42 protein-coding genes (1 of these 42 running past the window's edge) are annotated in these 57,671 nt (G+C 71.9%); 21 read left to right on the forward strand and 21 right to left on the reverse strand.

The window, feature by feature from the left end:
* Positions 1 to 137 precede the first annotated feature (137 nt).
* Positions 138 to 1,250: a thiolase C-terminal domain-containing protein gene (locus AC0680_RS32180; protein ID WP_478635831.1), complete on the reverse strand. Its 1,113-nt coding sequence runs from the start codon at positions 1,248 to 1,250 to the stop codon at positions 138 to 140.
* 339 nt (positions 1,251 to 1,589) lie between these two features.
* On the opposite strand from AC0680_RS32180, the gene AC0680_RS32185 reads away from it, so the two are divergent.
* Together AC0680_RS32185 and AC0680_RS32190 are read left to right on the forward strand one after the other, a co-directional pair.
* Positions 1,590 to 3,017, forward strand: a complete 1,428-nt coding sequence (locus AC0680_RS32185) for an acyl-CoA dehydrogenase family protein (RefSeq protein WP_478635834.1) — start codon at positions 1,590 to 1,592, stop codon at positions 3,015 to 3,017.
* Positions 3,017 to 3,487, forward strand: a complete 471-nt coding sequence (locus AC0680_RS32190; RefSeq protein WP_478635836.1) for a nitroreductase family deazaflavin-dependent oxidoreductase — start codon at positions 3,017 to 3,019, stop codon at positions 3,485 to 3,487. Before AC0680_RS32185 ends, AC0680_RS32190 begins: the two co-directional genes overlap by 1 nt.
* 253 nt (positions 3,488 to 3,740) lie before the next feature.
* On the opposite strand, the gene AC0680_RS32195 is transcribed toward AC0680_RS32190, so the two are convergent.
* Positions 3,741 to 4,388 carry a TetR family transcriptional regulator gene (locus tag AC0680_RS32195; RefSeq protein ID WP_384430115.1) on the reverse strand — a complete coding sequence of 216 codons (648 nt, stop codon included), beginning with the start codon at positions 4,386 to 4,388 and terminating at the stop codon, positions 3,741 to 3,743.
* 892 nt (positions 4,389 to 5,280) lie between these two features.
* On the opposite strand from AC0680_RS32195, the gene afsK reads away from it, so the two are divergent.
* A complete protein-coding gene (gene afsK / locus AC0680_RS32200; protein ID WP_478635841.1) occupies positions 5,281 to 7,869 on the forward strand; it encodes a protein serine/threonine kinase AfsK in 2,589 nt (862 codons plus the stop codon).
* A 201-nt stretch (positions 7,870 to 8,070) separates the two neighbouring features.
* Here the strand turns inward: afsK and AC0680_RS32205 are convergent, their stop codons facing one another.
* Entirely contained in the window at positions 8,071 to 9,072 is a 1,002-nt protein-coding gene (locus AC0680_RS32205; RefSeq protein WP_478635844.1) for a hypothetical protein, read from the reverse strand.
* A gap of 199 nt (positions 9,073 to 9,271) precedes the next feature.
* Here AC0680_RS32205 and AC0680_RS32210 point away from each other — a divergent pair, with 199 nt between their 5' ends.
* On the forward strand, positions 9,272 to 9,823 hold the full coding sequence (locus AC0680_RS32210; protein WP_478635847.1) for a hypothetical protein: 552 nt from the start codon (positions 9,272 to 9,274) through the stop codon (positions 9,821 to 9,823).
* Positions 9,824 to 9,827: 4 nt separating this feature from the next.
* Here the strand turns inward: AC0680_RS32210 and AC0680_RS32215 are convergent, their stop codons facing one another.
* From AC0680_RS32215 to AC0680_RS32225, 3 genes are read right to left on the reverse strand one after another with little or no spacing between them, the layout of a single operon-like run.
* Complete coding sequence (locus AC0680_RS32215; RefSeq protein WP_478635849.1) at positions 9,828 to 10,589, reverse strand: enoyl-CoA hydratase/isomerase family protein; 762 nt, start codon at positions 10,587 to 10,589, stop codon at positions 9,828 to 9,830.
* Positions 10,586 to 11,068 (reverse strand): Zn-ribbon domain-containing OB-fold protein, encoded by a 483-nt coding sequence (locus AC0680_RS32220; RefSeq protein ID WP_478635978.1) that lies wholly within the window; start codon positions 11,066 to 11,068, stop codon positions 10,586 to 10,588. Before AC0680_RS32220 ends, AC0680_RS32215 begins: the two co-directional genes overlap by 4 nt.
* Before the next feature lie 36 nt (positions 11,069 to 11,104).
* Positions 11,105 to 12,256: a lipid-transfer protein gene (locus tag AC0680_RS32225; RefSeq protein ID WP_478635851.1), complete on the reverse strand. Its 1,152-nt coding sequence runs from the start codon at positions 12,254 to 12,256 to the stop codon at positions 11,105 to 11,107.
* A gap of 105 nt (positions 12,257 to 12,361) precedes the next feature.
* Between AC0680_RS32225 and AC0680_RS32230 the strand changes: the two genes are divergently transcribed.
* On the forward strand, positions 12,362 to 13,999 hold the full coding sequence (locus AC0680_RS32230; protein ID WP_478635854.1) for a FadD3 family acyl-CoA ligase: 1,638 nt from the start codon (positions 12,362 to 12,364) through the stop codon (positions 13,997 to 13,999).
* A gap of 31 nt (positions 14,000 to 14,030) precedes the next feature.
* Here the strand turns inward: AC0680_RS32230 and AC0680_RS32235 are convergent, their stop codons facing one another.
* The 5 genes from AC0680_RS32235 to afsR all read right to left on the reverse strand — a co-directional run bounded on the left by AC0680_RS32235 (position 14,031) and on the right by afsR (position 20,348).
* Positions 14,031 to 14,618: a TIGR03086 family metal-binding protein gene (locus tag AC0680_RS32235; protein WP_478635855.1), complete on the reverse strand. Its 588-nt coding sequence runs from the start codon at positions 14,616 to 14,618 to the stop codon at positions 14,031 to 14,033.
* Between the two features lie 139 nt (positions 14,619 to 14,757).
* Positions 14,758 to 16,311: a class I adenylate-forming enzyme family protein gene (locus AC0680_RS32240; RefSeq protein WP_478635858.1), complete on the reverse strand. Its 1,554-nt coding sequence runs from the start codon at positions 16,309 to 16,311 to the stop codon at positions 14,758 to 14,760.
* Positions 16,312 to 16,557: 246 nt separating this feature from the next.
* The gene (locus AC0680_RS32245) at positions 16,558 to 16,749 is read right to left on the reverse strand and encodes a hypothetical protein (RefSeq protein ID WP_478635860.1); all 192 of its coding nucleotides are present in this window, start codon (positions 16,747 to 16,749) and stop codon (positions 16,558 to 16,560) included.
* Between the two features lie 221 nt (positions 16,750 to 16,970).
* Positions 16,971 to 17,174, reverse strand: a complete 204-nt coding sequence (locus AC0680_RS32250; protein ID WP_468979288.1) for a hypothetical protein — start codon at positions 17,172 to 17,174, stop codon at positions 16,971 to 16,973.
* Positions 17,175 to 17,411: 237 nt separating this feature from the next.
* On the reverse strand, positions 17,412 to 20,348 hold the full coding sequence (afsR, locus tag AC0680_RS32255; RefSeq protein ID WP_478635864.1) for an SARP-family global regulator AfsR: 2,937 nt from the start codon (positions 20,346 to 20,348) through the stop codon (positions 17,412 to 17,414).
* Between the two features lie 257 nt (positions 20,349 to 20,605).
* On the opposite strand from afsR, the gene AC0680_RS32260 reads away from it, so the two are divergent.
* The gene (locus AC0680_RS32260) at positions 20,606 to 21,838 is read left to right on the forward strand and encodes an amidohydrolase family protein (RefSeq protein WP_478635866.1); all 1,233 of its coding nucleotides are present in this window, start codon (positions 20,606 to 20,608) and stop codon (positions 21,836 to 21,838) included.
* A 201-nt stretch (positions 21,839 to 22,039) separates the two neighbouring features.
* Positions 22,040 to 22,537: a hypothetical protein gene (locus AC0680_RS32265; protein ID WP_478635868.1), complete on the forward strand. Its 498-nt coding sequence runs from the start codon at positions 22,040 to 22,042 to the stop codon at positions 22,535 to 22,537.
* A 130-nt stretch (positions 22,538 to 22,667) separates the two neighbouring features.
* On the opposite strand, the gene AC0680_RS32270 is transcribed toward AC0680_RS32265, so the two are convergent.
* Complete coding sequence (locus tag AC0680_RS32270; protein ID WP_478635871.1) at positions 22,668 to 25,505, reverse strand: toll/interleukin-1 receptor domain-containing protein; 2,838 nt, start codon at positions 25,503 to 25,505, stop codon at positions 22,668 to 22,670.
* A 283-nt stretch (positions 25,506 to 25,788) separates the two neighbouring features.
* Here AC0680_RS32270 and AC0680_RS32275 point away from each other — a divergent pair, with 283 nt between their 5' ends.
* The 7 genes from AC0680_RS32275 to AC0680_RS32305 all read left to right on the forward strand — a co-directional run bounded on the left by AC0680_RS32275 (position 25,789) and on the right by AC0680_RS32305 (position 35,470).
* Complete coding sequence (locus tag AC0680_RS32275) at positions 25,789 to 26,661, forward strand: DUF4231 domain-containing protein (RefSeq protein WP_478635873.1); 873 nt, start codon at positions 25,789 to 25,791, stop codon at positions 26,659 to 26,661.
* 354 nt (positions 26,662 to 27,015) lie between these two features.
* Positions 27,016 to 27,924, forward strand: a complete 909-nt coding sequence (locus AC0680_RS32280) for a TIGR03619 family F420-dependent LLM class oxidoreductase (protein ID WP_478635981.1) — start codon at positions 27,016 to 27,018, stop codon at positions 27,922 to 27,924.
* Positions 27,925 to 28,047: 123 nt separating this feature from the next.
* Complete coding sequence (locus AC0680_RS32285; protein ID WP_478635875.1) at positions 28,048 to 28,833, forward strand: SDR family NAD(P)-dependent oxidoreductase; 786 nt, start codon at positions 28,048 to 28,050, stop codon at positions 28,831 to 28,833.
* 146 nt (positions 28,834 to 28,979) lie between these two features.
* Entirely contained in the window at positions 28,980 to 30,104 is a 1,125-nt protein-coding gene (locus AC0680_RS32290) for an LLM class flavin-dependent oxidoreductase (RefSeq protein WP_478635878.1), read from the forward strand.
* The gene (locus AC0680_RS32295; protein WP_478635984.1) at positions 30,101 to 31,999 is read left to right on the forward strand and encodes an N-acyl-D-amino-acid deacylase family protein; all 1,899 of its coding nucleotides are present in this window, start codon (positions 30,101 to 30,103) and stop codon (positions 31,997 to 31,999) included. Before AC0680_RS32290 ends, AC0680_RS32295 begins: the two co-directional genes overlap by 4 nt.
* Positions 32,000 to 32,098: 99 nt before the next feature.
* Positions 32,099 to 33,559, forward strand: a complete 1,461-nt coding sequence (locus AC0680_RS32300; protein ID WP_478635881.1) for an aldehyde dehydrogenase family protein — start codon at positions 32,099 to 32,101, stop codon at positions 33,557 to 33,559.
* Positions 33,560 to 33,904: 345 nt separating this feature from the next.
* A complete protein-coding gene (locus tag AC0680_RS32305) occupies positions 33,905 to 35,470 on the forward strand; it encodes an APC family permease (RefSeq protein WP_478635884.1) in 1,566 nt (521 codons plus the stop codon).
* A 783-nt stretch (positions 35,471 to 36,253) separates the two neighbouring features.
* Here AC0680_RS32305 and AC0680_RS32310 read toward each other — a convergent pair.
* Positions 36,254 to 37,777 (reverse strand): CehA/McbA family metallohydrolase, encoded by a 1,524-nt coding sequence (locus tag AC0680_RS32310; RefSeq protein ID WP_478635887.1) that lies wholly within the window; start codon positions 37,775 to 37,777, stop codon positions 36,254 to 36,256.
* Positions 37,778 to 37,973: 196 nt separating this feature from the next.
* Between AC0680_RS32310 and AC0680_RS32315 the strand changes: the two genes are divergently transcribed.
* The 4 genes from AC0680_RS32315 (at position 37,974) to AC0680_RS32330 (ending at position 45,952) form a co-directional block, all read left to right on the forward strand.
* Entirely contained in the window at positions 37,974 to 38,798 is an 825-nt protein-coding gene (locus AC0680_RS32315) for a TIGR03619 family F420-dependent LLM class oxidoreductase (RefSeq protein ID WP_478635889.1), read from the forward strand.
* Positions 38,799 to 39,145: 347 nt separating this feature from the next.
* Positions 39,146 to 39,547 (forward strand): VOC family protein, encoded by a 402-nt coding sequence (locus AC0680_RS32320; protein WP_478635891.1) that lies wholly within the window; start codon positions 39,146 to 39,148, stop codon positions 39,545 to 39,547.
* Between the two features lie 135 nt (positions 39,548 to 39,682).
* Positions 39,683 to 42,343, forward strand: a complete 2,661-nt coding sequence (locus AC0680_RS32325) for a bifunctional FO biosynthesis protein CofGH (protein ID WP_478635894.1) — start codon at positions 39,683 to 39,685, stop codon at positions 42,341 to 42,343.
* A gap of 354 nt (positions 42,344 to 42,697) precedes the next feature.
* Positions 42,698 to 45,952 (forward strand): tetratricopeptide repeat protein, encoded by a 3,255-nt coding sequence (locus tag AC0680_RS32330; protein WP_478635896.1) that lies wholly within the window; start codon positions 42,698 to 42,700, stop codon positions 45,950 to 45,952.
* Between the two features lie 211 nt (positions 45,953 to 46,163).
* Here AC0680_RS32330 and AC0680_RS32335 read toward each other — a convergent pair whose 3' ends face one another.
* Complete coding sequence (locus tag AC0680_RS32335) at positions 46,164 to 46,418, reverse strand: hypothetical protein (RefSeq protein ID WP_384430192.1); 255 nt, start codon at positions 46,416 to 46,418, stop codon at positions 46,164 to 46,166.
* A gap of 236 nt (positions 46,419 to 46,654) precedes the next feature.
* Positions 46,655 to 47,614, reverse strand: coding sequence for a D-2-hydroxyacid dehydrogenase family protein (locus AC0680_RS32340; protein ID WP_478635899.1), 960 nt, complete (start codon positions 47,612 to 47,614; stop codon positions 46,655 to 46,657).
* A 381-nt stretch (positions 47,615 to 47,995) separates the two neighbouring features.
* Here AC0680_RS32340 and AC0680_RS32345 point away from each other — a divergent pair, with 381 nt between their 5' ends.
* Positions 47,996 to 49,114 (forward strand): ADP-ribosylglycohydrolase family protein, encoded by a 1,119-nt coding sequence (locus AC0680_RS32345; RefSeq protein ID WP_478635902.1) that lies wholly within the window; start codon positions 47,996 to 47,998, stop codon positions 49,112 to 49,114.
* Positions 49,115 to 49,675: 561 nt separating this feature from the next.
* Positions 49,676 to 50,062 (forward strand): DUF4345 domain-containing protein, encoded by a 387-nt coding sequence (locus AC0680_RS32350; protein WP_478635905.1) that lies wholly within the window; start codon positions 49,676 to 49,678, stop codon positions 50,060 to 50,062.
* On the opposite strand, the gene AC0680_RS32355 is transcribed toward AC0680_RS32350, so the two are convergent.
* The 3 genes from AC0680_RS32355 to AC0680_RS32365 all read right to left on the reverse strand — a co-directional run bounded on the left by AC0680_RS32355 (position 50,049) and on the right by AC0680_RS32365 (position 54,168).
* Positions 50,049 to 51,659, reverse strand: a complete 1,611-nt coding sequence (locus tag AC0680_RS32355) for a sodium:solute symporter family protein (protein WP_478635908.1) — start codon at positions 51,657 to 51,659, stop codon at positions 50,049 to 50,051. The two genes, AC0680_RS32350 and AC0680_RS32355, sit on opposite strands and share 14 nt — an antisense overlap.
* A gap of 387 nt (positions 51,660 to 52,046) precedes the next feature.
* Positions 52,047 to 52,832: an SDR family oxidoreductase gene (locus AC0680_RS32360; protein ID WP_478635911.1), complete on the reverse strand. Its 786-nt coding sequence runs from the start codon at positions 52,830 to 52,832 to the stop codon at positions 52,047 to 52,049.
* 112 nt (positions 52,833 to 52,944) lie between these two features.
* Complete coding sequence (locus AC0680_RS32365) at positions 52,945 to 54,168, reverse strand: aminotransferase-like domain-containing protein (protein ID WP_478635914.1); 1,224 nt, start codon at positions 54,166 to 54,168, stop codon at positions 52,945 to 52,947.
* Positions 54,169 to 54,327: 159 nt separating this feature from the next.
* On the opposite strand from AC0680_RS32365, the gene AC0680_RS32370 reads away from it, so the two are divergent.
* Positions 54,328 to 55,269 carry a hypothetical protein gene (locus AC0680_RS32370; protein WP_478635916.1) on the forward strand — a complete coding sequence of 314 codons (942 nt, stop codon included), beginning with the start codon at positions 54,328 to 54,330 and terminating at the stop codon, positions 55,267 to 55,269.
* A gap of 112 nt (positions 55,270 to 55,381) precedes the next feature.
* On the opposite strand, the gene AC0680_RS32375 is transcribed toward AC0680_RS32370, so the two are convergent.
* From AC0680_RS32375 to AC0680_RS32385, 3 genes are all read right to left on the reverse strand, one after another.
* Positions 55,382 to 55,591: a DUF397 domain-containing protein gene (locus tag AC0680_RS32375; RefSeq protein WP_384430218.1), complete on the reverse strand. Its 210-nt coding sequence runs from the start codon at positions 55,589 to 55,591 to the stop codon at positions 55,382 to 55,384.
* A gap of 266 nt (positions 55,592 to 55,857) precedes the next feature.
* Positions 55,858 to 56,724 carry a helix-turn-helix domain-containing protein gene (locus AC0680_RS32380; protein WP_478635920.1) on the reverse strand — a complete coding sequence of 289 codons (867 nt, stop codon included), beginning with the start codon at positions 56,722 to 56,724 and terminating at the stop codon, positions 55,858 to 55,860.
* Between the two features lie 362 nt (positions 56,725 to 57,086).
* Positions 57,087 to 57,671: the 3' portion of a GOLPH3/VPS74 family protein gene (locus AC0680_RS32385; RefSeq protein WP_478635923.1), read on the reverse strand. It continues 180 nt past the right edge of the window; the window shows 585 of its 765 coding nt (coding positions 181-765); the start codon falls outside the window, past its right edge; its stop codon occupies positions 57,087 to 57,089.

The following is a 57,671-nucleotide window of genomic DNA, read 5'->3' on the forward strand; positions in this document are numbered from 1 at the left end:
TCCCCCCCCCCCCCCCCCCACCCCCCCCCCCCCCCCCCCCCCCGCCCCCCCCCCCCCCCCCCCCTCCCCCCCCCCCCCCCCCCCCCCCCCCCCCCCCCCCCCCCCCCCCCCCCCCCCCCCCCCCCCCCCGCCCCTGGTCAGTCCCGTCCCAGCACCACCGTCCCCGACGAGCAGAACCAGCCGCCCGTTCCCGAGGCGACCGCGAGCCGAGGCGGTGCGCCGTCGGCCCGGTGGACCTGGCGCTCGGGCCCGGCCTCGCCGCGGAGCTGGCGTACCGCCTCGACCAGCAGGAACAGGCCGCGCATGCCCGGGTGGCAGGCGGCCAGACCGCCGCCGTCGGTGTTGACCGGCAGCGCGCCGTCCCGCAGCAGCCGCCCCTTCTCGACGAACGCGCCGCCCTCGCCCTTGGCGCAGAAGCCCAGGTCCTCCAGCGTCACCAGGGTCATATAGGTGAAGGCGTCGTAGATCTGCGCGAGGTCGATCTCGGCGGGGCGGACACCGGCGCGGTCGAAGGCGAGGCGCCCGGAGACCGCCGCGGGCGAGACCGTGAAGTCGTCCCACTCGGACATGGTGGTGTGGGAGACCGCGGTGCCCGAACCGAGCACCCATACCGGGGGCTTGGCGAGGTCGGGCACACAGTCCTCGGCGACCAGCAGGACCGCGCAGCCGCCGTCGGAGCGGATGCAGCAGTGCAGCTTGGTGAACGGGTCGGCGATCATCGGGCCGGAGAGGACCTCGTCGACGGTGATCGGGTCGCGGTACATGGCGTCCGGGTTGGCCGCCGCGTTGGCGCGCGCCTGGACCGCGACCTGGGCCAACTGCTCCAGTGTGGTGCCGTATTGGTGCATATGGCGGCGGGCGGCCATGGCGTACTTGGCGATCAGGGTGTGCCCGTAGGGGACCTCGAACTGGAGCGGGCCGCGGGCGCCGAAGGAGAGGTTCGCGGTGCGGCGGCGGGCCTTGATGTCGGCGCGGGCGGTGGAGCCGTAGACGAGGAGCACGGCGCGTGCCTGGCCGGCGGCGATCGCGTCGGCGGCGTGCGCGGCCAGCACCTCCCAGGTGGCACCGCCGACCGAGGTCGAGTCGACCCAGGTGGGGCGCAGCCCCAGGTACTCGGCGACCTCGACGGGGGCGAGGGTGCCCAGCCCGGCCGAGGCGAAGCCGTCGATCACCGAGCGGTCCAGGCCGCTGTCGGCGAGCGCCCGGCGGGCTGCCTGCGCATGCAGGGCGTACGGGGTGGCCTGGTCCACGCGACCGCAGTCGGAGAGGGCCACCCCGGCGACGGCGACCCGGCGACGCCCCGACGGAACCCTTGTGGCCACTGACTGTGCTGAAGCCGCAGACGGCGCTGAAGTCACCGACGGACCTGAAGCCGCTGACGGCGCTGGCGGCACGGACGGCGCTGAAGACATGAATCTGACGGTACATCAGATACGCTCGGGCGGGCAGGGTGCGTCGGGCACCCCCGGGAATCGGGATTCCCCTAGGAAAGTGCATCCCCCGTCCCTACTATGACGCCCCGTCAGATCGGAAGCGGGGGCCCGTTCGGACCGGACGGGCGTTGTCGCACGGCCGGGAGGAGCCCGCCGATGGATGCCGCGTTCACCGAGGAGCAGCACGAAATCCGCCGCACGCTGCGCGAGCTGCTGCACAAACGCTGCGGCCCGGACGAGGTCAAAGCGGCGGTACGCACCCCGCCGGGCTACGACGAACAGCTGTGGCGCCAACTCGCCGCACAGCTGGGGCTCCCCGGGCTGGCGCTGCCCGCCGCGTACGCGGGGGTGGGCTGCGGACCCACCGAACTCGCCCTGGCCTGCGAGGAGACCGGCCGCGCCGTACTCCCCTCGCCGCTGATCGCCACCGCGGCGCTGGCCGCCCCGCTGATCCTCGCCCTGGGCAGCGAACGGCAGCGCGCCGAGCTGCTGCCCCCTCTGGCGACCGGGGAACTGACCGGGACCCTGGCCGTTCCGGGCGGACGGCTCGCCACCGCGCTGGCCCTGACCGGCGCCAACGACGGCGACTGGGCGGGCGGCGGCCGGGCCGGCGGCATCCAGGCACGGCGCGTGGCACCGCAGGGCGCGGCGCCCGGGCCGAAGGGCGGCGCGGAGCCGGAGGCGGGCGCCGGCTGGCGGCTGTACGGGGAGGCCGGGCAGGTGCTGAACGGGCACACCGCGCAGGTGCTGGTGGTCGCCGCGCACACCGGCGGCTTCGCGCGCAGCCGCACACTGCTCTTCCTCGTGCGGGCGGACGCCCGGGTACGCGGCGAGGGGCCGGCCCGCCTCCGGGGGCTGCTGCGGACCCGGCAGACCGCGCTGGACGAGACCCGCCCGCAGGCGCGGCTCGAACTGCGCGACGTCCCAGCGGAGTTGCTGGGCGAGAGCGGGGCGGAGGGCGAGGGGGCCGGGGGCGGTGACGGGGCGGCGGTCGCGCGGGCGCTCGCCGCGACCGGTGCGGTGGCCGCCGCGGCGCTGGCCGCCGAGGCGGTCGGGGCGGCCGATACGGCACTGGCCCGGACCGTCGCCCACGTCCGGGAGCGCGAGCAGTTCGGCCGGCCCATCGGCTCCTTCCAGGCGGTCCAGCACCGGCTCGCCGACTTGTACGTGTCGCTGCAGGCGGCGCGCTCGGCGGTGTACTACGCGGCGTGGTCGGCGGGGCGCGGACGGTCCGGGGAGCACCCCGCCGCCCCGTACGGTCCGCCCGGGGCGGCCGAGCCCGGGGTGGCCGCGCTGGCCCTCGCACAAGCGCTGGAGACGCTGCGGGCGGTGGCGGCCGAGGCGGTGCAGCTGCACGGCGGCATCGGCTTCACCTGGGAGCACGAGGCGCATCTGTACTTCAAGCGCGCGGCCTGCGACGAACTGCTGCTGGGGCCCGTGCACCGGCTGCGCGCCCGGGCCGCCGAGGAGGCGGGTCTGTTCCCCGGCGGGGCGGGCGCCGTCGACGGTGGCCGTGCGGCCGGGGCCGCACGGCCGGCCGGTGTGCCGACGGCGGGCCGTACCCGAGAGGCGGTCGATGCGTGATGCCGGCAGGCGAGCGGCTGGTGCAGAGGGTCTCGGCCACCCGTGCGTTCGCCCGGGTCGCACCGCACGTCATCCCGGCGCTGGACCGCGCGGTGCACCGGCTGACCCGCGGGAAGGTGCTGCTCAGCGCCCGGATGCTGCCCGGGTTGATCCTCACCGCGACCGGCGCCAGGAGCGGGCGGCCGCGGCGTACGCCGCTGGCCTGCGTGCCGCAGGAGGACGGCGGGTGGCTGCTGGTCGGCAGCAATTTCGGGCGGCCGGGCCATCCGGCCTGGACGGGAAACCTGCTCAGGAATCCGGAGGCGGAGGTGAGTTGGCGGGGGCAGGACATCGGCGTACGGGCCCGGTTGCTCACCGGTGAGGAGCGGGCGCGGGCGTGGCGGGCGGCGCTTGCGTTCTGGCCGCCGTACGCCGCGTACCAGGCGCGGGTGGAGCGGGAGATCCGGCTGTTCCGGCTGGAGCGGCGCTGAGCCCGCCGTACGCGGACCGTTCCCACGCACACACAGCGGGTGCCCCGGCGTACCCCTTGGGGGGACGGGCGGCACCCGCTGTGTGTGCGGTACGGCTATGGCAGGACGGATACAGGACCGATACGGGCCGACGGCGAACCGGCTCGGGTACAACGGGACTTCGAGGCGCGGCTGTTGCCTGGCCGCTCCCTTGGTCGCCGGCGCGGTTGCCTGGTGGTGGTTCCGCTAGGAAGTCCGCTTCATATGGTCCGCTTCATTTGGTGGGCTTCTTGCCCGTGATGCCGAAGTGCACCAGCAGCGCCAGATTCGGCTTGAGCTCGGCCTGCTTGACGCCCCAGCTCTGGAAGCCCTTCTGGTGTCCGGCGACCGCCGCGAGCATCGCGACGATGGAGCCGGCCATGGCCGCCGCGCTCACGTCCTTGTCGACCTTGTTCTTGCTCTGGAGCTCCTGGATGGAGTCCGTGAGCGAGTTGGTGACGGCGTTGAGGATCTTCATGCGGATCTTGTAGAACCGCTTGTCGCCCTCGGCCGCACCCAGGTCGACGACGCGGAGAATCGCGTCGTGCTTGCGCCAGAAGGAGAGGAAACCCTCGACCAGGTCCTCTGCCGCCTGCCAGCCGGACTTGCCCACCCAGGAGCGTTCGGCGACAAGATCGGTCAGAGTGGCGCCTTCCTTGGCCATCTCCTCGGCGATTTCGAGGACGGCTCCCTCGACGTCCGGGAAGTACTGATAGAACGTAGCGGGAGAAGTCCCCGCTTTTCGGGCCACATCGATGACCTTGACGTCCCGGTAGGGGGACGAACTGAGCATTTCACTGAGGCAGTCGAGAAGCTTTTGCCGCGTCGCCTGTCCGCGGCGGCCAGCAACTCTGCCGTCGACGGTTCGAACTTGTCCTGTCATGCCGTCAGCTTACCGAGGGGTGATCGGAGCGCGATTTGACTGCCTGCAAATGGGGATGGGGAGTTAGGGGTGCGCGCTCGCCTGCGAGTGTGCTGGTGGCGGGCCTGCTGAGGGCGGTGGATTCGGCGCGGAGGCTTGATCCGAAGCGGTGAATGGCCTTATCAACAGGCTGTGGACAACTTTGGTGGATAAGCGGTCACTGTCTGTGCATGAAATAGGCAATCGCGGACGCCAGTTGGGCGCCCGGCGCATATATCGCGTATCGCCTCCGCTTTCTCGCGCGGAATCGACCAGTATCCACCGGAATCGAGTTCGCGTTCGATTGATTGTGTTTGATTGCTCGGCGGGCGCGGGACGCGAACCGGCGCTAGCTTGGACATATGGCCACCACGGCGGCCGGCGATGGCTCCTGCGCGGACGGCGATCGCCGCGCCGCGCGGGTGTCCTGGTGCCGAAGTGGTCGGCGGCGGCGCAGAATTGAGGCGTCGGGCAGGGGAGGGTGACGGGGGGCGACGAGGGGGAACGGCGGGGGCATGGCCGGCCGGCCGTCGAAACGGAGCGCTGAGCGTCCGTATATCGGGCGGTGTCGCACCCGGGGGAAGCCGCAACTCATCGGTAACCCCCAGGTGGCCACCCGTCGGCGGACGTATCGGAGCACGTCAGGCCAGGTTGGGTTACGTCGGGTAACGGGCCTGTTGCGGGTCGCGGGGGGTATGCCATGACACGGCGGACAGGCCCCGGGTTCGCAACCGTCGGCTCGGCCAGGAAGAATCACCACGCGGACGGCCGTTTCGGCCAGGCGGTGAGACGCTGCATCGGGGCAGTGGCTCTCGGCGGCTCGTGGCTTTTGAGAGTCTCTTTTTTTTACGCCCCACGGGGAGGTGGCAGGCAAGTGGTGGAGCAGCTGAAGCAGCTGACGCAGCACGATCCCCGGCGGATCGGGCCGTTCGAGGTGCTCGGCCGTCTCGGGGCCGGCGGCATGGGACTGGTCTATCTGGCGCGCTCGGCGTCCGGCCGGCGCGTGGCGATCAAGACGGTGCGTACCGAGCTCGCCGAGGACCAGCTGTTCCGGGTCCGCTTCACACGCGAGGTAGAGGCGGCCCGCGCGGTCAGCGGCTTCTACACCGCGGCGGTGGTCGACGCCGATCCGCGTGCCGCGGTGCCCTGGCTGGCGACGGCGTACGTCCCCGCGCCCTCCCTCGAGGAAATAGTCAATGAGTGCGGGCCGCTGCCGGCCCAGGCGGTGCGCTGGCTGGCGGCCGGCATCGCCGAGGCGCTGCAGTCCATCCACGGTGCGGGTCTGGTCCACCGCGACCTGAAGCCGTCGAACGTACTGGTCGTCGAGGACGGCCCCCGGGTGATCGACTTCGGTATCGCCTCCGGGGTGTCCAACACCCGGCTGACGATGACCAACGTGGCCGTCGGCACGCCCGCCTACATGTCGCCCGAGCAGGCCAGGGACTCGCGCAGCGTCACGGGCGCGAGCGATGTCTTCTCCCTCGGCTCGACCCTGGTCTTCGCCGCCACCGGGCACGCCCCCTTCCACGGCGCCAACCCCGTCGAGACCGTCTTCATGCTGCTGCGGGAGGGCCCCGACCTGACCGGGCTGCCGGACGAGCTGCGGGGGCTCCTGGAGTCCTGTATGCAGATGGAGGCCGGCCACCGCCCGTCCCCCGCCGATCTGCAGTCCCAGCTCGCCCCGCACCTCTTCGGCTCCGGCAGCGACGACAGCGGTACGGCCTCGGCCTGGCTGCCGCCCGGGGCGGTGGCGCTCATCGAGGGCCGGCGCGGCGGGCGCTCCGCCGTACCGAAGGACACCCAGCGGGCCGGCTCCGGGCGCGCTGCCGGCCGTCCGGCATCCGTGCCGCCGTCGGCGCCCCCGATGCCCGCACCCCGGCCCGTACAGGCGCCTCCGCGGCCCGAGAGCGCCCCCGCGGGGGCTGCCGCGGAGACCGGCTGGCCCGGTCGGATCGGCGCCGGTCCCGGCGCGGCGCCCCGTGGTGGCGACCCGAGAGGCAACCCCGGCCCGATGCCGCAGCCCGCGGCGCTCGGCCCGGACATCTCCACGGCCCGCATGACCCCGGTCTCCGCGGCACCGCCCGCCGCCGCGCCGCCCGCTGAGGGCGCCGCCGGTCCCGTACACCTCGGCGGCTCGCCCGCCCCGATAGGGCCGGGGCCGCGCGCCGAGACCCGCGAGCCGCAGCCGCGGGGCCAGGCCGGTGCCGCGACGAACTGGGTTCGGCCTCCTGGTGCCGGCCCGGCGGCCGGTGCGGGGCAGCAGGGCGCCCCGGCGGCAGAGGGCGCCGCGGCACAGCCCGCCGCCCCGCCCGAGGCGCCGTCCGCCGAGCCGGGCCGCTGGCGCCCCTGGCGGTTCCGCATGTCGAACGATGTGTGGGGCACCCCCGCCGTGGACGGCGATCTGCTCTACGTCACGTCCTTCGAGGTGCACGCGCTCGATGTGGCCAGCGGGCGCCGCAAGTTCAAGACCCGTGACGTCGCCTGGGCGATGGCGGTCGCGGACGGGCGGATCCACGCCTCGGACGGTCCGAGCCTGTACGCGCTGGACGCCGTCGACGGCACCGAGCGCTGGCGCCTGAACACCGAGGGCTGGGTCTACGCCCTCAAGGTCGACCGCGGGACCGTCGTCACCAGTACCCGCGGTGGCGGTGTCCAGGCGTGGGAGGCCGCCACCGGCGAGCTGCTGTGGGAGATCGGTGGCGTCCAGACCGACTTCGAGACCGCCGAGGCCGGGCCCGTGGTGCACGAGGGCACGGTGTTCGTGTGGGCCGACGCGCGGCTGAAGGCGCTGGAGGCGCGTACCGGCGCCGAGCGCTGGTCGTACCCGGTGGGGGACGTGGCGGCCTGCGGCGGGGTGCCGATGCGGCTGCTGCCCGCGTCGGACGGCGCGGTCTACGTGGTGGCGGGGACGCGGGTGCTGGCGATCGACATCGCGCGTGGCGAGGTGCGCTGGCACTTCGAGGCGCCCGCGGTGTTCCTGAGCCCGCCGGCCTTCGCCCCCGGACCGGCCGTCACCGGCGGCGGGGTCTATCTGGCGGACTATCTGGGCACGGTCTACGCGCTGGACGCGGCGGACGGCCGCGACCGCTGGCGGATCGCCACCGAGGCCCGGCAGTCCGTCGAACCGGTGCTGGTCGCGCACGGCGCGGTCCACCTGGGCAGCGGCAAGGCGCTCTACACCCTGGACGCGGTGACCGGCACCCCGCGCTGGCGCTTCCAGGCCGGCGCGGAGGTCGTCGGCGCACCGGTCGTCGCCGAGGGCCGGGTGCACTTCGGCTCCGCGGACCACTGTCTGTACACGCTCGACGCGATGGGTGGCCAGCTGCGCTGGAAGCTGGAGACCGGCGGCGAGATCACCGGCTCGCCGGTGGCCGTCGGCGGGGTCGTCTACGCCTGCAGCAAGGACCGCTGCGTGTACGCGCTGGACGCGGCGAAGGGGACGGGACTGGCGCGACGGGCTTAACGGGCGTAGCCGCGCGACCGGCGACCGGGGAATACGGCTCGCCCTCGTCTCGTTCGGCCCCGCAGGGGGCGTCCGCGTCCCCTAGGGGATGTGTTCGCCCCCGCCCTAGGGTCTCCCGGCGCCCCGGCGCCCCGGCGCCCCGCCCTCCCGGACCGTCGTTTCCCGCCGCCCGCCCGAGCCCGTCTCCCCTCTCCCGGCCCCCTACTCCCGCTCCTCCGGGGGCGGTTGGGACTTGTCGGGTTGGGGTTCCTGGGGCTGCTGCGGCTGTTGGGGCTGCGGCCGGCGGTACTCCTGGCCCCATTCCACCGGGGGTGTGGGAGGCAGCCGGCGGGACGCCATGGTCGGCGGTGGCTCCTGGGGCTGTTGCTGGGGCTGTTGCCGGGGGTGCTGCTGGGTGTGTTCCTGGGGCCGTTGCTGCCGGGGCCGTGGAGAGAAGGGCCGCCGTTGCCGTTCGGTCGGGGGCGGCTCGGTCACCGGCAAGGGGGCGGTCGGGGTGTCGCCCTGTTCCCGGTAGGGATCGCCGGCGCGGCCCGCAGGCGGTCCGGGCGGCCCCGCGGCGTACGGCTCCGGGTCCCACTCCTCCGCGCCCGGGCGGCCCGCGTCCCACGGTTCGGGTGTCCCCGGCGGGTAGGCGGCCGGCGGAGCGGGCCTGCGGCTGTCGTAGGGGGCGTCGGGTCCGTAACGGCCGTAGTACCCGTCGTCGTACTGCCGGTCGTCATAGCGCCGGTCGTCGTAGTACCGGTCGTCGTAGCGCCGCTCGTCGTCCCGCCGGTGGGCGCCGCGGCCGTATCCGACGCGGTCGCGGCCCCGCATGATCAGGGCGCCGAGCAGCAGCAGCGCACCACCGCCCAGCGCGTTGGCCACGCCCACGCCCAGCCCGCGGGCCCCGGCGGTCAGCTCGCTCGCGGCCTGCCCCTGGCGGACCATCCACAGGATCGTGAAGCCGAGGACGACCAGGCCGGCGAGGGCGACCAGCAGCCGGGAACGCAGGGCGACGCCGATCAGGGTCAGCAGCGCGGCGAAGGCCATGGGAAGCAGGACGGAGCCGAAGAGGGGGGCGCTGAGGGGCGTGATGCCGTCGAAGAGGTCCTCGATCCGGATGTCTCTGCCGTGACGGCCGTCGTACCAGGGACGGAAGGGGCTCCAGACGGCGGCCGTCGCTCCGACGAGGGCGATCAGGGACCCGAGTACGTTGCGCACCACAGGCGTCGCCTCGCTTCGGATTGTCCTGTTCGTCCTCCGTGACCGACGCTACGCCTGCCCGTCTGCGCTCGCTAGACAAGTTCGGCCACCCGCGCAGCAGGGGCCTGTGGGGGCTGTCACCGGCTCTTGCTAGGGTGCCGTGCACGCGTCAACCCATGGGGTGGCGGGGCTCAAGGTTTCCACGGGGGACGGTCGGATGATGCAGCGCACACGCACGGACACGGGCAGCCGCGGCGGTGCCCGTAGGGGTATCAGGGTGGCGGTCGCGGGCGGGCTGGTGCTGGCGACGGTCGCCACGGTCAGCGGCTGTATCAGCAGGCCACGGGTCCACGTGCCGACGAACTTCCCGAGCCCGTCGTCCTCCAGCAGTTACGACCCGTACGGTTCGACCCCCACGGGATACCCGTCGGACACCTACTCGCCCTCGCCGACCCAGGAGACCTTCGACCCCGACGGGCGGAACGACGTCAGCGGCAGCAACTGCGACTTCTCGAACTCGCTGCGCCAGTTCACGTACACGGTCTCCATCACCAACCCGTCCTCCACCGACAGCTTCTCCTACGACATGGCCGTCAACTGGATGAAGGCCAAGCCGGCCGACGGCAAGGCGTACGGGCTGCACGAGCGGTCCATCATCGTGGGCCCCGGCGACACCGAGACCTACACCGCCAAGTACACGGTGAACCAGTCCTCCATCGGGCAGTTCTGGTACACCTGCCAGATCACCCGGGCGCACAAGACCCGGATGTGACGGGTCAGCGGGCCGGGTCCCGCTTCCGGGCGGCGAACAGCTCCGCCTGGCGCTCCGGGGGCAGACTGCCCAGCGCGATCAGCTGGGGGGCCTGCGCCAGGGCCTGCGCTCTGGCCGCCTCCTTCGCCGCCCAGAGGGCGCGTACGGTGCCCTGGACGGCCCCGGTCGGCTGCGCGGCGACGGCGGCCGCGCGGCGCAGCGCCACCTCGGCCGCGGCGCCCGGTGCGGTCAGCTCGGAGACCAGGCCGATCCGGTGTGCGCGTGCGGCGCCCAGCCGCTCGGCCGTGCCCATCAGGGACAGCCGGGCGATCTCGCCCAGGGGCATCCGCTGCGCCATGAGGATGGACTCGTACGCGCTGACCATCCCGTAGGTGGTGTGCGGGTCGAAGAAGGTGGCGGTCTCGGAGGCGATGATGAACTCGGCCTCGCCCAGGAGGTAGAAGGCCCCGCCGCAGGCCATTCCCTCGACGGCGGCGATGACCGGCTTCCACAGGTCGTTGGCCTTCGGGCCGATGCGCAGCAGCGGGTCGTCCAGGGAGTAGGGGGAGGGCGGCTGGGGGACGTCGACCGAGCGGTCGACGCCGGTGCAGAAGGCCCGGCCGCCGGCGCCGGTGACCACCGCCGCCCGTACGGAGTCGTCGAAGCGGAACGCCCGCCAGGCGGCGGTGAGTTCCTCGGCGGTCTCGAGGTCGATCGCGTTGTGCCGCTCGGGCCGGTCGAGGGTGACCAGCGCGACGCCGTCGGTGATCTCGATGCGTACCGTCACGGCCGCTCCAGGGTCCAGCGGGGTACGGTCACGCCGCCGGGCATGGCGTGGAAGATGGCCTTCACCGGGGCACCGATGCGCAGCCGCGACGGGGCGACGGAGTTGAGGGGGGCGTCGGCGCCGGCGACGAGGTTGCCGACGAGGCGGATGCGGGGGGCCTCGGCCAGCTCCACGATGATCGCGTTGTAGCCCGGGAGCGCGGCGTAGGCGGGCAGCAGCGGCGGATGCGGCAGCACGTAGGACCAGATGCGGCCGCGGCCGGTCATCCGCTGCCAGTGGGCCGAGAAGGACTGGCAGTGCGGGCAGCAGGGCCGGGGCGGGAAGCGCAGTTCGTCGCAGCCGGAGCAGGCCTGGATGCGCAGTTCGCCCCTGGCGGCGTACTCCCAGAAGGGTGCGCCGTCCTCGTCGGGGACGGGAAGCAGCAGGTCGGCGTGGTCGCCGGGGCCGTTGTCAGTGGCGGGTGCCACGCTGGGCGTCATGGACCTGCGAACGGACTCGGATGCACTCATCATGCCTCAACTCCTCAGCAGCAGGGCCGAGGTGGGGACGCCCTCGCCCGCGGTGACCAGGCAGGTGGCGGCGTCGGGGACCTGCGCCGTGCTGGTGCCGCGCAGCTGCTTGACGCCCTCGGTGATCAGGTTGAAACCGTGTACGTACGCCTCGGAGAGGCCGCCGCCGCCGGTGTTGAGGGGGAGCCGGCCGCCGATCTCCAGCGCGCCGCCCTCGGTGAAGGCCGCTCCCTCGCCGCGTCCGCAGAAGCCGTAGCCCTCCAGGGAGAGGGGGATCAGGGGGGTGAACGCGTCGTAGATCTGCGCCACGTCGACGTCCTGCGGTCCGAGGTCGGCGCCCTTCCACAGGTGCCGGGCGGCGGTCCAGGCGGGGCCGGTGAGCGGGTCGTCGTTCCAGTAGTTGACCATGCCGTGGTGCTGGGCGGGCAGGCCCTGGGCGGCGGCGTGGAGGTAGACGGGCCGCCGGCGGCAGTCCCGGGCGCGCTCGGCGGAGACCACGACGCAGGCCAGCGCGCCGTCCGTCTCCAGGCAGTTGTCGAAGAGGCAGAGCGGCTCGCTGATCCAGCGGGCGGTCATATACATCTCGCGGGTCAGCGGGCGGTCGTACATGATCGCGGCCGGGTTCTGGTTGGCGCGGTTGCGGCAGGCGAGCGCGACGTTGAAGAGGTGGTCGCGGGTGGCGCCGTATTCGTGCATATAGCGGCGGGCCAGCATGCCGATCTCGTCGGCGGGGCGCAGCAGTCCGAAGGGGCGGGTCCACTGCCCCGGGGTCGGCAACTGGACCTGGGTGTTCTTCCAGGGGCGCGGCCCCGAGCCGCGTTTTCGGGACCGCCAGGCCACCCCGACGCTCGCCTGGCCGGTGGCGATGGCGGCGGCCAGATGGGCCACCGTCGCGCAGGAACCCCCGCCGCCGTAGCCGACCTTGGAGAAGTGGGTGACGTCCCCGGCGCCGATGGCCTTGGCTATCTCGACCTCGTCGGTCTCCTCCATGGTGTAGGAGGCGAAGGCGTCCACCTCCGAGGGGGCGATCCCGGCGTCGTCCAGCGCCGCGACGATCGCCCGGCAGGCCAGGGTCTTCTCGGATTCGGGCAGTCGCCTGGCGAACGGGGTCTGCCCGATGCCGGCTATCGCCGTAGCGTCCTTGAGGGTCGCTGCCATCGCCACCTCCGTGGCCGGTCGCCAGTGCTGACAGCGGAGGAGGCTACCGCTAATCTGACGGGTAGTCAGCTAGTGTTCGTCGGCTCTTTGGCGGGAGGCAGTGCGATGCGCGACGACGTGGACGCGCGGGCGGACCTGGCGTACGGCGTCATCCCCCGGCTGGTGCGCGAGGCCGCCCGGCGCCACGGCTCCCGGGAGGCCGTCGTCGAGGGCCGCACCCGGGTCTCCTACGCCGAGCTGGGCGAGCGGGTGGAGCGGGCCGCGGCCGCCTGCATCGCCTCCGGGGTCGCGCCCGGCGACCGCGTCGCCGTATGGGCGCCCAACACCCTGGACTGGATCGTCTCCGCCCTCGGGGCGGTGGCCGCCGGCGCCGTCCTGGTCCCCGTCAACACCCGCTTCAAGGGCGCCGAGGCCGCCTACGTCCTCGCCCGCACCCGCGCCAAGCTGCTCTTCGTCACCGGCACCTTCCTCGGCACGTCCTACGTCGCCTCGCTCCGCCGCGCCGCCCAGGAGGGCGGCGGCCACGGCCCACTGCCCGGACTGCCGCACCTGCACCAGGTCGTGGTGCTCTCCGGCGACGCCCCGGCCGGCTTCGTCACCTGGCGGGACTTCCTCGCCGGCGGCGCCGCCGTCCCCACCGAGGCGGTCCGCGGCCGGGCCGACGCCCTTCGCCCCGAGGACCCCTCGGACATCGTCTTCACCTCCGGCACGACCGGGCACCCCAAGGGCGCCGTGATCACCCACGCCCAGACCCTGCGCGCCTACGAGGTCTGGAGCGAACTGGCCGGCCTCCAGGAGGGCGACCGCTACCTGATCGTCAACCCGTTCTTCCACACCTTCGGCTACAAGGCCGGGGTCATCGCCTGCCTGCTGCGCGGCGCGACGATGGTTCCGCAGCCGGTCTTCAGCGTGCAGACCGCACTCGCCAACATCGCCGCCGAGCGGATCTCCGTCCTCCCCGGACCGCCCACCCTCCATCAGCAGCTCCTCGACCACCCCGACCGCGCCCTGCACGACCTGTCCGCGCTGCGCCTGGTGGTCACCGGCGCCGCCGTCGTCCCCCTGGAGCTGGTCGAGCGGCTGCGCGGCGAGCTGAGGATCTCCACCGTCCTGACCGCGTACGGCCTTTCGGAGAGCTCGGGCATCGTCACGATGTGCCGCCGCGGTGATCCGCCCGGCGTGATCGCCGCGACCTCGGGCCGCGCCCTGCCGGGCACCGAGGTCCGGGTCGTCGACGCCGAGGGCCGGCCGACGGCACCCGGAGACCCCGGCGAGGTGCTGGTCCGCGGCTACCACGTGATGTCCGGCTACTTCGAGGACCCGGCCGCCACGGCCCGCGCGATCACGCCCGACGGCTGGCTGCGCACCGGCGACGTGGGCACCCTGGACGCGGCCGGCAACCTCCGGATCACCGACCGCATCAAGGACATGTTCATCGTCGGCGGCTTCAACGCCTACCCCGCCGAGATAGAGCAACTCCTCGGCCGCCACCCGGATATCGCCGATGTCGCCGTCGTCGGCATACCCGACCCCCGACTCGGCGAGGTCGGCAAGGCCTACGCGGTCCGCCGCCCCGGCTCCTCCCTCACCGCCGACGACCTGATCGCCTGGTCCCGCCGGGAGATGGCCAACTACAAGGTCCCGCGCGAGGTCGCCTTCGTCCCCGAACTCCCGCGCAACGCCGGCGGCAAGGTCCTCAAGACCCGGTTGCGCGACGGCGCCCCGGGCCCCGCTCCCGCCTGATCCGCCCGGCTCCGCCCTGACCAGGCACGCCCTACGACCCCGGTGGCGTCCAGTCCGGCCGGCGGCCGCTGAGCGCCACCACCTTGTCCAGGAGCGGGGCGTTGCCGGGCACCGCGACCACCGCACCGAACAGCGGCCCGCCCGCGTCCTCCGCCCAGGACGACAGCAGCCCGTAGGAGACCCCCAGGCTGTCCGAGTCGGGCGCGTAGTCCTGGCCGGTGGCGCGCGCCAGGTCCCAGCCGTGCACCACCAGCTCATTGAGCGCGATCCGGCCCGCCACGGCGCCCGGCAGGGGCACACCGCCCGCCTCGGTCTCGCCCTGCCACGCCTCCGGGGCGCGCCAGGCCTGGGCCATTCCCGTGAGGTTCCGGTCAAGCTCGGCGCGCCAGCCGGGCCCGACATCCGGCCGGAAGGCGTCGGGGGAGGTGCCGGTCGTCGGCCCGAGCTCCTTGCGCGCCACGTCCTGGAAGGCGGCGGCCAGCCCGACGAGATGGCCCAGGAGGTGGCGTACGGCGTACTTCTCGCACGGTGTGGGCGCCTGGAGCTGCTCCTCGGCGGTGTGCGCCGCGAGCTGCGACACCAGCCGGGTCTGCGCGCCGAAGTCGATCATCTCGGTCATCGTCACTGGTTCCTTCCGCCCTGGGGGCCTGCACTACGGTCCGGGGCCGCCCTTGCCGGCCCCGCCCCTGCCAGTGAAGACTCCGCGGCCTCGCGGAACTCATCGCCACACCGCCGAAGACCCCCGCGCGGGGCACCGGCTAGTGCGTGTACCGCTCCCGCAGCACCGTCTTCAGGACCTTGTTCAGCGGTCCGCCGCGCGGCAGCTCCTCGGCGATCTCCAGCTGCTCCGGCAGTTTCTGCGTCATCAGTCCGGCCGCCCGCAGATGCGCGGTCAGCGCGTCGAGCGTGAGCGGCGGGCCGGCCGGATCGGCGGGCGTGACCACCGCGCACACCCGCTCGCCGCGTTCCCGGTCCGGCAGCCCGATCACCGCGGCCTGCGCCACCGCCGGATGGGTGTGCACCAGGTCCTCGATCTCCTGCGCCGAGATGTTCTCGCCCTTGCGGATGATGATGTCCTTGAGGCGCCCGGTGAGCACCAGGTGCCCGTCGGGCCGCAGCCGCCCCAGGTCACCGGTGTGGAAGTAGCCCTGCGCATCGAACGCCTCGGCGGTCAGCGCGGGGTCGGTGTACCGCCGCAGGAGCATCGGCCCCTTGAGCGTCACCTCGCCGGTCTCGCCCGTCGCGGCCTCGCTCCCGTCCGCGCGGGCGATGCGTATCCGCGCCCCCGCCACCGGCCGGCCCACCGTCCGCGCCAGCTGCTCGTCGCTGTCGTACGGCGTCCCCATCGCGATCATCGGGCACTCGGTCATCCCGTAGCCGTGCACGATCGCGCACTGAAGCTCCCGCCCGGCCGCGGCATACAGCTCCGGGGGCATCGGCGCCCCGCCGCCGGACAGCAGCCGCAGCGAGGGGATCAGCCGCCCGGCGTTCGGCTGCTCCTTGCGGTAGCGCCGTGACTCGTCCGCGAACGCCTGGTAGAAGGCGGTGCTGCCGCCGGCCATGGTGACGCCCCGGCGCCGGTAGACGGCCGCCGCCCGGCCCGGCTCGAAGCTGTCCAGGATGACCGCGGGAAAGCCGCTGACCAGCATGGCGATGACATAGTCCGGGCCGGCGATGTGCGCGTAGGGGAAGGCGATCGAGCCGATGTCCCGCGTGGACATGCCCAGTGCGGTGGCCAGGCCCACCCCGCCGGCGATGAGCGTGGCATCGGTGTGCTCGACGCCCTTGGGCGACGAGGTGGTGCCGGACGTGTAGTAGATCCAGGTCGTCCGGCCGTCCGCGCTCGCCGCCGCCGCCGGGCCCAGCCCGCCCGGATCGCCCACCGGCAGTCCGCCCGCCACCGAGATCACCCGCACCCCGTCCCCGGCCAGCCCGCGCACCATCGCGGTGTGGTCGAACCCCCGCCAGACGCCCGGCACCAGGACGTACTCCGCCGCCGACTCCGCCAGGACGAAGCCGACTTCGCGCTCCCGGTGGAGCGGGATGACGGGCGTCTGCACGGCTCCGAGCCGGGCCAGCGCCAGCGAGGCGACCACGGTCTCGATCCGGGTCGGCAGCTGCCACGCCACCCGGGTCCCGGCCCCTATCCCCAGCTCCCGGAACCCGGCCGCCACCCGCAGCGCCTCGTCGCGTACGCCGTCGAAGGTGACGGTCCGTCCGTCCCCGTCGAAGAACATCGGTGCCCCGCGCGAGGCACGCGCCCGATACTCGACCAGTTCCCAGAGCGTCTGCACACGAGCGGCTTCGAACACGGCGCGCCTCCTGACTGCGAGCAGGGCGGTACGGGCCCGGCCGGGGCCCTCGCCGGGCCGGGTGGCGCGACTGTACCAACGAAACTGACGGAGCGTCAGAGTCGGGGAGGCGGGGAACGCGGTGCCGTGGTGCGGTGCGGCGACAGGGGGAGGGGCGGTGGGGAAAAGCGACGGCAGCGGGGCCATGCCCTGCGCATGGTCTCGCTGCCGGCTCGCTGTGCGGATCGTGCCGAAGTACCCCGTGGGTCAGGCGCGGTGGCCCTCGGGTGCGACGTCTTCGGAGGTGCCGAGGTTTCCGGTTATCGGTACGTGGTGATCGAAGGTGGAGATCTCGCCGGGCCGGGCGTGGTGCGAGTCGGCCGTCGCCGGTGCCGCGGCCGCGGCCGCGGCGGCGAGGGTGAGTGCGGCGAGGACAACAGCCTTGCGTGTGCGGGTCATGCCGGTTCCTCCGTGACGGATGGCGTGCTGGTGCGTGTTGTGCGTAGAGAGTAGAGAGCGACCGGCGCTGCACGAGCGTATGTTCGAACGCGTGGCCGGAAAGTGCCGTGGCTCGGCCGGATGCCGAATTCCGTGCGGATACGCCGCAGGGGCCGTTTTCGATGGCTCCCCTCCATGCCATCGAAACGGCCCCTGCGATCCCCCGAACCTTGTTGCGGTTCTTACTTGGGCTCGCCCAAGGCATCGCCGAGCGGCTTGCCGATGGGCTGGTGGTGGTCGAACGTCGTGATCTCTTCCCCGGGCGTCACCGGCTGGTCCTTCTTGCCGGCGATACGGCGCCCGTTGGGGCCGAGGACGGGCTGGTGGTGGTCGAGCGGCTTGATGATGTCCCGCTCGTCCGGCTGCTGGGTGTTCTCGGTGGCCAAGCTGATCAACTCCAGTGTTTGGGCGCTTGTTACCGGCACACCCGGCCGGCGACTCCCCCGTGGGTCGCCGGTCAGGTGCATCGGGGCCGAACACCATAACGGTGGGGCCAACTCACCGAACCGCTTGCCCCCCGAGGCGGCGGGTCGGTAAGTAGAGATTGGCGTGACGCGATGAACGATCGATAAACGTCCGCGTCTACCTCCGCAGCAGACCGCCCCTACCGGCGTCGTTGCTGGTCATACGGTCGCGACGGGGCGCAGCAGGTCCTGCACGACCGCGCACTCCGGAGAGCCCAGACGCTCGAAGACCGCCAGCGCCTCCTGCCAGCACACCCGGGCCCGCCCGGACTGCCCGACGCCGTCCAGGGCCCGCCCCAGCAGCGTGAGGACGTTGGCGTGCCACCACTCGCCGCCGATGGCGCGCAGGGCGGTGAGCGCCTGCTCGGCGTGGTTGGCGGCCTGCGCGGGGTGACCGGCGGTCAGATCGGTCTCCGCCAGCCGGAAGTAGGTCATGCCCTCCCAGAAGCGCTGCCGGCTCGCCTGGAAGATGGCCAGGGCCTTGTTCAGCTGCTCGGTGGCGTCGTCCAGCCGATTGGCGCGGGTGAAGGCCAGGCCGAGCGCGTACATGCCGTTGGCGAGCCGGCGGGTGGCGCCCAGTTCCCGGTAGATCGCGATGCCGTCCTGGGCCAGCCGGACCGCGGTGTCCACCCGGTCCGTGGCCAGGTGGACCCGGGAGAGGTTGCACAGGGCGCTGGCTTCCGAGGGCTTGTTGCGGTCCGCGCGGAAGGCGGTCAGCGCCTGGGTCAGGTAGGCCTCGGCGTCGGCGTGGCGGTTCTGCGAGTTGGCGATGATGCCGCGGTCGTTGGGGGCGTAGGAGGAGGCGAACGCGTCGTCGGTCGCCAGTCCGAGGAGCATGGCCGACTGGGCGTGCTCGTCGGCCTTGTCGAACCGTCCGGCCAGGGTGTGGACGTTGGTCAGCGCGACGTGGATACGGGCCTGGGCGCGCTGGTCGTCCATCGCGCGCGCGGCGTCCAGCAGCGCCATGTTGACCTGTTCGTACTGCCGGGAGTCGGCCCCCGACTCCGCGAGGTCCTGCGCCAGCAGCAGCAGGTCCGCCGCGCGCCGCAGGGTGGCGGGCCCCGCGGACTGCTGTGCGCAGGCCATCAGGCACCGGGCCTCCCCGAAGAGCCACTCCAGGGCCCCTATGCGGTCGGTGAAGACCAGTCCCGCGTACTGCGGGCACGCCATGTGGTCGGCGAGCCGGTCGCCCGGACGCTCGAGGGTGTAGACCTCCTTGGCCGTGGCCAGGTAGAAGTCCAGCAGCCGGGAGAGCGCCGCGTCCCGCTCCGCCGGCGGCTGCTCGTCGCGTTCGGCGCAGGCCCGGGCGTAGAGCCGGACCAGGTCGTGGAAGCGGTAGCGGCCGGGGGCGGCGGACTCCAGCAGACTCGCGTCGACGAGGGACTCGATGAGGTCCTCCGCGGACTCCAGGTCCATGTCCAGGAGGGCGGCCGCGGCGGCGAGCGAGATGTCCGGGCCGTCGGCGAGGCCCAGCAGCCGGAACGCGCGGGCCTGGTGGGGTTCCAGCTGGCCGTAGCCCAGTTCGAAGGTGGCCGTGACGGCGAGGTCGCCGGCGCGCAGTTCGTCCAGCCGGCGCCGCTCGTCGGCGAGCTTGCGGGCGAGGGTGGAGACCGTCCACGTCCGGCGTGCGGCCAGTCGGGAGGCGGCGATACGGATGGCCAGCGGCAGGAAGCCGCAGGCGCCGACGACGGCCATCGCGGACTGCCGTTCGGCGCTGACCCGCTCCTGGCCGACGATGCGGGTGAAGAGGTTCAGCGCTTCCTCGGGGCTCATCACATCGACGTCGATCAGATACGCGCCCGCCAGGTCGATCAGCCGGGCGCGGCTGGTGATCAGTGCCGCGCACCCCTCCTGCCCCGGGAGCAGCGGCCGCACCTGGGCGGCGTCCCGGGCGTTGTCGAGCAGCGCCAGCACCCGCCGCCCCGCCAGTGTGGAGCGGTAGAGCGCCGAGCGCTCCTCCAGGCCGTCCGGGATCGAGGCGTCGGGGGTGCCCAGCGCACGCAGGAAGGCACCCAGCACCGCCTCCGGTTCGGAGGGGGTGTGGCCGGCGCCCTGGAGGTCGACGTAGAGCTGGCCGTCGGGGAAGTGCTCGCGGGCGGCGTGGGAGACGTGCACGGCGAGGGTGGTCTTGCCGACGCCGCCGATGCCGGTGAGCGCGGAGACCGCCATCACGCTGCCCTCGGCGGTGGCGAGCTGCCGGCCGAGTTCGGAGACGAAGGCGCTGCGTCCGGTGAAGTCGGCGACCGTGGCCGGGAGTTGCTGGGGGCGTACGACGACACGGTCGGCGGCGTCCGGCCCGTCGATGACGACGGGCGGTGCGTCCAGGTCGGCGTCCGCCCGCAGGATGCGCTGCTGGAGGTCGGAGAGCGAGGCGCAGGGGTCGACGCCCAGCTCGTCGGCGAGGAGCCGGCGGGTGTCGGCGTAGACGGCGAGCGCCTCGGCCTGCCGGCCGCTGCGGTACAGCGCCAGCATCAGCAGTTCGCGCAGCCGCTCGCTCAGCGGGTGGGCGGCGGTGAGCGCGGTCAGCTCGGAGACCGCCTCGGTGTGGCAGCCGGCCTCCAGGACGAGTTCGAGGCGGGTCTCGGTGAGGGACAGCCGCCATTCCTGCAGGCGGGTGCGCTGGGTCTCGGCGTACGGGCCGGCCAGTCCGGCCAGCGGCTCGCCGTCCCACAGCGCCAGCGCCTTTTCGAGGAGTTGCCGGGCGCGGCCGCGGTCGCCGGAGGCCTTGGCCTTCTCCGCCTCGGCCGCGTAGCTCTCGGCGTGGTCGTGGTCGAGGTCCAGGGGGTTGCCGTCCACCGGCCGGAGCGCATAGCCGCCGGACTCGCTGACCAGCGTCTCGGCGTCCTCGCCCAGCGCCTTGCGGAGGCGGGAGGCGTAGGTGCGCAGCGCGGCCAGCGCGGCGTGCGGCGGTTCGTCGCCCCACAGGGCGTCGACGAGCTCGTGCGCGGTCGCGGTGCGTCCGCCGCGCAGCAGTAACGCGGCGAGCAGTGCACGCTGCTGCGGGGAGCCCGCTGCCAGCGGCGTTGCGCCACGCCAAGCCCGTACGGGACCGAGCACGGTGAAGCGGAGCCGCTCCCGACCCGGACCGTCGTCCATGGTGTCCCCCTGCCCTGTGCCAAATTGACCACGCTGTATGCACGTTCTCGCTGTGTGCAACGGCCAGTCTGCCTTGTCGCGCCCGCTTCCGTCAGTAGGGGTCCGGACCGTGCACAAAGCCTCCTCGGCTGCTGGGGGCGGGGGCGGGGCCGCGCACGGCGGGGTGGTGGAGCCGTAACTTCCGCGCTCCTCGCCGTTCCCCGGCGGCGGCCCGCAGTTTACTGACGGATCGTCAGATCGGCGCTACGGTAGCGGGTATGGAGACCTTCCCCAAGATCATTTCGGTGGACGACCACACGGTGGAGCCCCCCAACGTCTGGCGGGACCGCCTCCCGTCGAAGTACCACGACATCGGCCCGCGCATCGTCCGCGCCCCCCTGAAGGAGATGACCTTCGTGGGCGGGAAATTCGCCCCCAAGATGGGCGCCCCGGGTGACGAAGGACCGATAGCCGACTGGTGGGTCTACGAGGACCTGCACCGCCCCCTGACCCGGCTCGACACCGCCGTCGGCTACGACCGCGACGAGATCAAACTGGAGGGCATCACCTACGAGCAGATGCGCCCGGGCTCCTTCAGCGTGCCCGAGCGCCTCGCCGACATGGACGTCAACCACGTCCAGTCCGCCCTGTGCTTCCCCACCTTCCCCCGCTTCTGCGGCCAGACCTTCACCGAGGCCAAGGACCGCGAGCTGGGGCTCCTGGGAGTGCGGGCGTACAACGACTGGATGGTGGAGGAGTGGTGCGGCCCGCAGGCCGAGGGCCGCCTGATCCCCCTCACCCTCATCCCGCTCTGGGACGCGGAACTGGCCGCCGCGGAGGTACGGCGCAACGCGGCCCGCGGCGTACGCGCGGTCTGCTTCAGCGAGATCCCGCCGCACCTGGGGCTGCCCAGCATCCACACCGACTACTGGGACCCGTTCCTGCGCGCCTGCGACGAGACCGGCACGGTCGTCGCGATGCACATCGGCTCCTCGTCGAGGATGCCGTCGACCTCCGCCGACGCCCCGCCCGCCGTGGGCTCCACCATCACCTTCGCCAACTGCTGTTTCTCGATGGTCGACTGGCTGATGAGCGGCAAGTTCGACCGCTTCCCCGACCTGAGGATCATGTACGCCGAGGGCCAGATCGGCTGGATCCCGTACATCCTGGAGCGCGCGGACGTGGTCTGGGAGGAGAACCGCGGCTGGGGCGGCGTCGCGGACAAGGTCCTGCGCCCGCCGTCCGAACTCTTCGCCGAGCACGTCTACGGCTGCTTCTTCGACGACGCCTTCGGCCTGCGCAACCTGGACGCGATCGGCGCCGGCAACGTCCTGTACGAGACCGACTACCCGCACTCGGACTCGACCTGGCCCAAGTCCAGGCAGGTCGGCGAGGCCCAGATGGGCCACCTCCCGCCGGACGTGGTGCAGCGCATTGTCCGGGGGAACGCGATCGAACTGCTCGGGCTCACGCGGGACGGGCTGTGGGGGCCGTCGGCGCCCGCGGCATGACCCCTCCCGGCTGCCTCCGTCGGGCGACGGGCAAGTCGAGCGACCGCGCCTCTCCCGGCCCGCGGCCCGCTTAACATGTCCAGGTCAACTGATCACGGCGGGGGGAACGGGGGAGAGCAGTTGGCTTTCTTCACCCCTGCGGCCGAGGCATGCCGCATCAGGTCGGCGAACCCGGCCCGGCCACATCTGCAAAGGAACGTCATGCGTTTCCATCGAACACTCGCCCTCGTCGGAACCGCCGTCGCCCTGGCATCGGTCTCCGCCTGCGGGCTGCCCTCCGCGGACTCGCCCCAGGGAGCGGGGGAGTTCCTGAAGTCGGCGCTCGGCTGCAAGACCGTGGACATCGCCTCGCCCCACGAGGTGCAGCAGGTCGAGGCCATGGGGATGACCGGCATCAACGGCGGCGGCGAGTGCGACGACCCGGCGGGCGGCGGCGGGGACGTCGACTTCCTGACCGTCGAGGACATGGAGGCGTTCCAGACCGCCATCAAGGGCGACGAGGACGAGCAGGACGACCTCATGATCGGCGACGACTTCGCCGTCGACCCGGGCAGCGACGAACAGCGCCATCAGCTCCTCAAGGCCGGGCTGCTGTTCCTCAACTGCACCTCGGACTTCAAGGCGCCGGACGGCATGTCGGTCGACGACGCCGAGATCGACGGCTGCGTCACGACCGACTACTCCAAGGACCTCGACTGACGTCCTGGCCACGGATCCGTGCGGATGCCGTCCGTGCGGAAGTCGTTCGTGCGGATGTCGTCCGTGCGGACCCTGCCGCCCCGTCCTCGCCGGGACGGGGCGGCCCGAGCCGCCGCCCGGCGGCGCGCCGTCACCCGCAGGTGGGCCGGGACGGCGGGGTGGTCCCCACGTAGCGGCGCCATTCGGCGTCGGTCAGGCTGCGGCCACCGGCGATTCGGCAGAGCCCGTCGATCCAGGAGTCCACGGAGAAATCCCAGGACAGGACCTCGCCGCCCTCGGTGGCGGTCCACAGCGTGCCCGTGTTGTCCACCACGAACCCGGTGTGCTCGCCGATCCCGCCGTTCCCCGACAGCGTGCGGGGCGGGATCGGAATCTCAGGTCCGCCCAGCCGGTCGCCGGTGTCGACGTCCCAACGGGTCAGCGTGCCGCTGTCGGTCAGGGTCGCGACCGTTCGGCCGTCCCCGCTCACGGCCACCCGGGACCCGTTCGGCTCGTCGCTCTGCCAGCGCAGCCGCTCCTCGTCCAGGTCCCAGCGGGCGAACGTGCGCTCGGCGCCGTCGAGGAACAGCGAACGGCCGTCGGCGGCCAGCGCGAAGGAGCCCACCGCTTCGTCCGGCAGGCGCACCGTCTGTACCTTGCGTCCGGAAGGGAGGGCGTGGACATCGACGCCGCCCTCGGCGTTCTCCACCGCGGCGGCCCGCCCGTCGGCGCTCAGCGAGGACAGCCGCGGCCGATAGGGATCAGCGGAAGCCGGCGGGACCACGATCCGGGTACGCCGTGCCGACGGGTCGGCGAGATGCACCGCACCGTCGCCTGTGGTGATGGCCAGCGCGCCCGCCCCGAGCGGGGCGATCTCGCGGGTGGCCTCGTGGAAGCCCTCCTGTGAGCCGGAAAGGGCTATCGTGCGCCGCTTTTCCAGGCGCTCGCCCACGATCCGCCATTCCTGGATCTCGCCCCGGGTCCCCGCGTAGAGCGTGCGCCCGTCGCCGCCGAAGGCGACGCACTCGTAGTACAAGGTGTCCCCGCCGACGGCCATGCCGTCCTTCGGGCTCCAGACGTGCAGATCCTTCGGCGGGTCGGACTCCAGCTCGCTCTCCAACTTGTTGCTCCAGGCGATCCGGCCGCCCGGACCGGTGGCCAGCGGCGGAGCCACGATCGCGGTCTGCATGTCGACGAGGGAGAACCCGTGCGCGTGCGCGGTCCGGGACGCCTGGCCGAGGTTCCACAGTGCGGCCGTCCGGCCGTGCGCGGAGGCGAGCCGGCCGCCCGTGGCGGAGAACTTCAGCAGTGTGGGCCGGCCGACGCCGGTGAGCTTGCGGACCTGGTTGGGCTCTCCGTCGGTCTCGCCGTCCTCCTGGCTGTTGGCCTCGCCGTCGACCACCGTGATGCCGGACGCCGTCCCGACGGCCATCCGGCTGCCGTCGGTCAACGCCAGCATCAGCGCCTCCTCGTTGGGGAGCATGGGGAACTTCCCGCAGGTGTCGGCGAGGGCCTCATGGCCCTTGGCCTTCGGCAGCCCCGTGCTGATGAAGACCCCGTATTTGAGGTATCCGAAACAGTGCCCCCCGGCGGACACGGCAGGCGCGGCCTGACCGGCCGGCAGCATCATCGTCTTGCTGTCCATGACCGCGCGCAGGTCGGGCACCGTGTACAGGGCGCCGCCGCCCACCGCGTCGCGGACCAGCAGATGGCTCTCCTCGTTCTGGAAGACCACCAGGCTGCCGATGTGGCCGGTGCGCTTGGAACGAAACTTCTCCCGGGCCTGCTCGTAGAGCGTCACCGTGCCGTCCTCGTCCGCGACGGCCAAGTTCCCGCTCATGCCGAACTGCAGTGAGGAAACCGCCTTCGGTATCGGTGCGAGCCGCCGCAGCTTCTTGCCCGCCAGGTCGTAGACGCCCAGATTTCCCTTGCCGTCGCCGACGGCCAGGCGCTTGCCGTCCTCGCTGAAGCCCGCCGCCGTGATCCGGCCGGGCAGCTTGGTACGGGCGCGTACCGCGCTGCCGTCGCTGCGCCACACCGTCACCGCGCCGCCCTCGTCCCCCACGGCGACGGCCGTGTCGTCCCCGCTGAAGGCGAACGCGCTGATGTCCTTCGCGCTCGACACCATCCTCACCAAGTACGGGCTGTCGGTGGCGAGCCGGTTCAGCGCCGCGATGGCCTCGGGCGACTTCTGCATGCGGTACGCCTCGATGCCCAGCAGCGAGGCCAGCCGCAGGTTTCCGTCCTTGAGGTTCAGCGCGGTGGCCGCCAGCTGCCGCGAGGTCGCCAGCCGGGCCTGCCTGCGGGCCTCGTCCCGCTGCAGCACCGCCACCACCGACGCCGCGCCGGCGAGCACGGCGAGCGTGGTGATGACGGCGAGCGCGCCCCGCGCCAGCCGCCGGGTCTTGCGGTGCTGGGCGACGTCCGCGCCGATCAGATCCTCTTTGGGACGGCCGTGCAGGGGCGCCGCCAGATCGGCCACACACTGCTGGAACCGGGGGTCACGGAGCGAGCCGGGGTCCTCCTCCGACATCCAGCGCAGATCGACCCAGCGCGGTTCGTCGGTGAACATGCCCGCCATGGTGCGCGGCAGACACGTGGTGCGCTCCCAGTCGAAGTCCCCCCGCTCGTGGTCCCACACCAGTTCCCCGCCGGTGACGGCGATGAGCATCTTCCGCGGCCCCAGGCCGGTGCGCCACCAGTCGGCCTCCTTCCGCACCCACACCGAGTCGGCAGATCCCGGGCAGGCCAGCAGGATGAAGGCGCCGGAATCGGCGAGCTGACGCTCGATCTCCGGCCACAGCCCCGGATTCGCGGACAGCGAGGCCTTGTCGAGAAAGACGCGCAGCGCGCGTAATTGCCGCCAGCTGCGGGCGAAATTCTGCAGCCCGCGCCGCAGATGGGCGGCCTTCGCACTGTCCGACGCATGGTGATAGGAAATGAAGGCGTCATTCCGGTACGGCCGCTCCACCGCGTTCCCGTCTCCCACTGTCTCCCCCGTCCGTCGGACCGTCCCGGGCCCGCCGCCGGACCCCGGTCGCCGCATCATCCTCATCACCGGATGCGCCTGCAACAGGGCCTGCGGGCAGGGCGATTGGCGCGGTGGGCGCACCTGCCGACCGGCGCCCGAGGCGCAGTGGGCCGGCCGCCGCCCGGCCGTGGCCCGTAACCTCACCATTCCCCGCCCGAACGCCCCCGATCGCCTCTAGACTCCTCACTCCTCCGATATTTCGGACGCATGCTGCGAGTGCGAGGGGCGGGCGGGGCTGCGGATGGACGAGGTGCGCACACTCGGCGACGGGGATTTCCCGGCGGTATTCCGGTCGGCGGACACCGCTTCCCTCTCGGGACAGCGGCGCTATATGACGGGCACGAAATGGCGGCTGCTGCTGGCGATCGCCGCCGCGGTCTGCGCGGTGTCGAGCGCGGACGCGGCGGTGGCGATGGTGCTGCTGGCGTTCCTGGCGACCGTCTATTTAGAGGTCTGGATGCTCACCGACCGGCCGGAGCGGGCCTGGTACGACGGGCGGGCCCTGGCGGAGTCGGTGAAGACGCTGTCGTGGCGGTACGCGGTGGCCGGCGACCCGTTCCCCGTCACCCTGCCCGCGGCCGCCGCGGAGCGCAGGTTCCACGACCGGCTGGAGGTCCTGCTGCGGGAGGCGCCGAGCGACAGCCTCGTCCCGGTCGGCTCGATGGCCGCGACCGAGACCATGGGCGAGCTGCGCCGAAGCCCGTTCGCGGCCCGCAAGCAGGCGTATCTCACCGGGCGGATCGCCGATCAGCAGGACTGGTACGGGGCCAAGGCGACCACGAACATCACGCTCGCCCGCCGCTGGCGGATCGGCCTGATCACCGTGGAGGCACTGGGCGTGCTCGCCGCCGTACTGCGCCTGTTGGAGATCGTCACCTTCGACCTGCCCGGTGTGCTGGCGGCGGTGCTGGGCGCCGGGGCCGCATGGTTCGCGGTACGGCAGCACGAGTCGCTGGGCCGGGCCTACACCTTCGCCGCGACCGAACTGAGCATCGTGCACCAGCGGCTGTCGGCGGTGCACGACGAGTCGGAGTGGGCCCAGGAGATCGCCGACGCCGAGGAGGCGATCAGCCGCGAGCACACGATGTGGCGCGCGTCCCGGGGCGCGGTGTAGACGGCCGGTTCCCAGGGGGTGTCCGACGGGCCTGACCCATCGGACACCCCCTGGTCGTGCGGCCTTCGCCCCAGGCGGAGATCAACGGCGCCGTCGCGGTGTCGAGGTGCCCGGCCCCGATGTTCGCCAGATGGCCCGCAGCGCGGCCGAGCGCCGCGGCACATGCACCCGGACGAGCCGCGCGCGTCGGGTCCGCCCCTCCCCGGCCCTTGCCTGATGGCAGGTAAGGCACGACCATGACCCGGCAAGCTATATGACGGTCCGTCAGGTATGGCTGGAGGGCGCGTGGGCGGCGACGTGAACGGTGTGGGACAAGGCGTGTGGCGGCCCGAGCCGGGGCGGCTGGCGTACGGGATGCAGCTTCCGGTGCAGTCGCAGAGCACGCTCTACGCGGAGAGCTGGGAGGTCGCCGCGGGGCCCGCCGATCTGGTCGAGATCGCGCGGGCCGCCGACCGGCACGGGTTCGCCTACCTCGCCTGCTGCGAGCACATCGCGATCCCGCGGCGGCTGGCCGAGGCGATGAGCACCGTGTGGTACGACCCGGTCGCCACGCTCGCGCATCTGGCCGCCGTGACGGAACGGGTGCGGCTGCTGAGCCACGTGGCGGTGGTCGGGCTGAAGCATCCGCTGGTCACGGCCAAGCAGTACGCGACGCTCGACCACCTCTCCGGCGGGCGGCTGATCCTCGGGGTCGGCGCCGGGCACGTCCGGGAGGAGTTCGAGGCGCTCGGGGTGGACTTCGTACGGCGTGGGGCGGTGCTGGACGAGACGGTCGACGCGCTGAAGGCGGCGCTGGGGACCGAGGAGTTCCCGAAGTTCGCCGGGGAGCGGTTCGCGTTCGAGGGGCTGGGCCAGGCGCCGCGGCCCGCGCAGCGGCCGCGGCCGCCGATCTGGGTCGGGGGATCCTCGCCCGCCGCCGTACGCCGGGCCGCGGAGCGCGCGGACGGCTGGCTGCCGCAGGGCGACCGGCGCGAGCAGCTGCCCGGGCAGATCGCCAAGCTGCGGGCGGCGAGGGAGGCGGCCGGAATCGAGGAGCCGGCCGTGATCGGGGCCATCGTCGAGCCGGTGTACGTGGGCGCGCCGGGGTGGGAGGTCGGGCGGCGGACCCTGTCCGGGGAACCGGAGCGGATCGCCGCTTCGCTGCGGGAGTACGGCGCGATGGGCGTGCACCAGATCCAGGTGCGGTTCAGGTCTCGCAGTCGTGGCGAACTGACGGACCAGATGGCGGCGTTCGCGGCCGATGTCGCGCCTCACCTGGATTGAGCGGTCGCGTGCGCCTGCCCTGGCTACCCGCACCCGCGCCCGACTCAACCATCCGTACACGGATCGACCTTCCGCACCTGAACCGACCTTCCGCACCTGAACCGAGTGGCCAAGGAGGCTGTCATGGGAAAGCTGGACGGACGCGTCGTCATCGTCACCGGCGCGGCGCGCGGGCAGGGCGAGCAGGAGGCGCGGCTCTTCGCGGCCGAGGGCGCGCGGGTGGTCCTCGCCGACGTTCTGGACGACCAGGGTGAGGCCCTCGCCAGGGAGATAGGGGAGGGGCGGGCCGCGTACGTCCACCTGGACGTGAGCCGGGAGGACGACTGGCGGGTCGCCGTCGCCGCGGCCAAGCGGGCCTTCGGGAAGGTCGACGGGCTGGTCAACAACGCCGGCATCCTGCGCTTCAACGAGCTGACCAGCACCCCGCTCGACGAGTTCCAGCAGGTCATCCAGGTCAACCAGGTCGGCGCCTTCCTCGGTATCAAGAGCGTCGCGCCCGAGATCGAGGCGGCGGGCGGCGGGACCATCGTGAACACCGCCTCGTACACGGGCGTCACGGGCATGGCGTACGTCGGCGCGTACACCGCCACCAAGCACGCCATCGTGGGCCTTACGAGGGTCGCCGCGCTCGAACTCGCCGCCAAGGGGATCCGGGTGAACGCGGTGTGCCCGGGGGCCATCGACACCGCGATGAGCAATCCGGCACAGCTCGATCCGGAGGCGGACGGCGAGGCGGCCGCGCAGGCCCTCGGCGAGCTCTACGCCAAGCTCGTCCCGCTGGGGCGGGTCGGGCAGCCGGAGGAGGTCGCCAGACTGGCGCTCTTCCTGTCCTGCCAGGACTCGTCGTACATCACCGGGCAGCCGTTCGTCATCGACGGCGGATGGCTGGCGGGGGTCAGCGTCCTGTGACGGCGGGGAAGCCCGTCCGACATACCTGACGGATAGTCAGACAAGCCGTGCGGCGGCTATTGACGCCCCTGGCGGGCGATGGAACAGTCGGCTCACACATCGAATCTGACGCTACGTCAGAAACTGGCTCGGGACGGTGAACCTCCTTGGAATTCGGGCTCTTTGTACAGGGATACGTGGGCAAGCGGGCCGAGACCGACCCGCTCGCGGAGCACAAGGCGCTGATGGAGGAGACCGAGTACGTCATCCAGGCGGACACCTCCGGCTTCAAGTACGCCTGGGCATCCGAGCACCACTTCCTGGAGGAGTACTCGCACCTCTCCGCCAACGACGTCTTCCTGGGGTACCTGGCGCACGCCACCGAGCGGATCCATCTGGGCTCGGGGATCTTCAATCCGCTGGCCCAGGTCAACCACCCCGTGAAGGTCGCCGAGAAGGTCGCCATGCTCGACCACCTCAGCGAGGGACGGTTCGAGTTCGGCAGCGGGCGCGGCGCCGGGTCCCACGAGATCCTCGGCTTCCTCCCCGGCATCACCGACATGAACCACACCAAGGAGATCTGGGAAGAGACCATCGCCGAGTTCCCGAAGATGTGGCTCCAGGAGGAGTACCCCGGGTTCCAGGGCAAGCACTGGCAGCTGCCGCCGCGCAAGATCTTCCCCAAGCCGTACGGAGCCTCGCACCCGGCGATGTGGTACGCGGCCGGGTCGCCGTCCTCGTACGCCATGGCGGCCAAGAAGGGGCTCGGGGTGCTGGGCTTCAGCGTCCAGAAGGTCTCCGACATGGAGTGGGTGCTGGAGCAGTACAAGACGGCCGTCCGCGACGCCGAGCCGATCGGCGACTTCGTCAACGACAACGTGATGGTGACCTCGACGGCGATCTGCGCCGAGACGCACGACAAGGCGGTGGAGATCGCCGTCAACGGCGGGCTGAACTACCTCCAGTCGCTGGTCTTCCGCTACCACGACACCTTCCCGCGGCCCGAGGGCATCCCCGAGTGGCCCGAGCTGCTGCCCGACTACACCGCCGAGATCATCGAGCTGCTGATCGCCGAGGAGCTGATGATCTGCGGCGATCCGGACGAGGTGCTCCGGCAGTGCAAGCGCTGGGAGCAGGCCGGCGCCGACCAGCTGAGCTTCGGACTGCCGATCGGGGTGTCGTACGAGGACACCATGAACACCATCAAGCTCATCGGCGAGCACGTGATCCCGAAGATCGACACGGATCCGGTCCATCGGACGACCCGGTTCCGGCAGTCGGCCGGCGACTGAGACGTCCGGGGCGTCGCCACGGTGACCGAGGCGTTCGGGCGCGTCCGGGCGCGTCCGGGCGCGTCCGGGGCGCAGGGCGCCCGGTCACCGGAAGGTTCGGCGCCGGAAGGTCGGCACCAGAAGGATTCGGCAACCGAAGGGGAGGCACCGCCGCCATGCTCGACCACCTGATCAAGGGCGCGACCGTCGTGGACGGGACGGGCGCGCCCGGGTACGTCGCCGACGTCGGCATACGCGACGGACGCATCGCCGTCATCGCCGGACCCGGGACGGTGCGCGAGGAAGCCGCGACGAGCGAGGACGCCCACGGCCGGATCCTCGCGCCCGGGTTCGTCGACCCGCACACCCACTACGACGCCCAGCTCTTCTGGGACCCCTACGCCACGCCCTCGCTCAACCACGGCGTGACCACCGTCGCGGGCGGCAACTGCGGCTTCACCCTGGCCCCCCTGAACCCCGCCCGGCCCGAGGACGCCGACTACACCCGCCGGATGATGTCCAAGGTGGAGGGCATGTCCCTGGTGGCGCTGGAGGAGGGCGCGCCCTGGAACTGGAGCTCGTTCGGGGAGTACCTGGAGGCGCTGGAGGGGCGCATCGCCGTCAACGCGGGCTTCATGGTGGGGCACTGCGCACTGCGCCGCTATGTGATGGGCGCGGACGCGATCGGCGGACAGCCGAGCGAGCAGCAGATGGCACAGATGCTCGCCCTCTTCCACGAGGCGATGGAGGCGGGGGCGTGGGGGCTGTCCACCACCCAGTCGTCCACCCACTCCGACGGCGACGGCGCGCCGGTCGCGTCCCGGCACGCGAAGCCGGCCGAGCTGCTCGCCCTGTCGCGGGCCGTCGCCGAGCACGAGGGCACGCAGCTGGAAGCCATCGTGGCCGGCTGCCTCGACCAGTTCAGCGACGCGGAGATCGAGCTGTTCGTGGAGATGAGCGCGGCGGCCGGGCGGCCCCTGAACTGGAACGTCCTCACGATCGACGCCGCCGTCCCCGAACGCGTGCCCCGCCAGCTCCAGGCCGGTGAGCGGGCCCGGAAGGCCGGCGGCCGGATCGTGGCGCTGACGATGCCGATCCTGACGCCGATGAACATGTCGCTGGGCACCTTCTGCGCCCTGAACCTGATCCCCGGCTGGGGCGAGATCCTCGGGCTGCCCGTCGACGAGCGGATCGCCAGACTGCGCGACCCGGAGGTGCGCGCCGAGATGCTGCGGCGCGCGGACAGCAAGGAGGCCGGCGTCTTCCGGCGGCTCGCCGACTTCGGCCGCTATGTCATCGGCGATACCTACAGCGAGGCCAACGAGGGCCTGACGGGACGGGTCGTGCGGGACATCGCCGCCGAGCGCGGACAGGAGCCGTTCGCCTGCCTGGTGGAGATCTGCGCCAACGACCGGCTCCGCACGGTGCTGTGGCCCATGCCGACCGACAACGACCCGGAATCCTGGGCCCTGCGCGCCGAGACCTGGCAGCACGAGGACGTACTGCTGGGCGGCTCGGACGCGGGCGCGCACCTGGACCGGATGTGCGGGGCCCCCTACACGACCCGGTTCCTCGGCGACTGCCTGCGCGGCCGCAAGCTGGTCGGCCTGGAGCAGGCCGTGAAGATGCTCACCGACGACCCCGCGCGGCTCTTCGGCCTGCGGGAGCGAGGACGCGTCCAGGAAGGCTGGCACGCCGATCTGGTGCTCTTCGACCCGGAGACCATCGACGCGGGCAAGGCGACGCTCGTGTACGACCTGCCGGGTGACAGCCCCCGTCTGGACTCCACGGCGATCGGCGTCGACGCGGTATGGGTCAACGGCGTCGAGGTGATCCGTGACGACGCGGTGACCGGCGCCGTGCCGGGCAGGGTGCTGCGGTCGGGGCGGGACACCAGGACGGTGGCCACCCAGTGACGGCGGGCGAGCGCCTGGCGGCCACCGGGGACACCGAGTGACGTCCGGCGAGAGCCAAGTGGCGACAGGAGAGCACCGAGTGACGGCCGGGGGTGCCAAGTGACGGTTGCGGACGGGAAGCTGTTCATCGGCGGCGAGTGGGTCGAGCCGGCCGAGGGGCACTACGAGGTGATCGATCCGGCGCGGGAGTCGGTCGTCGGGCGCGCGCCGGAGGCGTCCCGTGCACAGGTGCACGAGGCGGCCGCAGCGGCGCACGAGGCCCTTGCGACCTGGTCCCGTACCCGGCCGGAGGAGCGCGCCGCGATCCTCGACCGGGCCGCGGACGTCATCCAGCGCGACTTCGCCGCGAACGCCGAGCTGGCGCAGGCCGAGAGCGGTGCGACGACCGCGACCGCGCGGGGCATGCAGGTAGGGGTGGCGGTGGCGCGCTTCCGCCGCTACGCCAAGGGAGCCCTGGAGCCGGTCGAGCAGGCCCTCGTGCCGCAGATCAACGAGGCCGGGCCGATGGGCGGGGCGGCGGTGATCGGAGCGCTCGCGGTACGCCAGCCGGTCGGCGTCGTCACCTGCATCACCTCCTACAACAACCCCTGGGCGAATCCGGCGGGCAAGGTGGCCCCGGCCCTCGCCATGGGCAACACGGTCGTGGTCAAGCCCGCCCCGCAGGATCCCCTGTCGGTGTACCGGATGGCTGCCGCGCTGGCGGAGGCGGGCGCGCCGCCGGGTGTGGTGAACGTGGTGAGCGGCGCGTCGGTGGAGGTCGGTGAGGCGGCCGTCGACTCGCCGGACGTGGACATGGTCAGCTTCACCGGCTCCACCGCGGTCGGGCAGCGCATCGGCGAGGTCTGCGGGCGGGGCATGAAGCGCCAGCTCATGGAGCTGGGCGGCAAGGGCGCGGCGGTGGTCTTCGACGACGCGGATTTGGAGTCGGCCGTCCGGGGCATCGGCACGACCTTCTCCTTCTACAGCGGGCAGATCTGCACGGCGCCGACCCGGGTGATCGCACAGCGGGGCGTGTACGAGGCGCTGGTGGACGGGCTCGCGCGGTACATCGGCCGGCTCGCGGTCGGCGATCCGAGAGAGCGGGGCACGGTCGTCGGGCCGGTGATCTCGGCCGCGCACCGGGACCGGGTCGAGTCGTACGCGGAGCTGGGCCGCAAGGAGGGCGCCCGCCTGGTCGCGGGCGGTGAGCGGCCCGCGCAGGAGAAGGGGTTCTATGTGGCCCCGACGCTCCTCGCCGACTGCACCCGCGAGATGCGCGTGGTGCGGGAGGAGATCTTCGGCCCGGTCGTCGTGGCCCTTCCCTTCGACGAGGAGGACGAAGGGGTGGCCCTGGCCAACGACAGCGACTACGGCCTGATCGACTACGTCTGGTCGGGCGATGTGGCCCGCGCCTTCCGGGTGGCCCGGCGGCTGCGGGCCGGCGGGGTCGGGGTGAACACGGTCGGCCGGAACATGGAGGCGCCGTTCGGCGGGTTCAAGAGGAGCGGGGTGGGGCGGGACGTGGGCTCGTATGCGCTGCATGCGTACAGCGAGCTGCAGGCGATCGTGTGGCCGGGGTGAGACGGGGGCGTGGCCGTCGGGGCGTGCCCGTCGGGGCGTGGGGCCGCCAGGGCGTCGCGGGGCCGGGAGGAGGCTACCGGAGCCGGGTGGGCGAACCGGAAGTTCCGTTGAGCGAGATGTGGTGTTCAAAATTCGGACGGGAAAATTTTGAATCGTGGCAAAACGGACAGTGCTGCGATTCCCGCAATGCGGAAGTGGCGACGCGCGGCCATCGAATCAAAGGTTGATTCTGCAACTAATCTTGATATGGGGTGGGCGGCGCGTCGGCTCCCCTGTGTAATGAAGGCGACCGTTGCGGAGTTTGATCTTCCGGATACGAATACAGCAGCGCTTAACGTCCTGTTCATGGTTCAGGTTGACCCCCGGCCCCAGACCGGAGACACGGTAACGAGCGTCGGCGCCACCGGCGGTGACACCCGCAGCAAGGGCCTCAGCGGCAACTCCGTAGGCCTGCTCGGCAGCGCGGTCATCGGCATCTCCACCGTCGCCCCCGTCTACTGCCTCACCTCGACGCTCGGCCCGACGGTCGGCGAGGTCGGGCTGCAGATGCCCGCCGTCTTCCTCGCCGGCTTCCTGCCGATGCTGCTGGTCGCCTTCGCCTACCGCGAGCTCAACAAGGCCGTGCCGGACTGCGGCACCTCCTTCACCTGGACCGTCAAGGCCTTCGGGCCGCGGATCGGCTGGATGTGCGGCTGGGGGCTGGTGATCGCGACGATCATCGTGCTCTCCAACCTCGCCGGCGTGGCCACCTCCTTCTTCTATCTGCTGCTCGGTGAACTCACCGGCAGCCAGGCCATCGCCGACCTCGACGGCAACAAGGCCGCCCACATCCTGACGTGCCTGGCCTTCATCGCCGTCGCCACCGCGATCAGCTACCGCGGGATGACCGCCACCAAGGGTGTCCAGTACGCCCTGGTCGGCCTCCAGCTCGCCGTCCTCGCGGTCTTCGTCGTGATGGCCTTGGTGAAGGCGCAGTCCGGCGACTTCGCCGGCTCCGTCGACTTCTCCTGGACCTGGCTCGACCCGTTCGCCGTCCAGTCCTTCTCCGCCTTCACCGCCGGCCTGTCCCTCTCGATCTTCATGTTCTGGGGCTGGGACGCCTGTCTCACGGTCAACGAGGAGACCGCCGGCAGCGCGAAGACGCCCGGCCGCGCCGCCCTGCTGGCCATGCTCGTACTGATCGGCTCGTATCTGCTCACCGCCGTGGCCTCCCAGATGTTCGCCGGCGCCGGCGACAAGGGACTCGGCCTGGGCAACCCGGACACGTCCGACAACGTCTTCGCCGCCCTCGCCAACCCCGTCATGGGCACCGTGCTCGGCGTACTGCTCTTCGTCGCGGTACTCGCCTCGGCCGCGGCCAGCCTGCAGACCACGTTCATCCCCGTGGCCCGTACGGTCCTGGCGATGAGTGCGTACGAGGCGCTGCCGGCGTCCTTCGCCAAGATCCACCCGCGCTTCCGCTCCCCGGGCCAGGCCACCATCGCCGCCGGTGTCGCCACCGGCGTCTTCTACACCGTGATGAGCCTCCTCAGCGAGAACGTCCTCATCGACACCATCTACGCCCTCGGCCTCATGATCTGCTTCTACTACTCGATCACGGCCTTCGCCTGCGCCTGGTTCTTCCGCCGTGAACTGCGCACCTCGGTCCGCGACCTGCTCTTCAAGGGGGTCTTCCCGTTCCTGGGCGGCGTCCTGCTCGCGGCCGTCTTCGCCAAGACCCTGATCGACATGTGGAACCCCGCCTACGGGTCCGGCAGTTCGGTCTTCGGCATCGGCTCGGTCTTCGTCATCGGGGTCGGCCTGCTCCTGCTGGGCGCCGTGCTCATGCTGGTCATGCAACGCAGGAGCCCCGCCTTCTTCCGGGGCGAGGTACTGACACGGGCTACGCCGGCGTTGGTGGTGGAGGAGTAGGCGCCGGGGGCGGCCCCCGCCCCTGCGGCCCCCCGGCCCCTGCCCCCTCCCCCCATCCCGCCCCACCCCACCCCGTCCAGGCCCCGCCCGGCACGTTGGCCTCACAGCTCACCTCGTCAGACGCCCACGACGGCTCCGACACCGCCCCCAGCACCGGCGCTCGCGCCGCCCCGGACAGTGGGCTCGCCTCCGATGCCCGCGCCGCCCCGGACAGTGGGCTCGCCTCCGACGCCCGGCCGCCCCGGACAGCGGGCTCACCCCGATACCTGGGCCGCCTCAGACTCTGGCCTCATCTCCAGTGTCCGGGCCGTCCCCACGTCTGCCACGTCTTCGACGCCTGGGCCGTTCGGGACAGCGGGCTTATCCCGATGCCTGGGCCGCCCCTGTACCGGCCTCATCTCCAGTGCCCGGGCCGTCCCCACGTCTGCCACGTCTCCGACGCCTGGGCCGTTCGGGACAGCGGGCTTATCCCGATGCCTGGGCCGCCCCTGTACCGGCCTCATCTCCAGTGCCCGGGTCGCCCCCCACACCTGCCACGTCTCCGACGCCCGGCCGCCCCGGACAGCGGGCTCACCCCGATACCTGAGCCGCCTCAGACTCCGGCCTCACCTCCGATGCCCGAACGTCCCCACGCCTGCCACGCTCCGATGCCTGGGCCGCCCCTGCACCGGCCTCACCTCCAATGTCCGGGACGCCCCAACACCTGCCACGTCCCCCACGCCCGGGCCGTCCCCGACACCGACCTCCCCCGGCGCCCGCACCGCCCCAGACACCCCTGATTCCTCAGGCCTCCCGCCGTCCCAGGAAGACCGGGTTGGTCATGGCCGCCATCGGGCCCGGGAGGCCCGCCGTGGTCGGCGGGTGGCGGACTTCCGCGCGTATGTAGGCGGCGTAGTCCGGAGTGGTCTGCCAGGTGACGGTGCCCTCGCCGGACGATGGAAGCGGCGTCGCGAACAGCCGGCCTTGGTCGGTGACGAAGGAGACCGTGCAGCCGGGGGCGCCGGAGACCTTCAGCCGTGCGGTGACCCGCGTCGTGCGGGAGACCTCCAGACGCTCGCCGATTCCCGCGTGTTCGCCGCGCTCGCCGGTGACGGAGAAGGCCAGGTCGACCATCGAGGATTCGGCGATCCACACCCGGCCCGCCCGTATGCCGTCCTGCAGAGCGCGGCGGGAGAGATCGTCGGCGAGCACCACGGTCTGCGGCAGACCGACGACGTCCGGGTCGCGGTGGGCGTCGCTGTGGCCGACGGCCGGCAGCCAGTCGGCGCGGCCCTGGGTGTGTGCGACCAGGGTGTTGTCCCACTCGGCGAGGGTGACCTCGTCATCGGGGGTGTACGGGCCGTTCCAGACCTCCACAGCGTCCGCTTCGTTCAGCCCGAACTTCCAGTTGCAACCGATGCATGTGGCGTGCGGGTGTGCCGGGATGACCAGCCCCCCGGCCCGCCGGATGGCACGCGCGAACTTCCCGAAGGCGTTGTCGCGCGCCCGGTAGCGCCAGTCGACGAAGATCCCGGGGTCGGTGCCCATCGCCACCACATGCCCATTGCGGGTGGTCACCTCCTCACCGGTCATGATCAGCAGGTCGTCGCCCCACAGGCCCTCCCAGGCGCGGTGCGCGGAGGTGGTGTTGTGTTCGGAGGTATTGATGAAGTCCAGGCCGGCGGCGCGGGCCAGCGCCGCGATCTCGGCGGGTGTGCGCTTGCCGTCGGAGTGGACCGAGTGCAGATGGCTGTCGCCGCGATACCAGGCGCGTCCGCGGCCCCGGGCGCGCTCGGGCGGGTAGACGGGCGCCGGGGTGTGCCCCCGCGGGCCGTACCGCAGGGTGATCGTGACGTCGTAGGACAGCCCCTGCGGAGCGACCGTGTACGGGCCGAGGGCGATGTGCCAGGTGCCGGCGTTGACGGGGCCGGGGAGGTACCCCGGGGTGGCCTCCTCGGCGCGCAGGAAGAACTCCGAACGCGCGCCGCCCGACCAGCCGCGGAAGCCGGGGCCGCCCAGCTCCGTCCCCCGCTCGTCGAAGATGCCGATGTCGCAGGCGTTGCCGGCCGTGCCCTCCGGCACGGGCGGTTTGTCGTAGCGGTAGGAGACGGCGATCTCCCTTACCCCGCGCGGCACTTCGACCGGTAGATAGACGAAGTCCGGCGCGCCCGTCGGCAGATGGCCGGTGATCCGGCGGGTCTGCTCACCCGGGCCGCCACCGGGGTGCCCGGCCGCCGGCTCCGCGTCGGCGAAGCTCACACGTCCGAGCGTAAGCGCGCCCGTCGCGCCCGCAACCGCCGAAAGTCTCAGAACATCGCGTCGTTCCATACCCGCCCCCCGTGTCGTCTCGTGCCGTCTCGTGTCCAGCGGTCCCGTACCGGTCCCGCACCGCTGCGCGGTCGGTTCGTCGCACCGCGTGAAAACTGTTGTACGCGGCTGTGACGCGGAGGGAAAGGCCTGTGGATAACTGTCGGACGCTGAGGCAACATGCCGTCACCCACACGCCTGACGGAGGTGTCCACAGATGCAGATCGCGACCACGATCTTCCTGACCGACGAGACGATCAGGCCGGACCGACTCGCCCGTGAGCTGGAGCAGCGCGGATTCGCCGGCCTCTACCTCCCCGAACACACGCACATCCCCGCCAGCCGTGAGACCCCCGCGCCCATGGGTGAGCCGCTGCCCCGCGAATACGGCCGCACCCTCGACCCGTTCATCGCCCTGGGGCAAGCCGCCGCGGTCACCGAGCGCCTCGCCCTGGGCACCGGCATCACCCTCGTCACGCAGCACGACCCGGTCGACCTCGCCAAGCAGGTCGCGACCCTCGACTTCCTCTCCGGCGGCCGCTTCACGCTCGGCATCGGCTACGGCTGGAACGTGGAGGAGGCCGCCGACCACGGGGTGGAGTGGGCGACCCGGCGAGAGCTGACCCGCGACCGGGTGGCGTTGATGCGCGCCCTGTGGGCGGACGAACCAACCGCGTACAAGGGGGAATTCGGGTCCGTACGGGCGTCCCTGGCCTACCCCAAGCCGGTGCACGGCGCGCCGCGCACGCTGATCGGCGGCGCGGCGGGCCCCAAGCTCTTCGGGCAGATCGCCGAGTACGCGGACGGCTGGCTGCCGATCGGTGGCCGGGGGCTGGCCGAGACCCTTCCGGTACTGCGGCAGGCCTGGTCGGACGCGGGGCGCCCGGGCGAGCCGCTGGTGGTGCCGTACGGAGTGCGGCCCTCGGCCGGAAAACTGGCCCACTACCGCGACCTGGGCCTGCGGGAAGTGGTCCTGCAACTGCCCGCCGCGGGGGAGACGGAGGTGCTGCGGACGCTGGACGACTTCGCGCGGTACCTGTGACCCGGCAGCGCGCCGGGCAGCCGCCGCAGCAGCACCCGTGACGTACGGGAGCGCGCCGTGCGGGGTGGGTAACGGGCGAGGTGAGCCGGCGGCGCGTGCCCCGGGGGAGGGCGGGGGGTTCGGCCTGCCCCTAGGGCCATCGGCGTAAGGCCCGGTACCGGCCCGTGCCGGTACCGCAGACCGATCCGCGCCGGCGCTCGCGGTCGTACCGTCGAAGGTGAAGGACCCGCAGATCCACGGTCCGCAGGAGATCGATCACCGGTCCCGGAGGCCGGCTGCCCGAGCCGATCCAGGGGCTCACGGGGGCGCCGCCGACCACCGGACCACAAAGATCAAGGAGATCCCAGATGCCTCGACTCGACCACACGATCGTGCAGAGCACCGACCGCTTCGCCTCCGCCCGCTTCCTCGCCGATCTGCTGGGAGTGCCCGAGCCGAAGTCGTTCGGACCCTTCGCCGCCCTCAAGCTGGACAACGGGGTGGCCCTCGATTACGCCGAGCACCTCGCCGACAGCGGTGAGTTCGTCCCCACGCACTACGCGTTCCTGGTCACCGAGGATGAGTTCGACGCGATCCTGGGCCGCATACAGGCGCGCGAACTGCCCTATTGGGCCGACCCCATGCACCACAAGCCCCAGGAGATCAACACCCTGGACGGCGGTCGCGGCGTCTACATCAACGACCCCGATGGTCACAACATGGAGTTCCTGACCCGGACGTACTCCGACGAGCTGCTGGCCGGCATGTAGGCATGGCGGGAGCCGCCGCCGGGGAATTGCCCGCTTTGGGCGCGGGCGTAACCTCCGTCCGCAGTGATCAGTGGCACACCGGACCGCCCCATCTCCGGCTGGGGCGCTGTCGGCGGGCGCTCGTATGCTCGGGGAATGACTACCAGCGCGCAGGGACCTGACCAGGCATCCGACCAGGTGACCGACCAAGGGACGAGCGCCGGGCCCACCCAGGGCCGCCCCACGGCGAACGCGATGCGCCGCGCGCTGAAGCGGGCCCGCGACGGCGTGGCGCTGGACGTCGGCGAGGCCGCGGTGCTGCTGCAGGCTCGCGGCGAGGACCTCAAGGACCTGTGTGCCTCCGCGGCCCGGGTGCGGGACGCCGGCCTGGAGGCCGCGGGCCGTCCGGGCGTCATCACGTACTCGCGCGGTGTCTTCATCCCCCTGACGCGCCTGTGCCGGGACAAGTGCCACTACTGCACCTTCGTCACCGTCCCCGGCAAGCTGCGCCGTGACGGCCACGGAATGTTCATGTCGCCCGACGAGGTGCTGGACATCGCGCGCCGCGGCGCGGAAATGGGCTGCAAGGAAGCCCTGTTCACCCTGGGGGACAAGCCCGAGGACCGCTGGCCGGAGGCCCGCGAATGGCTTGAGGCGCACGGCTACGACGACACGATCTCCTACCTCCGCGCCATGGCCATCCGCGTTCTGGAGGAGACCGGACTGCTGCCGCACCTCAACCCCGGGGTGATGTCCTGGACGGACTTCCAGCGCCTCAAGCCGGTGGCCCCGTCGCTGGGAATGATGCTGGAGACGACCGCCGAGCGCCTGTGGAGCGAGCCCGGCGGTCCGCACCACGGATCGCCCGACAAGGAGCCCGCCGTCCGGCTGCGTGTCCTGGAGGACGCCGGCCGCTCCAACGTTCCCTTCACCAGCGGGCTGTTGATCGGCATCGGCGAGACCTATGAGGAGCGTGCCGAGTCCCTCTTCGCGCTGCGCCGCATCCAGCGCGCGTACCACGGCATCCAGGAACTGATCATGCAGAACTTCCGCGCCAAGCCGGACACGGCGATGCGCGGCATGCCGGACGCCGAACTGGAGGAGCTGGCCGCGACGATCGCGGTGGCCCGGCACATCATGGGCCCCTCGACCCGTCTCCAGGCCCCGCCCAATCTGGTCGACGGCGAATACGCGCTGCTCATCGACGCCGGGATCGACGACTGGGGCGGCGTCTCCCCGCTGACCCTCGACCACGTCAACCCCGAGCGCCCCTGGCCGCAGATCGAGGAACTGACCGAGCGCTGCGCCACCGCCGGTTTCGAGCTGCGCGAACGGCTCCCCATCTACCCGGAGTTCATCCAGCGCGGCGAACCCTGGCTCGACCCCCGCCTGCTGCCCCATGTCCGCGCTCTCGCCGACCTGGAGACGGGACTGGCCGTCGAGGACGCCCCGGTGGTCGGCCGCCCCTGGCAGGAGCCCGACGAGGGCTTCGCGATGCACTCCACGGGCCGTACGGACCTGCACCGCACCATCGACACCGACGGCCGCACCACCGACCGCCGCGACGACTTCGACGAGGTCTACGGCGACTGGGAGGCGCTGCGTGAGGCCGCCGCCCCAGGGATGGCGCCGGAGCGGATCGACGCCGACGTACGGCAGGCCCTGTCGCAGGCCGCCGACGATCCCACCAAGCTGACCGACCCGGAGGCGCTGGCGCTGCTGCACGCCGACGGGCCGGCGCTGGACGCCCTCTGCAAGATCGCCGACGAGCTGCGCCGCGCAACGGTCGGCGACGACGTCACCTACATCGTCACCAGGAACATCAACTTCACCAACGTCTGCTACACCGGCTGCCGCTTCTGCGCCTTCGCCCAGCGCCGCACGGACGCCGACGCCTACACGCTCTCCCTCTCCCAGGTCGCCGACCGTGCCCAGCAGGCCTGGGACGTGGGCGCGGTGGAGGTCTGCATGCAGGGCGGCATCCACCCCGACCTGCCCGGTACGGCGTACTTCGACATCGCCCGCGCCGTCAAGGAGCGCGTCCCGGGCATGCATGTGCACGCCTTCTCCCCCATGGAGGTCGTCAACGGCGCGACGCGCACCGGCATGTCCCTGCGGGAGTGGCTCACCGAAGCCAAGGCCGCCGGCCTGGACAGCATCCCCGGAACGGCCGCCGAGATCCTCGACGACGAGGTCCGTTGGATCCTCACGAAGGGCAAGCTGCCCACCGCCACCTGGGTCGAGGTCGTCAAAACCGCCCATGAGCTGGGCATCCGCTCGTCGTCGACGATGATGTACGGCCATGTCGACCAGCCGCGGCACTGGCTCGGCCACCTCCGCCTGCTGGCCGAGATCCAGCAGTCCGCGCTTTCCCACAACGTCGGTGGCTTCACCGAATTCGTCACCCTCCCCTTCATCCACACCAACGCCCCCGTCTACCTCGCCGGTATCGCTCGCCCCGGCCCCACGACCCGCGACAACCGCGCGGTGACGGCGATGGCCCGTCTCCTGCTCCACCCGCACATCACCAACATCCAGACCAGCTGGGTCAAGCTCGGCGCGGACGGCGCTGCCGAGATGCTCCGCTCGGGCGCCAACGACCTGGGCGGCACCCTGATGGAGGAGACCATCTCCCGGATGGCGGGATCGAGTTACGGCTCCTACCGTTCCATCCAGGATCTGATCGCCATCGCCGACCAGGCCGGCCGTCCCGCCCGTCCCCGCACGACGACCTACGGTCCGGTGCCGCAGGAACGTCACAGCACGGCCCTCGCGTCGGACGGCCATCTGCCGGAGCTGCTGCCGGTGGTGGAGTAGGGGTGCAGGAGGGGTGGAGGAGGCCGTGGGCTGAGGCTGTCGGCGTCGGCGTCGGCGTCGGTGCCGGCGTCGACCGGGCCGACGGCCGATCAGGCCGAAGGAATTGACGCTCTCGACGAGCTCGTCACTCACCCTCCATGCGCACTCCGCACTCCGCACTCCGCACGCCCGACGAACTTGACTGGAGCAAATGTGAGTTGACCAGGTCATATGGCGGTGGCGGACCGATGGGACGTCGCTCCGCTCGGAGTTATCCACAGCCTCCGACGCTCGACTCCGCCGAAGGCTAATCTGCGTGAGCAGGTCGGCAAGGCCGTCAGGACCGGCAGACGCTGACGCGGAGGGGGTGGAGGCGTGGACCGCAGCAGGATGTCGCGGCAGGAGTTGATCCGGCTGCGACGACGGGAGGGTTTCGTCGGGCGGCAGGGTGAGATCGCGGCCTTTCGCGACAACTTCGCGCGGGCGGTGGAGGACCCGGCGTTCCAGTTCCTGTTCCATGTGCACGGTCAGGCGGGCGTCGGCAAGACCTCCCTGATCCGGCAGTTCGAGAACACCGTGCGCGAGCGGGGCGCGCCGACCGCGTACATCGATGAGGCGGTGCACGGCGTGCCGGAGGCGATGGCCGCCGTGAGCAGCCAGCTCGCCGCGCAGGGCAGGCCCTTGAAGGCGTTCGACAAGCTGTTCGCGACCTATCGGGAGCGGCGGCACGAGGTCGAAGCGGCGGCCGTGGCCGCGCAGGAGGCGCCGCCCGGGGCGGTGGAGCCGGGCGACGTGCAGGGGCCCGCTCCCTCGCCCGGCAGCATGATCGCAGCCCAGGCCGGTCTGGCCACCCTCAATCTGGTGCCCGGAGTCGGAGCCGTCACCGGCTCCCTGGACGCCCGCCAGGTGGCGCGCGGCGCCGAACGGCTGCGCGGTCTGCTCAGCGCCCGACTGCGCAACCACGACGATGTCCAGCTGGTGATGTCGCCGCTGGAGGTACTGACCCCGGTCTTCGTCCGTGAAGTGAGCGCCGCCGCCGACGAGGTGCCCTGGCTCGCCCTCTTCTTCGACACCTACGAACGGACCGGGCCACTGCTGGACGTCTGGCTGCGCGACATGCTGGTCACCGACCGGTACGGCCCGCTGGCTCCCAACGTGGTGGTGACGCTGGCCGGACAGACATCCTTGGACCGCCGATGCTGGGCCGACTACCTCGACTGTGTGGCGGAACTGCCGCTGGACGCCTTCACCGAGGCTGAGGCACGGCAGTTCCTGACGACCAGGGGCATCGTCGACGAGCGCATCGTCGAAGTGATCCTCCGGCTGTCCGGCGGGCTGCCGGTCCTGGTCTCCACCCTCGCCGAGAACCGCCCCCATGCGGCCGAGGCCGTCGACGATCCCAGCGACACGGCCGTCGAGCGCTTCTTGAAGTGGGAGACGGACCCGATCCGGCGGGAGGCGGCACTGGCGGCCGCCCTGCCACGCCATCTGGACGAGGACATCTTCCGGGCGGCGGTGGACACGGACGCCGCAGAGCAGTTCGGCTGGCTGTGCGGACTGCCGTTTGTCGCAGACCGGGCCGGGCGGTGGCAGTACCACGAGGTTGTGCGTACGGCGATGCTGCGCCTCCAGCGGCGCCGATCACCGCAGACCTGGACGGCCCGGCATCGCCGTCTCGCCGAGGCCGCCCGGCGCCGCCGTACGGAACGCGCCGTCGACGCCGACCCGGAGCGGTCCTGGACCGACGAACGCTGGGTGGAGCACCGACTGGGGGAGACCTATCACCTGCTCTGCGCGGATCCACAGCAGGCTCTGCCCCAGGCCCTGGCCGACATCTTGGATGCGGCCGAGCACGAGCGGCCCGTCGTGCGCAGAGCGGCGGACGGCCTGCGTCAGGCCGGAGAGGACGCGGGCGCGGCCGAGACCCGGGCATGGGGTGATCGGCTGGTCGCCGCACTCGCCGAAGACGGGGACGGCCTCATCGAGGTGCTCACCGTGCTGCTCGCCCGGCCCGGTCTGGAGGTGGCCGAGCAGGCCCGTATCCACCGGATCCGGGGCCGCGAGCACCGCAAGTGCGAAGCCTGGCCGCAGGCCTTCGCCGACTTCGACCGCTGCTTGGAGCTGTCGCCGCACGACGTACCCGCGTTGCTCGGCCGAGGGCTGACGCACCGGTACATGCGCTCCTTCGAGCGAGCCGCCGAGGACTACACCCGGGCCCTGGACATCGCCCCGGACTCGGTGGATGCCGCCTCCCAGCTCGGCGAGGTCTACCGCCTCATGGGCCGCTTCGAGCAAGCCGTCACCGAATTCGACCGGGCCCTGGCAGGCCGGCCCAGGCACGCCTTCACCATCGCCAGTCGCGCCGTCTGCCATCGCCGCCTCGGACGCCATGAGGAGGCACTGGCGGGCCTGGAGCGCGCCATCGAGATCAACGCTGAGTACGCCTGGGCGATGGCCGAGCGCGGTGCGACCTACCGGGACATGGGGCAGTACGCCCTCGCCCTCGCGGAGTTCGACCGCGCCCTGGCGATCAATCCCCACTATGCGTGGGCCTACGCTCGCCGCGGCCTCACCCTGCGCGAGATGGGCTGCTACGAGGAAGCGCTGACCGCCTTCGGGCGCGCGGCCGAACTCCAGCCGGACGACCCCTGGATATGGGGGGAGCGCTGCAACACCTACCTGGAAATGCAGCGTTACGAGGAGGCGCTCGTGGAGGCCGAACGGGCCCTCGGCGTCGACCCCTCCTACGCCTGGGCCCATATGGCCCGTGAGGTCGCCCGGTGCGCGGCCCGGGGGAGAGCCAACCTGCTCGCGGGACGACTGGCGGAAGCGCTGTCGGACTTCGACCGGGTCATCGAACTCGGCGCGGAACGGCCGCCCGGCGGTGCCTCCGCCTTCGTACAGCGCGGCAAGGTCCATCTCCTGCTCGGCGACGATCTCCGTGCCTTGGCCGACGTCGATCGTGCGCTCGCCGTGGCCGGTCCGACCGAGGCGCTCCTGGCCCTCAAGGCCGGCTGCCTACGCCGGCTCGGACGCCTGGAGGAGGCACGGGACGCGGTTGGCGCGGTGACGCAGTCGACCGGTGCGCTCGCCGGCCCGATGGTTCGCTACGAGGCGGCGCTGCTGGCCGGGACGCTGAGCGGGGTGGGCGCGGCCGGGGCGGTGTCCGTCTGGGAGGACTTGCGGTCCGACGGGATACGCCCCGCCCCGGAGCCCAACGGCAGGAATCTGAACGGCGAGGGGATGAACGGCAGCGAGCTGAACAGCGATGGGCTGCACAGCAGGGATCTGAACGGCGACGGGCTGAACGGCAGCAATACGAACGGCAGCAATACGAACGGCGGCGATACGAACGGCGGCGATACGAACGGCAGTGATCTGTATGGGCTGAACCGGTTCATGGGTGCGGCTGCGGTGGTGGTCGTCAGTCGCTGCGCCCTCGGGGACTGGACCGGTGCCGAAGGAGCCGTGGCGGAGCTGCTGGACGGCGGTGCTTGGGAGCCCATGGCCGAAACCGAGTTGGGGGTGCGTGAGCTGGCTCGGCTTCCGGGGGCGGACGCCGAGCGGCTGGAGGCGATACGTGAGGCGCTGATACGTGGGATGGCAACCGCGGTGGGGCGACCCGGCTGAGCGATGGGGGCCGCATTCGGCCCTGAGAGGCGAGGTGGCCGCCCGCGCCATGCCTGGGCGGTGCGGGCCGAGTCGCTCGCTCCTGAGCGGGTCGGTGGCTCGCGCGCCCTGCCCGAGCCGCGTGGCCCGAGCGCCCTGCCCGAGCCGTGTGGCTCGCGCGCCCAGCCCGAGCCGTGTGGCCCGAGCTGCTGCTGAGCGGGGCGGCCCCGCGTCACTCACCGTCGTACTCGGCCTCGTGCTGGAGGATGCACTGCTGCCACTGCGACAGGGCCTCCTCGCGGTCGCCTCCGCTGTCCTGGGCGGCGACGATCAACGCGTCGGCGGCCATGGCGGCGAGCCGTACCGCGATGTGGCAGACATCGCGCTGCGGGAGCGGCCGAAGCAGTTCCACCGCGCCGTCGCTGTCTCCGGAGAGCGCGGAGGCGACGACAGCCATCGTGGTGCGATCCCACTCGTACTCGGACATGGGGAGAGCATGCCCAGCGGGCGCCCTCGCCATCATCGAATGGATGAGCGGCCCGGCGGCGAGGCATGGGCACCGATGGGAGGCGTCGGGACGGCGAGGGGGCGAGGGGAGGCATCGGGCGGCGGAAGGGAGGGAGGGGGAGGGAGGGGGAGGGAGACGGGGGCAGGGGGAAAGCGAGGCAGGGCCGGGGCCACGGGCGCCGCAGCCGCTCGTGGCCGTTGGCCCGGGTGTCTCCGTCAGCCCAGTTGCCGGATCGGGCTGCCGTGGAGGAAGGCGGTGATGTCCTCGACGGCCTGCTGGAAGTAGCCCTCGTAGTTGCGGCGGGTGACATAGCCGAGGTGGGGGAGGGAGAGGACGTTCGGGAGGGTCCGCAGGGGGTGGTCGGCGGGCAGTGGCTCGTGGTCGAAGACGTCCAGGCCGGCGCCGGCGAACCAGTTCTCGCGCAGTGCCTGGAGCAGTGCGGGCTGGTCGACGACGGCGGCACGGGAGGTGTTGATGAGATAGCCGGTGGGTCGTATCCGGCGGAGTTCGTCCGCGCCGAGCAGGCCGCGGGTGCGGTCGCTGAGGACGAGGTGGACGGAGACGTAGTCGCTGGTTTCCAGCAGCTCTTCCTTGGTGGCGGCGAAGCGTACGCCCGCCTCCCCGGCGCGCTCGGCGGTCAGGTTCTGGCTCCAGGCCACGACGTCCATGCCGAAGGCCTGTCCGATCCGGGCGACCCGAGTGCCGATCTTGCCCAGGCCGAGCAGTCCGAGCGTACGGCCGTGCAGGTCGGCGCCGAGCGTGCTCTGCCAGGGGCCGCCGGCGCGCATCGCGGTGTTCTCGGTGACGAGGTTGCGGGCGAGGCCGAGGATCAGCGCCCAGGTCAGTTCGACGGGCGGTTCGGTGTTGCTGGCCGTGCCGCAGACGGTGACGCCGTGCCGGGCGGCGGCTTCCAGATCGATGGCCGCGTTGCGCATCCCGGAGGTGATCAGCAGCCGCAGGCGGGGCAGCCGCGCGAGGAGCGAGGCGGGGAACGGGGTGCGCTCGCGCATCGCGACGACGATCTCGCAGTCACCGATCGCCGCGACCACGTCGTCCTCGGAGCGGAACGGCTCCCGCAGCGTACGGACGTCCACGGTGCCGGCCAGGGGGGACCAGTCGGCCATGGAGAGGGCGACACCCTGGTAGTCGTCGAGTACGGCACACCGCTGTGTCATGCGATTCTCCAGAGGGCAGAGGGCAGAGGGCAGAGGGCAGAGGGCAGAGGGCAGAGGGCAGAGGCGCGATCACGGGCGGGAGCCCGGCCGCGGGCACGAACCGAGGGCACGGGCAGTAGCAGGGCGGTGGCGGATGGTGCGTGTCGTCGCGCCCTCCCCATCCGGACCGTACCGCCCAAAAGCCTCCTAGCCAGTGACTGTTCGCATACTCACCTGGCCTGAAATTGATCAATCCTGGTCGATTACAGTGCTGCGCCAGGGGCCCCACAAGGCCCCGGCACGTAGTGAGCTTCGGGAGGGCGCAGTGAGCGAGCGCAGCGAGCATGCGATTCAGGGGTGCGCGCCGCGCGAATGCGAGGCCGAGCGGAGCGAGGTGTCGACATGAGCGCAGCGGGCGGCGGCGCCATCTGGGGCCGCGCGGAACAGCAGGACTTCCGCAGCCGGGTACGCGGCTGTCTGCTCGGCGGCGCCATAGGCGATGCCCTCGGGGCCGGGATCGAATTCCAGTCGCTCGACGCGATACGCCAGGCACACGGCCAGGAGGGCGTGACGGATCTCGTGCCCGCCTTCGGGCGGCGCGGCGCGGTCACCGACGACACGCAGATGACCCTGTTCACCGTCGACGGGCTGATCCGGGCGCAGGTGCGCCGTGACACCGGCGCCTGGCACCCGCCCACCGACGTGCACCGCGCCTACCTGCGCTGGGCCGCCACGCAGCACGACTGGGGCCCGGACGAGCGTAGGAAGGACGACGGCTGGCTCGCCCGCGAGGAGTGGCTCTACTCCCGCCGGGCCCCCGGGAAGGCCTGTCTGTCCGGGCTCGGCGACGAGGTGATGGGCACGCTCGAGAAGCCCAAGAACCCCGACTCGAAGGGCTGCGGCGCGGTGATGCGCTCCGCGCCGTTCGGGCTGCTGGTCGGCTGGGAGCCGCAGCTGGTCTTCCAGCTCGCCGTCGAGTGCGCGGCGCAGACGCACGGCCACCCCACCGGCTATCTGGCGGCCGGCGCGCTCGCGGTCATCAGCCACTCGCTGGCCCGCGGCGAGGACCTCGACAGCGCCGTGCAGAAGGCCCTGGCGCACCTTGCCACCCGTCCCGGCCACGAGGAGACCACCGACGCCCTCAAGCGCGCGCTCGGCGCCGTACGGCAGGGCATGCCGACTCCCGCCCGGGTGGAGTCGCTGGGCGAAGGCTGGACGGCCGAGGAGGCGCTGTCGATCGCCGTGTACTGCGCGCTGGTCGCCGAGGACATCCGGCACGGCCTGCTGCTCGCCGTCAACCACAGTGGCGACAGCGACTCCACCGGCGCCATCTGCGGCAATCTGCTGGGCACACTGCACGGTGAGACGGCGCTGCCGCCGGTGTGGCTGGTCGAGCTGGAGGGCCGGGACACCATCCTGCAACTGGCCGACGACTTCTCCATGGAGATGACGCAGGGCGCCGCGCTGCACGGTCCGGCCGGTTCGTCGCCGGGGTGGCTCGCCCGTTACCCACGGGCCTGAGGCAGCCGCCACCGGCGGGCCTGAGGCAGCCGCAACCGGCGGGCCAGAGGTTGTCGCACAGGCGCACGGGGCCCAGGAAAGGCCGCCCGCCCTCGAGCCCCGCACCCCGCCGAGCTACCCCTCACCCGCACCTCCCGGCAGGCGCGTTCCGTCGCCGAGCCCGGCTCGAAGTAGCAGCAGGTCATCCGGCCGCCGTGCGCGTCGATCCGGTGCGCCACCCGGGGACGTATCAACGCAGTGCGGGCGGTGCGGGCGGTGCGCCGCACCCCGTCCGCCGCCGTCTCGACAGTGAACGCGACCTCGTCGCCGACTGCGAGGCAGGACACCGAGCCGGAGTGCATGTCCAGTTCCAGGGAGGGGCCGCTGTACCGGGCGCGGCCGGGCCACAGGGGCAGCCGGGCCTGCGGCTCCGGGCAGCGCATTGGTGAAAGCGCATCGTCGGCCATGAACGGCATCCTGGCCGACGTGATGATTCCTCTCGCACCCCTACTGGCCCCCGCACCCCTACTGGCCCCCGCACCCCCACTGGCCCTCACGCCCCCGTTGGCCTTCGGCCCGGGCATGTCCCACACGTTGACCGCCGTACAGATCGTCTTCGCGCTCTTCTTCCTCGTGATGGGGCTGGGCGGACTGGCCGCCCCCGCCCGGGTGCTGCGGCCGTTCGGAATCACCCTGGAAGGGGCCACCGCCCGTACCGAAGTCCGTTCCGTCTACGGCGGGTTCGGGCTGGCGATGGCGGGGCTGCTCGGCTGGGCGGCCGTCGAACCGGCGGATCCGCTGCGGCGCGGCGCGGTGCTCGCGGCCGCCGTCGCGATGCTGGGGATGGCCGGCGGACGGCTCGTGGCCCGCCTCGTCGAACCGCCGGAATCCTGGTTCCCGTCATGGTTCTACTTCTGGGTGGAGGTGTTCGCCGGGGGCGCGCTACTGGCCACCGTCACGGTGACCTGAGTCCCGCGTCCGGCACCTCGCCCGTGCCGTCCCCTCGCGCCGGGAGCCCACCAGGCCCACCGTCTCCCTGTGCGGGGACCGCCCTCGCCCCCGCGGCGGCCGCCCCGCCACCGTCCTCGTCGTCCCCGGAGTTGATCCGCGCCAGCACCGCATCCCGCTCCGCCGTGTCCTGCGGCCGTACGAGGCCGATCACGACGAAGAGCACGAGCGAGGTGGCGACCGGCGAGACGATCTGGATCTGCAACTGGACGCCGCTCAGGCCGTAGTTGGTCAGCCAGAAGGCGAACAGGCCGGCCGCCCAGGACCCCAGCGCCGCCGTGGGCCCGGACCTGCGGAACGTCCGCAGCATGCCGAGCAGGAACGGGATGGAGATCGGGCCGACCAGGCCCGCCACCCACTTGATGACGACGGTGATGATGTCCTTGAACGCGGGCGAGTCGACCTGGGTGGCGATCGCCATCGACAGGCCCAGGAAGGCGACCGTCGACAGCCGTGCGGCCAGCAGCCCGGCCCGGTGCGACCAGTCGCGCGCCTTCGCCGAGAGCGCCGGTGCGATGTCGCGGGTGAACACCGCGGAGATGGCGTTGGCGTCCGAGGAGCACATGGCCATCGTGTGGGAGAAGAAGCCGACGACGACCAGTCCCAGCAGACCGTGCGGCAGCAGCCGTTCGGTCAGCAGGGCGTACGCGTCGGAGGCGTCCGGCTTCTCGGCCCTGACCAGCAGCGGCGCGACCCACATGGGGAAGAACAGCACCGCGGGCCAGACGAACCACAGTGCGGCCGACAGCCAGGCCGAACGCCTGGCCTGCCGGGCGCTGCTGGTGGCCATGAAGCGCTGGGCCTGGTTCCACATGCCGCCGCTGTATTCGAAGGTCTTGATGAAGAGGTAGGCGAGCAGGAAGGTCAGGGTGTACGGGCCGACGGTCGGCGCGGTGTGGCCGTCCGGCAGCCTGTCCCACACGGTCCACAGCGCGCTGGCGCCGCCCAGTTCGCCCATGACGGTGACCAGCATCGCCACACCGGCCAGCAACTGGATGACGAACTGGCCCAGTTCGGTCAGCGCGTCCGCCCACAGGCCGCCGACCGTGCAGTAGACACCGGTGACCAGGCCGGTGAGGAGAATGCCCTGGTTGAGCGAGATGCCGGTGAAGACGGACAGCAGGGTGGCGATCGCGGCCCACTTGGCGCCCACGTCCACGATCTTCAGCAGCACCCCGGACCAGGCCAGCGCCTGCTGCGTCGGCAGGTCGTAGCGGCTCTTGAGGTACTCCAGGGGGGAGGCGACACCGAGCCGCGACCGCAGCCGGTTGAGCCGCCCGGCGAACAGCTGCGCCCCGATGGCGATGCCGATCGCGATGGGGAAGGACCAGGTGACGTAGGAGGTGACGCCGTATTGGTAGGCGATGCCGGCGTACCCGGTGAACATCACCGCGCTGTAGCCGGACATGTGATGGGAGATGCCGGACAGCCACCACGGCATCCTGCCGCCCGCGGTGAAGAAGTCGCCGACATCGTCCACCCGCTTGTGCGACCACACCCCGATCGCCACCATGACGCCGAAGTAGCCGATGAGCACGGCCCAGTCGAGACTGTTCATGCCCCCTCCAGGGGTCCGCCTTGTGAACGTGCGGATGACGTTCCGCATCAGGAATCACTTCGCCGTGACGTCCTGTGGGGCGTGGTGCCCCCGTGTGGGAAGGGGGACTTCGGGGATTGAACCGTCAGTCGTGCAAGCCGGTCAAGGTTTCTCGGGTCATGAGTGTGAACTGCGATCAGCAAAGCGAACGATTTTGCGTCCCCTTGACCAATCGGGCCGTTGTCTGGGGCATGCCGCCGACCCACGATGAACACACACTTCGCCGGGCTCCGCCGGCCGTGACGCAGCAGCCGCACGGGAGCGGGATCCCGTGCGGCTGACATGGGCCGAGAAGTGGACGCGAGGGCGAAGGTGAAAGCGGGAGGGAAGGAGGGCGGCGAGCAGCGGCTACCGCATCAACTCGCCCGCGTTGACCAGCAACGACTGGCCCGTAATGGCGCGCGCCCGGTCGGAGGCCAGGAAGACCGCGGTCTCCGCCACGTCCGCGTCCGTCGCCAGCTCGGGCAGCGCCATCCGCTCGGCGAGCCGGGCGAGCACCTCGGCCTCCGGGACGCCTTCGCTGTGCGCCTGGAACCGTACGTACGCCTCGACGGGCGGGCCCCACATCCAGCCCGGCTGCACGGTGTTGACCCGTATCCGCTCCGGGCCCAGCTCGCGCGCCAGCGAGTACATCGCCGACACCAGCCCGCCCTTGGACGCCGCGTAAGCCGCCTGCTGCACCTGTGAAGGCGCGGCGACCGACGACTGGGTGCCGATCATCACCACCGACCCGCCGCCGCGCGCCGTGAGCGACGGCAGGCAGGCCCGGGTCATCCGCAGCGTGCCGAAGAGGTTGATGTCCACGACGCCGCGCCAGGAGTCGAAGTCGGCCTCGCGCAGACCGCCGAAGAGCGAGTCCAGTGCGGCGACATGGATCACCGCGTCGATGCCGCCGAACCGCTCCACGGCGAGCGCGGCCAGCGCCTCGCACTGCGCCTCGTCGCCGATATCGGTTGCCCGCCAGGCCGTCCGCTCGCCCGAAGGGTCGATCTGCGCCGCCGACTTGGCGAGATTGGCCTCCGTACGGGCCCCCAGTACGACCGAGGCACCGTCGCGCACACAGGCCGCCGCGACCTGATGGCCGAGTCCGGCCCCGACGCCCGAGACGACGACGGTCTTGTTCCGCAGCAGCATGTCCGCCTCCCGGCCGGGCCGCCCCGCACGCTTCTGACGGTGCGTCAGAGTAGGGGCGGCGGCCCGGAAAGGCCATAGCCCGGCGCTCACCGGGCTCTGACCGCTACCGGGCTCACCCGTTCCGGCGTGCGCCCTCCAGCGCCGTCCGCAGCCGGTCCAGGCCCTCGCGGATCTCCTGCGGGGAGTGCGTCACGAACGACAGCCGGACGGCCGTGGAGTCCGGGGTGCCCGCGAAGAACGGCGCCCCGGGGACATAGGCGACGTCGTGCCGTACGACCTCGGGCAGCAGGGCCGTGGCGTCGTAGCCCTCGCGCAGCGTCGCCCAGACGAACATGCCGCCCGCGGGACGATTCCATCGCGATCCCTCGGGGAGCGCCGCGGCCAGCCCGTCGACCAGCGCGTCCCGCCGCTCGCGGTAGGCGCCGCGCACCCGCTCCAGGTGGGCGTCCAGGTCAGCGGCCGCCAAGTACCGCGCCGCGGCCGCCTGGTCGACGGTCGAGGTGTGCAGATCGGCGGCCTGTTTGGCGATGACGCAGGCGCGCCGCAGCGCGGCCGGTACCCGCAGCGTGCCCAGTCGCAGCCCGGGTGCCATCACCTTGGAGAACGAGCCCAGAAGTGCCGTACGGTCCTCGGCCCCGGGGAAGGACGCCACCCACGGCATCGCCTCGCCCTCGAAGCGCAGCTCCCCGTACGGGTCGTCCTCGGCGATCCACAGGCCCCGGCGGGCGGCGACCTCGGCGACCGCGGCCCGTCGTTCGGCCGGCAGGGTGCGGCCGGTCGGGTTCTGGAAGGTGGGGATGACGTAGAGCAGCTTGGGCCGCTCGCGCGCGGCGATCTCGTCGAGCGCGGCCGGGTCCAGCCCCTCGTCGTCGGTCGGGACCGGCACCACCCGGGCACCGGCGAGCGAGAAGATCTGCAGCGCCGCGAGGTAGCAGGGGTCCTCGACCAGCACCACGTCACCGGGCTCCAGCAAGGTGGTGGCCAGCAGCGACAGCCCCTGCTGGGAGCCGGTGGTCACCAGCAGGTCGGCGGCGTCGGTGGGCAGCCCGCGTGCGGTGTAGCGGGCCGCGACGGCCGCGCGCAGCGCCGGATCCCCCTCGCTGGTGGAGTACTGCAGCGCCCGCTGTGGCTGTTCGGTCAGCACCTGCCGGAAGGCGTCGGCTATCCCTGCCGCGTCGAAAAGCTCGGGCGCGGGCAGTCCGCCGGCGAACGAGATGACCTCGGGCCGGGCGGTGAGCGCCAGGATGTCGCGTACCGGCGAGCTGCCGGTCCGCGCCGCGCGCGCGGCCAACTCGGGGACGGGGGTGCGGGCATCGGCAAGGATCGCGTCCGGCATGGCGGCTCCCATCGCTCAGGTCTGCGATTAACCGTCGTTAGCTGCAGACGGCAGGCATCTTAGGCGCGACGGGATGCGGTGTGCAGCGGTGCCCGCATCGTGAACGCGTGCGGCACACCCCCTCCCCTTCTGATGGTGTGTCAGCTACACCTGTCTGTCATGACCACAGACGCGACCGGAGACACGACGGGTGAAACGGCCACAGGCGCGGCAGCGGATGCGGCCGCAGGCGGCGAGGGGACCCCTGAGGCCGCGGCCTCGTCCTCCGCCGGCACCCGGGCCGCCGCCTACGCCGAGCTGGCCGCCGTCGGCCCCTACGGGGTGCGCCCCGGCCATGCGTTGATCACCATGGTCGAACCGCATCCGGGCCACGAGTACGCCTACAACCGCTGGTACGAGGACGATCACTACATCGCCGGCGCGATGGCGATGCCCTGGATGTTCGCGGGCCGCCGCTGGGTCGCCACCCGCGAGCTGCAGTCGCTGCGCTATCCGCAGGAGTCCGCCGTCGCCCGGCCGGTCACGGCCGGCTGCTACCTCTCCACGTACTGGCTGACCGACGGCCGCTACGACGAGCACATGAAGTGGACCGTCGGCATCAACAAGCGCCTCAACCGGGACGGCCGGGTCTACCAGGACCGTACGCATGTCTTCACGGCCTTCCAGGACCATGTGGCGACGGTCTACCGCGACGGTGCGGCGGGGCCCCGGGACTTCCATGCGCTGGACCACCCGTACGCGGGGTTGGTGCTGGAGGTGATCGACGCGGACGGCCCGGAGGGGCGGGCCGCATTGCTGGAGTGGCTGCGCGCCCGGCATCTGCCGCGGCGGCTGGCGGGTTCGCCGGCGGCGATGGTCACGGTCTTCCGGCCCACTCCGCTGCCGGGGGACCGGATGGCGTACGTGAAGCAGGTCGAGGGCGTCGACACCCGGCTGACGCTGCTGTGGTTCCTCCAGCAGGACCCGCGCGAGGGCTGGGCCGCGCACTTCACCGGACTGGGGGAGGAGGTCGCGGAGTCGGGGCTGGGGCGGGTGGAGCTGGTGGCGCCGTTCCTGCCGACCGTGCCCGGCACGGACCGGTACGTGGCCGAATTGCGCTGAGGTTTGCTCACGGGGCGTGGGCGCTTGGGCATGGCCGAGCCCCCTCGGCCGGGACGGCGATCCAGTCGAGAGGGCTCGTATCTGCGGGGTGCGCGAACCGTGAGAGGTCAGGTCACGCCACGTCGAACGCGCCGTCGGCGACGTCCGACACGAAGCGGCTCCAGGACGAGTTGTCGAACGTGAGGCGGGGACCCTCGGGGTCCTTGGAGTCGCGCACCGCGATGGCTGCGGTGGTGGGGACGGCGATCTCCACACAGGCGCCATTGCCACCGGAGTACGAGGACTTGGTCCAGGAGAATGCGGAATTCGGCTGCACGGCCATGTTCACTCCAGCTCACTCTGAGTTACCGCGGATTCGGTAGTGACGACGCTACGCGCCAACATCACTAGCCGCAGAGGCCGTTCACCCGTACGAATGGCATATTCCTTGATCTCTTTTCATGGAACAGGCCACGGGTGTACCGTGCGAACCCGGTTTCCGGAACATCGCATTCCGCCCTATTTCTCCCCTGGTCGGAGTCGCCGTCTTGCCTGGCCGGAGCGCACCTTCTTTCCTGATCGGAGCTCATCCTCTGCGGCGGCCGGAGCTCATCCCATCGCGTCCGCATGGGATTTCGCCGCGGCGGCGATGAACTCCCGGCTCTGTTCCGCGCTCAGTGCCTGTGCGCGCAAATGCTCGTACATGATCGTGTATTTGTGCACATCATTGGTTTTCTCCAGATAGAGGTCGCTGGTGACCCCCTCGATGTACACCACGCTGGAATCGGAGGCGTCGTCGAATTCCAGAATGGAGAACGTTCCCGACATTCCGGCATGCGCGCCCGTGTCGTAGGGAAGAATCTGAACCGTCACATGCGGCAGATTGCTCATCTCGACGAGATGGTCGAGTTGCTCGCGCATGATCAGATGACTGCCGACCACGCGCCGCAGCGCGCTCTCGTCCAGTACCACCCACAGCCGCAGCGGGCGCTCGGGGTCGTTGACCCGCTCCTGGCGGCGCATCCGTACCTGGATCCGCTTCTCCAGGTGGTCCGGCGCCAGCTCGGGGACCGTGCCGGGAATGACCGCCTCGGCGTAGCCGGGGGTCTGCAGCAGGCCGGGCACCAGCAGCGACTCGTAGATCCGCAGCGAGGCCGCCTCGGTCTCCAGGCCGATGTAGACGCTGTACGGGATGTCGCCGAAGGCGTGCCACCAGCCCTGCTGACGGGAGTCCTTCGCCATCTGCATCAGCGAATCGACTATCCGGTGGTCCTCGACCTCGTAGACCCCGCAAAGATCGCGGACATCGCGCTGACTGATACTGCGGCGGCCGTTCTCGAGTCTGCTGATCTTCGATTGTGAGACCAGCAGCCGCTCGGCCACCTCTTCCGCCGTCATGCCCTTGAGCTCACGGAGCCTGCGCAGCTCCTGGCCCAACCGGCGTCGCCTGACGGTGGGATTGACATTGGACGCCACGGGAAGTGCACCTCCGGCTCCGTACTGCTGTCGTTTCTGGTCAGCAGACTGCCACTCCGAGGTCACACCGCGCAGTGAAACGCACACAGAAGGCGAGCGAGCATGTGCGCGGGGTGGCGGGGGGGGCGTCGTCCCGAACGGCCGGCCCGCCACCCCGCGCTCCTTGCTGCGGCTCCCGAACGGGATGGTGGGGACGGTGGTGCGGGTGATGCTGCGCGCGCCGCAGCGCGCCGTGGTGCGTGCGTCGCGTCGCGGCATGGTGCGAGCGCCGTACGGCGTGTCGTGCGGCGTACGACGGTGGTGCGGGGCGTCGCACGGCGCGTGCCGGGTCGTGCGGCACGTCGTGCGGCGCTTCTACGGCGTCAGCGGGCGCCCACGCGGGCCATCCTGCTGTGGCCGCCGTGCCGTGACTGGCCCGGCGCGCCGGCCGCTTCCGCCGTGGCACGGGACGCGGGTTGCCGTACGGCTCCCGCGCCGGCGGCCTGCGACCGCCGGGGCTGCGCCGCGACACCGTTCTGTACGTCCATGACGGCGTGCGCGACCAGCCCGCCCATCGGGTCGTGCCGGATCAGATCCCGGAGACGGGAGCGCGATGACCGCCCCTCGTTGCCCGGGTAGAGGTGCTTGCCGAGTCCGACCGCATGGGCCAGCGCGGCGAGTGCCGCGGTCCGCGGGTCCGGGGGTACGCCGGTGCGGATCGCGTTGTCCAGCCGGGCCCTGATTTCCCGGCTGATGGCCGTCTCCGTCGCCTGGTAGCGCGTCGTCGGCAGTACTCCGCACATCTGTCCCGCCACGGCATGGACCATGCCGCACCGTTCGAGATGCGTGAGGTAGGTCTGGCGCAGCCCCAGTCGGGGCCCGCCGATCCAGTGGACCGCGCGCACCGGACTGCCGCGTCGGCGCAGCAGTTCGAGCGCGGAGTCCAGAGTCGGATCTCCTGTCGGCCG

It is taken from the genome of Streptomyces sp. NPDC043738 (genome assembly GCF_056436545.1).

What these genes read in the sequence shown, in the direction of transcription:
- AC0680_RS32370 (WP_478635916.1), top strand. Translation starts at nt 54,328, where the DNA reads ATGACCACAGACGCGACCGGAGACACGACGGGTGAAACGGCCACAGGC.
- AC0680_RS32195 (WP_384430115.1), bottom strand. Translation starts at nt 4,388, where the DNA reads ATGACAGGACAAGTTCGAACCGTCGACGGCAGAGTTGCTGGCCGCCGC.
- AC0680_RS32245 (WP_478635860.1), bottom strand. Translation starts at nt 16,749, where the DNA reads ATGACCCGCACACGCAAGGCTGTTGTCCTCGCCGCACTCACCCTCGCC.
- AC0680_RS32225 (WP_478635851.1), bottom strand. Translation starts at nt 12,256, where the DNA reads ATGGCAGCGACCCTCAAGGACGCTACGGCGATAGCCGGCATCGGGCAG.
- AC0680_RS32375 (WP_384430218.1), bottom strand. Translation starts at nt 55,591, where the DNA reads ATGGCCGTGCAGCCGAATTCCGCATTCTCCTGGACCAAGTCCTCGTAC.
- AC0680_RS32235 (WP_478635855.1), bottom strand. Translation starts at nt 14,618, where the DNA reads ATGACCGAGATGATCGACTTCGGCGCGCAGACCCGGCTGGTGTCGCAG.
- AC0680_RS32185 (WP_478635834.1), top strand. Translation starts at nt 1,590, where the DNA reads ATGGATGCCGCGTTCACCGAGGAGCAGCACGAAATCCGCCGCACGCTG.
- AC0680_RS32280 (WP_478635981.1), top strand. Translation starts at nt 27,016, where the DNA reads ATGCAGCTTCCGGTGCAGTCGCAGAGCACGCTCTACGCGGAGAGCTGG.
- AC0680_RS32285 (WP_478635875.1), top strand. Translation starts at nt 28,048, where the DNA reads ATGGGAAAGCTGGACGGACGCGTCGTCATCGTCACCGGCGCGGCGCGC.
- AC0680_RS32365 (WP_478635914.1), bottom strand. Translation starts at nt 54,168, where the DNA reads ATGCCGGACGCGATCCTTGCCGATGCCCGCACCCCCGTCCCCGAGTTG.
- AC0680_RS32315 (WP_478635889.1), top strand. Translation starts at nt 37,974, where the DNA reads ATGCAGATCGCGACCACGATCTTCCTGACCGACGAGACGATCAGGCCG.
- AC0680_RS32325 (WP_478635894.1), top strand. Translation starts at nt 39,683, where the DNA reads ATGACTACCAGCGCGCAGGGACCTGACCAGGCATCCGACCAGGTGACC.
- AC0680_RS32260 (WP_478635866.1), top strand. Translation starts at nt 20,606, where the DNA reads ATGGAGACCTTCCCCAAGATCATTTCGGTGGACGACCACACGGTGGAG.
- AC0680_RS32340 (WP_478635899.1), bottom strand. Translation starts at nt 47,614, where the DNA reads ATGACACAGCGGTGTGCCGTACTCGACGACTACCAGGGTGTCGCCCTC.
- AC0680_RS32305 (WP_478635884.1), top strand. Translation starts at nt 33,905, where the DNA reads ATGGTTCAGGTTGACCCCCGGCCCCAGACCGGAGACACGGTAACGAGC.
- AC0680_RS32265 (WP_478635868.1), top strand. Translation starts at nt 22,040, where the DNA reads ATGCGTTTCCATCGAACACTCGCCCTCGTCGGAACCGCCGTCGCCCTG.
- AC0680_RS32230 (WP_478635854.1), top strand. Translation starts at nt 12,362, where the DNA reads ATGCGCGACGACGTGGACGCGCGGGCGGACCTGGCGTACGGCGTCATC.
- AC0680_RS32345 (WP_478635902.1), top strand. Translation starts at nt 47,996, where the DNA reads ATGAGCGCAGCGGGCGGCGGCGCCATCTGGGGCCGCGCGGAACAGCAG.
- AC0680_RS32360 (WP_478635911.1), bottom strand. Translation starts at nt 52,832, where the DNA reads ATGCTGCTGCGGAACAAGACCGTCGTCGTCTCGGGCGTCGGGGCCGGA.
- AC0680_RS32355 (WP_478635908.1), bottom strand. Translation starts at nt 51,659, where the DNA reads ATGAACAGTCTCGACTGGGCCGTGCTCATCGGCTACTTCGGCGTCATG.
- AC0680_RS32310 (WP_478635887.1), bottom strand. Translation starts at nt 37,777, where the DNA reads ATGGAACGACGCGATGTTCTGAGACTTTCGGCGGTTGCGGGCGCGACG.
- afsR (WP_478635864.1), bottom strand. Translation starts at nt 20,348, where the DNA reads ATGGACGACGGTCCGGGTCGGGAGCGGCTCCGCTTCACCGTGCTCGGT.
- AC0680_RS32190 (WP_478635836.1), top strand. Translation starts at nt 3,017, where the DNA reads ATGCCGGCAGGCGAGCGGCTGGTGCAGAGGGTCTCGGCCACCCGTGCG.
- AC0680_RS32275 (WP_478635873.1), top strand. Translation starts at nt 25,789, where the DNA reads ATGGACGAGGTGCGCACACTCGGCGACGGGGATTTCCCGGCGGTATTC.
- AC0680_RS32220 (WP_478635978.1), bottom strand. Translation starts at nt 11,068, where the DNA reads ATGACGCCCAGCGTGGCACCCGCCACTGACAACGGCCCCGGCGACCAC.
- AC0680_RS32335 (WP_384430192.1), bottom strand. Translation starts at nt 46,418, where the DNA reads ATGTCCGAGTACGAGTGGGATCGCACCACGATGGCTGTCGTCGCCTCC.
- AC0680_RS32320 (WP_478635891.1), top strand. Translation starts at nt 39,146, where the DNA reads ATGCCTCGACTCGACCACACGATCGTGCAGAGCACCGACCGCTTCGCC.
- AC0680_RS32210 (WP_478635847.1), top strand. Translation starts at nt 9,272, where the DNA reads ATGCAGCGCACACGCACGGACACGGGCAGCCGCGGCGGTGCCCGTAGG.
- AC0680_RS32350 (WP_478635905.1), top strand. Translation starts at nt 49,676, where the DNA reads ATGTCCCACACGTTGACCGCCGTACAGATCGTCTTCGCGCTCTTCTTC.